At 64.1% G+C, this 56,861-nt stretch carries 48 protein-coding genes and 5 tRNA genes (1 of these 53 only partly in view); 15 read left to right on the plus strand and 38 right to left on the minus strand.

The window, feature by feature from the left end; genetic code table 11:
- The 3 genes in view from GTW58_RS04145 to thiL are tightly spaced (at most 2 nt apart) and all read right to left on the minus strand, a layout consistent with a single transcriptional unit that may run on beyond the window.
- Positions 1–2,346 carry the 5' portion of an ATP-dependent DNA helicase RecG gene (locus GTW58_RS04145; RefSeq protein ID WP_232817987.1) on the minus strand. Its footprint begins 6 nt before the window's first position, so only the first 2,346 of its 2,352 coding nucleotides appear in the window; the start codon lies at positions 2,344–2,346; its stop codon lies beyond the left edge, outside the window.
- A gap of 2 nt (positions 2,347–2,348) precedes the next feature.
- On the minus strand, positions 2,349–3,458 hold the full coding sequence (locus GTW58_RS04150; RefSeq protein WP_119932578.1) for a DAK2 domain-containing protein: 1,110 nt from the start codon (positions 3,456–3,458) through the stop codon (positions 2,349–2,351).
- Complete coding sequence (thiL, locus tag GTW58_RS04155; protein ID WP_081993911.1) at positions 3,448–4,533, minus strand: thiamine-phosphate kinase; 1,086 nt, start codon at positions 4,531–4,533, stop codon at positions 3,448–3,450. The genes GTW58_RS04150 and thiL overlap by 11 nt, the downstream gene beginning before the upstream one ends.
- 106 nt (positions 4,534–4,639) lie before the next feature.
- Between thiL and GTW58_RS04160 the strand changes: the two genes are divergently transcribed.
- The gene (locus GTW58_RS04160) at positions 4,640–5,209 is read left to right on the plus strand and encodes a DUF3515 family protein (protein WP_342453292.1); all 570 of its coding nucleotides are present in this window, start codon (positions 4,640–4,642) and stop codon (positions 5,207–5,209) included.
- Between the two features lie 61 nt (positions 5,210–5,270).
- Here the strand turns inward: GTW58_RS04160 and GTW58_RS04165 are convergent, their stop codons facing one another.
- From GTW58_RS04165 to leuC, 6 genes are all read right to left on the minus strand, one after another.
- A complete protein-coding gene (locus GTW58_RS04165; RefSeq protein ID WP_119932577.1) occupies positions 5,271–6,452 on the minus strand; it encodes a D-alanine--D-alanine ligase family protein in 1,182 nt (393 codons plus the stop codon).
- Positions 6,449–7,642, minus strand: coding sequence for an NAD(P)H-dependent glycerol-3-phosphate dehydrogenase (locus GTW58_RS04170; RefSeq protein WP_119932576.1), 1,194 nt, complete (start codon positions 7,640–7,642; stop codon positions 6,449–6,451). Before GTW58_RS04170 ends, GTW58_RS04165 begins: the two co-directional genes overlap by 4 nt.
- Positions 7,639–8,400, minus strand: coding sequence for a lysophospholipid acyltransferase family protein (locus GTW58_RS04175; protein ID WP_232817985.1), 762 nt, complete (start codon positions 8,398–8,400; stop codon positions 7,639–7,641). The genes GTW58_RS04170 and GTW58_RS04175 overlap by 4 nt, the downstream gene beginning before the upstream one ends.
- A gap of 73 nt (positions 8,401–8,473) precedes the next feature.
- Complete coding sequence (gene murA, locus GTW58_RS04180) at positions 8,474–9,793, minus strand: UDP-N-acetylglucosamine 1-carboxyvinyltransferase (RefSeq protein ID WP_119932620.1); 1,320 nt, start codon at positions 9,791–9,793, stop codon at positions 8,474–8,476.
- A 194-nt stretch (positions 9,794–9,987) separates the two neighbouring features.
- Positions 9,988–10,587 carry a 3-isopropylmalate dehydratase small subunit gene (leuD, locus tag GTW58_RS04185; RefSeq protein WP_047690437.1) on the minus strand — a complete coding sequence of 200 codons (600 nt, stop codon included), beginning with the start codon at positions 10,585–10,587 and terminating at the stop codon, positions 9,988–9,990.
- Between the two features lie 60 nt (positions 10,588–10,647).
- A complete protein-coding gene (gene leuC / locus GTW58_RS04190; RefSeq protein WP_119932574.1) occupies positions 10,648–12,102 on the minus strand; it encodes a 3-isopropylmalate dehydratase large subunit in 1,455 nt (484 codons plus the stop codon).
- 111 nt (positions 12,103–12,213) lie between these two features.
- Between leuC and GTW58_RS04195 the strand changes: the two genes are divergently transcribed.
- Positions 12,214–12,990 (plus strand): IclR family transcriptional regulator, encoded by a 777-nt coding sequence (locus tag GTW58_RS04195; protein WP_232817984.1) that lies wholly within the window; start codon positions 12,214–12,216, stop codon positions 12,988–12,990.
- Between the two features lie 42 nt (positions 12,991–13,032).
- On the opposite strand, the gene GTW58_RS04200 is transcribed toward GTW58_RS04195, so the two are convergent.
- The 10 genes from GTW58_RS04200 to metG form a co-directional block, all read right to left on the minus strand.
- Positions 13,033–14,712 carry a GTPase gene (locus GTW58_RS04200; protein WP_232817983.1) on the minus strand — a complete coding sequence of 560 codons (1,680 nt, stop codon included), beginning with the start codon at positions 14,710–14,712 and terminating at the stop codon, positions 13,033–13,035.
- Complete coding sequence (locus GTW58_RS04205) at positions 14,709–16,715, minus strand: GTPase domain-containing protein (protein WP_231559565.1); 2,007 nt, start codon at positions 16,713–16,715, stop codon at positions 14,709–14,711. The genes GTW58_RS04200 and GTW58_RS04205 overlap by 4 nt, the downstream gene beginning before the upstream one ends.
- A gap of 194 nt (positions 16,716–16,909) precedes the next feature.
- Positions 16,910–16,985 (minus strand) — tRNA-Glu (locus GTW58_RS04210).
- Positions 16,986–17,081: 96 nt separating this feature from the next.
- A tRNA-Glu gene (locus GTW58_RS04215) sits at positions 17,082–17,154 on the minus strand.
- A 1-nt stretch (position 17,155) separates the two neighbouring features.
- Positions 17,156–17,227: transfer RNA gene (locus GTW58_RS04220), tRNA-Gln, on the minus strand.
- A gap of 143 nt (positions 17,228–17,370) precedes the next feature.
- Complete coding sequence (gltX, locus tag GTW58_RS04225; protein WP_052209592.1) at positions 17,371–18,963, minus strand: glutamate--tRNA ligase; 1,593 nt, start codon at positions 18,961–18,963, stop codon at positions 17,371–17,373.
- Between the two features lie 73 nt (positions 18,964–19,036).
- Positions 19,037–19,813, minus strand: a complete 777-nt coding sequence (locus GTW58_RS04230) for a fumarylacetoacetate hydrolase family protein (RefSeq protein ID WP_047690620.1) — start codon at positions 19,811–19,813, stop codon at positions 19,037–19,039.
- A gap of 92 nt (positions 19,814–19,905) precedes the next feature.
- Positions 19,906–21,000 (minus strand): branched-chain amino acid aminotransferase, encoded by a 1,095-nt coding sequence (locus GTW58_RS04235; protein ID WP_047690570.1) that lies wholly within the window; start codon positions 20,998–21,000, stop codon positions 19,906–19,908.
- A 58-nt stretch (positions 21,001–21,058) separates the two neighbouring features.
- Positions 21,059–22,150: a 3-isopropylmalate dehydrogenase gene (locus tag GTW58_RS04240; protein ID WP_119932573.1), complete on the minus strand. Its 1,092-nt coding sequence runs from the start codon at positions 22,148–22,150 to the stop codon at positions 21,059–21,061.
- Between the two features lie 88 nt (positions 22,151–22,238).
- Positions 22,239–23,828 carry a methionine--tRNA ligase gene (gene metG / locus GTW58_RS04245; RefSeq protein WP_052209597.1) on the minus strand — a complete coding sequence of 530 codons (1,590 nt, stop codon included), beginning with the start codon at positions 23,826–23,828 and terminating at the stop codon, positions 22,239–22,241.
- Between the two features lie 167 nt (positions 23,829–23,995).
- On the opposite strand from metG, the gene GTW58_RS04250 reads away from it, so the two are divergent.
- Positions 23,996–24,667, plus strand: a complete 672-nt coding sequence (locus tag GTW58_RS04250; RefSeq protein ID WP_119932572.1) for an AIM24 family protein — start codon at positions 23,996–23,998, stop codon at positions 24,665–24,667.
- A 105-nt stretch (positions 24,668–24,772) separates the two neighbouring features.
- Here the strand turns inward: GTW58_RS04250 and GTW58_RS04255 are convergent, their stop codons facing one another.
- From GTW58_RS04255 to GTW58_RS04275, 5 genes are all read right to left on the minus strand, one after another.
- On the minus strand, positions 24,773–25,882 hold the full coding sequence (locus tag GTW58_RS04255) for a tartrate dehydrogenase (RefSeq protein WP_047690565.1): 1,110 nt from the start codon (positions 25,880–25,882) through the stop codon (positions 24,773–24,775).
- Between the two features lie 110 nt (positions 25,883–25,992).
- Complete coding sequence (locus GTW58_RS04260; protein ID WP_119932571.1) at positions 25,993–26,877, minus strand: LysR substrate-binding domain-containing protein; 885 nt, start codon at positions 26,875–26,877, stop codon at positions 25,993–25,995.
- Between the two features lie 180 nt (positions 26,878–27,057).
- Positions 27,058–28,086, minus strand: coding sequence for a ketol-acid reductoisomerase (gene ilvC, locus GTW58_RS04265; protein ID WP_119932570.1), 1,029 nt, complete (start codon positions 28,084–28,086; stop codon positions 27,058–27,060).
- Positions 28,087–28,233: 147 nt separating this feature from the next.
- On the minus strand, positions 28,234–28,743 hold the full coding sequence (gene ilvN / locus GTW58_RS04270) for an acetolactate synthase small subunit (protein WP_047690556.1): 510 nt from the start codon (positions 28,741–28,743) through the stop codon (positions 28,234–28,236).
- Positions 28,740–30,638 (minus strand): acetolactate synthase large subunit, encoded by a 1,899-nt coding sequence (locus GTW58_RS04275; protein ID WP_119932569.1) that lies wholly within the window; start codon positions 30,636–30,638, stop codon positions 28,740–28,742. Before GTW58_RS04275 ends, ilvN begins: the two co-directional genes overlap by 4 nt.
- A 556-nt stretch (positions 30,639–31,194) precedes the next feature.
- Here GTW58_RS04275 and GTW58_RS04280 point away from each other — a divergent pair.
- Positions 31,195–31,270: transfer RNA gene (locus tag GTW58_RS04280), tRNA-Lys, on the plus strand.
- Positions 31,271–31,488: 218 nt separating this feature from the next.
- Here GTW58_RS04280 and GTW58_RS04285 read toward each other — a convergent pair.
- The gene (locus GTW58_RS04285) at positions 31,489–32,004 is read right to left on the minus strand and encodes a MarR family winged helix-turn-helix transcriptional regulator (RefSeq protein WP_119932568.1); all 516 of its coding nucleotides are present in this window, start codon (positions 32,002–32,004) and stop codon (positions 31,489–31,491) included.
- Positions 32,005–32,186: 182 nt separating this feature from the next.
- Here GTW58_RS04285 and bcp point away from each other — a divergent pair, with 182 nt between their 5' ends.
- The 8 genes from bcp (at position 32,187) to GTW58_RS04325 (ending at position 40,422) form a co-directional block, all read left to right on the plus strand.
- Positions 32,187–32,660, plus strand: a complete 474-nt coding sequence (gene bcp, locus GTW58_RS04290) for a thioredoxin-dependent thiol peroxidase (protein WP_047690547.1) — start codon at positions 32,187–32,189, stop codon at positions 32,658–32,660.
- 97 nt (positions 32,661–32,757) lie between these two features.
- A tRNA-Leu gene (locus GTW58_RS04295) sits at positions 32,758–32,840 on the plus strand.
- A 99-nt stretch (positions 32,841–32,939) separates the two neighbouring features.
- Positions 32,940–34,589 carry an ABC transporter substrate-binding protein gene (locus GTW58_RS04300; RefSeq protein WP_119932567.1) on the plus strand — a complete coding sequence of 550 codons (1,650 nt, stop codon included), beginning with the start codon at positions 32,940–32,942 and terminating at the stop codon, positions 34,587–34,589.
- 173 nt (positions 34,590–34,762) lie between these two features.
- Positions 34,763–36,247 (plus strand): malate:quinone oxidoreductase, encoded by a 1,485-nt coding sequence (locus tag GTW58_RS04305; RefSeq protein ID WP_119932566.1) that lies wholly within the window; start codon positions 34,763–34,765, stop codon positions 36,245–36,247.
- Between the two features lie 340 nt (positions 36,248–36,587).
- Entirely contained in the window at positions 36,588–37,049 is a 462-nt protein-coding gene (locus GTW58_RS04310; protein ID WP_047690536.1) for a MarR family winged helix-turn-helix transcriptional regulator, read from the plus strand.
- A 160-nt stretch (positions 37,050–37,209) separates the two neighbouring features.
- Positions 37,210–38,379 (plus strand): YihY/virulence factor BrkB family protein, encoded by a 1,170-nt coding sequence (locus GTW58_RS04315; protein ID WP_052209590.1) that lies wholly within the window; start codon positions 37,210–37,212, stop codon positions 38,377–38,379.
- Positions 38,380–38,537: 158 nt separating this feature from the next.
- Complete coding sequence (locus GTW58_RS04320; protein ID WP_119932565.1) at positions 38,538–39,665, plus strand: S-(hydroxymethyl)mycothiol dehydrogenase; 1,128 nt, start codon at positions 38,538–38,540, stop codon at positions 39,663–39,665.
- A 94-nt stretch (positions 39,666–39,759) separates the two neighbouring features.
- Positions 39,760–40,422, plus strand: a complete 663-nt coding sequence (locus tag GTW58_RS04325; protein ID WP_119932564.1) for an MBL fold metallo-hydrolase — start codon at positions 39,760–39,762, stop codon at positions 40,420–40,422.
- 34 nt (positions 40,423–40,456) lie between these two features.
- On the opposite strand, the gene GTW58_RS04330 is transcribed toward GTW58_RS04325, so the two are convergent.
- Positions 40,457–41,944: an MFS transporter gene (locus GTW58_RS04330; RefSeq protein WP_157980454.1), complete on the minus strand. Its 1,488-nt coding sequence runs from the start codon at positions 41,942–41,944 to the stop codon at positions 40,457–40,459.
- 127 nt (positions 41,945–42,071) lie between these two features.
- On the opposite strand from GTW58_RS04330, the gene GTW58_RS04335 reads away from it, so the two are divergent.
- A complete protein-coding gene (locus tag GTW58_RS04335) occupies positions 42,072–43,217 on the plus strand; it encodes an ADP-ribosylglycohydrolase family protein (RefSeq protein WP_157980453.1) in 1,146 nt (381 codons plus the stop codon).
- Between the two features lie 65 nt (positions 43,218–43,282).
- Here the strand turns inward: GTW58_RS04335 and GTW58_RS04340 are convergent, their stop codons facing one another.
- The 7 genes from GTW58_RS04340 to clpS all read right to left on the minus strand — a co-directional run bounded on the left by GTW58_RS04340 (position 43,283) and on the right by clpS (position 48,617).
- Positions 43,283–44,152, minus strand: a complete 870-nt coding sequence (locus tag GTW58_RS04340) for a phosphotransferase family protein (protein WP_081993931.1) — start codon at positions 44,150–44,152, stop codon at positions 43,283–43,285.
- Positions 44,146–44,841, minus strand: coding sequence for an RdgB/HAM1 family non-canonical purine NTP pyrophosphatase (rdgB, locus tag GTW58_RS04345; protein ID WP_081993934.1), 696 nt, complete (start codon positions 44,839–44,841; stop codon positions 44,146–44,148). Before rdgB ends, GTW58_RS04340 begins: the two co-directional genes overlap by 7 nt.
- A complete protein-coding gene (gene rph, locus GTW58_RS04350; RefSeq protein ID WP_047690598.1) occupies positions 44,834–45,607 on the minus strand; it encodes a ribonuclease PH in 774 nt (257 codons plus the stop codon). The genes rdgB and rph overlap by 8 nt, the downstream gene beginning before the upstream one ends.
- A 76-nt stretch (positions 45,608–45,683) precedes the next feature.
- Complete coding sequence (locus GTW58_RS04355) at positions 45,684–46,538, minus strand: MBL fold metallo-hydrolase (protein ID WP_052209585.1); 855 nt, start codon at positions 46,536–46,538, stop codon at positions 45,684–45,686.
- Complete coding sequence (murI, locus tag GTW58_RS04360; RefSeq protein ID WP_052209584.1) at positions 46,535–47,503, minus strand: glutamate racemase; 969 nt, start codon at positions 47,501–47,503, stop codon at positions 46,535–46,537. The genes GTW58_RS04355 and murI overlap by 4 nt, the downstream gene beginning before the upstream one ends.
- Before the next feature lie 77 nt (positions 47,504–47,580).
- A complete protein-coding gene (locus GTW58_RS04365; RefSeq protein WP_047690531.1) occupies positions 47,581–48,180 on the minus strand; it encodes a DUF2017 domain-containing protein in 600 nt (199 codons plus the stop codon).
- Positions 48,180–48,617 (minus strand): ATP-dependent Clp protease adapter ClpS, encoded by a 438-nt coding sequence (gene clpS / locus GTW58_RS04370; RefSeq protein ID WP_081993929.1) that lies wholly within the window; start codon positions 48,615–48,617, stop codon positions 48,180–48,182. The genes GTW58_RS04365 and clpS overlap by 1 nt, the downstream gene beginning before the upstream one ends.
- A gap of 143 nt (positions 48,618–48,760) precedes the next feature.
- On the opposite strand from clpS, the gene GTW58_RS04375 reads away from it, so the two are divergent.
- The gene (locus GTW58_RS04375; protein ID WP_370448263.1) at positions 48,761–50,089 is read left to right on the plus strand and encodes a nicotinate phosphoribosyltransferase; all 1,329 of its coding nucleotides are present in this window, start codon (positions 48,761–48,763) and stop codon (positions 50,087–50,089) included.
- Positions 50,090–50,124: 35 nt separating this feature from the next.
- Positions 50,125–50,802, plus strand: coding sequence for an isochorismatase family protein (locus GTW58_RS04380; RefSeq protein ID WP_119932560.1), 678 nt, complete (start codon positions 50,125–50,127; stop codon positions 50,800–50,802).
- A 74-nt stretch (positions 50,803–50,876) separates the two neighbouring features.
- Here GTW58_RS04380 and GTW58_RS04385 read toward each other — a convergent pair whose 3' ends face one another.
- From GTW58_RS04385 to GTW58_RS04405, 5 genes are all read right to left on the minus strand, one after another.
- Positions 50,877–52,670 (minus strand): DEAD/DEAH box helicase, encoded by a 1,794-nt coding sequence (locus tag GTW58_RS04385; RefSeq protein WP_119932617.1) that lies wholly within the window; start codon positions 52,668–52,670, stop codon positions 50,877–50,879.
- A 133-nt stretch (positions 52,671–52,803) separates the two neighbouring features.
- Positions 52,804–53,100: a DUF3039 domain-containing protein gene (locus GTW58_RS04390; protein WP_052209593.1), complete on the minus strand. Its 297-nt coding sequence runs from the start codon at positions 53,098–53,100 to the stop codon at positions 52,804–52,806.
- A gap of 68 nt (positions 53,101–53,168) precedes the next feature.
- A complete protein-coding gene (locus GTW58_RS04395; protein ID WP_119932559.1) occupies positions 53,169–54,827 on the minus strand; it encodes a hypothetical protein in 1,659 nt (552 codons plus the stop codon).
- A complete protein-coding gene (locus GTW58_RS04400) occupies positions 54,809–55,651 on the minus strand; it encodes an ABC transporter ATP-binding protein (RefSeq protein WP_052209582.1) in 843 nt (280 codons plus the stop codon). The genes GTW58_RS04395 and GTW58_RS04400 overlap by 19 nt, the downstream gene beginning before the upstream one ends.
- A 61-nt stretch (positions 55,652–55,712) precedes the next feature.
- A complete protein-coding gene (locus GTW58_RS04405) occupies positions 55,713–56,699 on the minus strand; it encodes a tetratricopeptide repeat protein (protein WP_231559424.1) in 987 nt (328 codons plus the stop codon).
- Positions 56,700–56,861: the final 162 nt, after the last annotated feature.

Consider the following 56,861-nt stretch of genomic DNA (forward strand, 5'->3'; position numbering starts at 1 on the left):
ACGCTCCAAGTACTTCTCCGTGTCCTCATCCAGATACGCCTCGATGGCCAGGGCCAGTCCCCAGTGGCGCTCCAGGGTGGGGTCAACATCCAAAATCTCCATGGCCTCCTGCCGCGCCGATTCAATGATCTTGACGTCGTCCAACGCCCGCAGCAACCGCAGAGTCGAGCGCCCACCGGACTGGGCATCCCCCAGGATGTCGCCCTCCCTGCGCAATGTGAGATCGGCCTGCGCCAGTTCGAATCCGTCCGTGGTGGCCGCCACGGCGTCAATGCGGTCACGGGAGGGATGGCCGGGTTCCCTGCGGGTGACCAACAAACAGGTGCTGGCATGTTCGCCACGGCCTATTCGTCCGCGCAGCTGATGCAGCTGGGAAATGCCGAACCGGTCTGCGTCAAAGACCACCATGAACGTGGCATTGGGGACGTCAACACCCACCTCCACCACCGTGGTGCACACCAACAACCCGATCTCACCGGCGGCAAAGCCCTCCATGGTGGCCGTTTTCTCCGGTGCCTCCAGGCGGCCGTGCAACGCCGCAGTACTCACTCCAGCCAAGGCCGGGGAGGCCTCCACCAGTTCCTCCAGCCAGCGGGTGGAAATCATGCCTTCACCGGGTTCCTGCGCTGCGGCTTCCGATCCAGCCCGCGATTTTGCGGTGCCTGCGGCACTGCGCTTGGCTGAATCCCTCCGGGCCCGCAGCTCGGGAGCTGCCGCCAAAACCTTGACCGATTCGGCCAACGTCATCTGGGGCACGGCGTCGTCCTCGCCAATCTTGGGCGCCACAAAGTACACCTGGCGGCCGGCCTCAATCTCCTCCCGAGCACGCTGAAAGATCCGCGCCTCCCACCGCGGATGCTCGAACAGTCCCACAACGTGTGTGGTGATGGGCCGACGGCCACCCGGCAGCCCCTCCAGGACGGAGACGTCCAGATCCCCGAACACGGTCATGGCCACCGTCCGCGGGATGGGTGTTGCCGTCATGACCAGCAAATGAGGTGAGAGCTCCCCCGCATCCCGCAGGCGATCACGTTGCTCCACACCGAACCGGTGCTGCTCGTCCACCACCACCAAGCCCAGCTCAAAAAACTGCACCGTTTCAGAGAGCAACGCGTGCGTGCCGACCACGATCCCGGCCTGACCGGAGGCGATCTCCAGAAGCGCCCTCTTCCGCGCCGATTGGGGCATGGAGCCCGTCAAGAGCACCACGCGCGTGCCCTCCGGATCCCCTCCCAACGTCCCGGCCTGCGCCAAGGGGCCCAGTGCAGCCTGAATGGAGGCATGGTGCTGTGCCGCCAGAACCTCCGTGGGCGCCAGCAGGGCAGCCTGGGCACCGGCATCCACCGCCTGCAACATGGCCCGCAGCGCCACCACGGTCTTGCCGGCCCCCACGTCTCCTTGCAACAGCCGGTTCATGGGGTGTTCACGGGAGAGATCCTCCGTAAGCTGCTCCCCCACAGACCGCTGCGCGGGCGTCAGCTCAAACGGCAACTGCTGGTCGAACCGGTCCAGAATCCCCTGGGGCGTGGGAGGCAGCGGGCGGGCAGGGCGCAGGTTCACCGCACGACGACGCCGCACCAGTGCCGTTTGCAGCATCAAGGCCTCGGTGTGCCGGAACCGCGCTTTGGCCCGGTACCAGCTGCGCTCATCCGGGGGTCTGTGCAGGTGACGGTAAGCCGTGGGCAAGTCGGGGTAACCGTGGCGATCAGCCACCCCGGGCGGCAAGGGATCGGGCACGGTGGACCAGGTGACCTCGGAGAACGCAGCCTTGACGGCGGCGGCAATGCGGTCGCTGGTAAGCTTAGCCGTGGCTGGATACACGGGAATGGGGCTGCTGGCATCAGCCATGACGTCCAGGGAACCGATGTCGTCCTCGGCATCCAACGGTGCGTAGTGCGGATTGGTCATGGTGCGCTTGCCTTTGTACAAGCTGACCTTTCCGCTGAACAGGGCGTGAACCCCGGAACTCAGTTCCCGGGCAGCGGTGTAGGCGTTGAAGAAGCTCAACGTCATCTGGTCATCACCGGTTCCGGAGATCACCTGGTGCTCACTGTGCTGGGAGCGATCCGTGATGACCACTTCCGTGATGGAGCCCTTGCGATTGCGCATCCGGCGGGTGGTCACGGAGACCACCTCCGCCACCAGCGTGGCGTGGGCTTCCAGTTCAAGATCATCAAAAGAACTGAGCTCACCGCGTTTCACCAGACGCCTGGGCACGTGGTCCAGCAAATCCCCCACGGTGTGCAGGTTCATGGAATCGGCCATGGTCTTGGCCTGGGTGGCACCCAGGATCTGAGTCAGGGGCCGGTCCAGGTCACCACGGTGCGGGTGTCCGGGTTCGCTCACAGTCAGTCCGTCACGTGTGGCTCGCCGGTGGGCTCCGCCGTGAGCCCTGTGACGGTGATGTTGCGGGGAGATCCGTGTCTGCGCAGGACGCTCAACGCCATCTGCTGTTCCGGGACGTGGACGTGGACACGCCACCGCCAGGTGTCCGGATCAATTTCAGACACGGCGGAGACAATCACGCTCTCCCCGGTTTCAGCCAGTTCGTGCCGAACAGTGGCTGCCACCAAGGCGGTCATGTCCATGGTGGCCATGACCTCCACCCCGGTGTTGGCATCCTTGAGGGCCTCAAACGCAGCGGCGTCGGCATCGTGCACCGGCGGGTAGAGGTCATAGCCAATGCTGGTCAGCACATCGTCCACCGGCGTGAACGGGCCCTGCTCATCCAGACCCTCACGATGACGGTCCTCACCGTGACGGTCCTGGGGTTGCCCGTCCGTGCCGCGGTGCTCAGGTGCTGGATCTGCACCACCCCACAAGTCGGGTCCCACGCCCTCCTGACCTGAGACGGCACGGCGCAGGGCGTCCAGAATGATCAACAGGCCCAGGGCTCCAGCGTCCACCTTGGAGGTTCCGCGCAGCACCTCCAGCTCCTGGCTGGAAGCCAGCACCGCCTGATGGGCGGCTTCCACCAGGTGACGCAGGTACAGAGACAGCTGGTGGTTGGAACCGGGTTCGCCCACGTCCGGCACGGGGACCTGGGCAGCGGCTGCCAGCACGGAGAGCATGGTGCCGGGAACGGGATCGGTCAACGCGGACCAGGCGCGCACCGAACCGGCGCTGACCCCGTTGGCCAAGGCCTCTGCGTGCAGCCGCTCGGCACCTTCCAGCCCGCCTCCCATGGCGGTCAGGAACACGGCGAACAAGGTCCCCGAGTTCCCTCGGGCCTCCTCCAGCGCGGCTTGTCCTGCCAACGTGACCAGCTCGCTGACGTCCGGAGTTTCCAGCACCTCCGTGGCCTGCTTGGCTGTCTCCACCGTCAGGGCCAAGTTGGTTCCGGTGTCCGCATCTGCCACGGGAAAAACGTTGAGATCGTTGAGGAGATCAGCATGGTCCCTGAGATCACGAGCCGCCGTCTCCAACCATCGCCTGACGGCGGATGCGTTAGAAGCCATCCTCTGATTCAAAATGGTCCCATCCTCGTCCCCGAAGGCCCAGGGGAAGTTGACTGACTGGGGTCTGTTCCAGCCAGATGCGTTCTGTGTGTGTCACACCGGTGGCGGCTGTGCATTCAGCCCGCACCGAGCCTAGCCGAAGCACCCCGGCAGGTAGCTGACGATCGGCCGGGACTGTGGATAACAATCCGTGATCTTCTCCCCCGTTCAGGACCCAGTGAAGGGGATCCTGCCCCAGGATCTCCCCCGCCGGGCGCAATGGTTGGGCCAGCTCCTCCAGTGCTTCCCGGTTCAGCACGATCTCCACCCCGGAGGCTGTGGCAACACGAGTGAGGTCACGGACCAGACCGTCCGAGGCATCGATCATGCTGGTGGCTCCCGACTGCGCCAGTCTTGCGCCCCATGGGGTCGGTGAGACCGGGCGCAGCTGGCTGTTGACCAAGGCATCCAACTGCGGGTCCCGCCCCAGCTCGAGGGCAGGGTCCAGAAGAAGATCCAGACCCGCTGCCGCCCGCCCCACGGTGCCGGCCAACACCACCTGATCCCCCGGCCGCGCACCGTTGCGGCGTACAGGGTCACGGCCCTGTAAATCCCCCGTGACGGTGGCCGTCACGGAAATCTCCCCACCGGCGCCCAGATCGCCTCCCACCACGTGGCACTGCGGTGCTTGGCATGCCAAGGTCCCGGCCCGAAGCCCGCGGGCCAGATCTTCCACCCATCGCACGGGGGTGTTCTTGGGCAGAGTCAGAGAGACCACCAACGACGACGGCACTGCCCCCATGGCCGCTGCATCCGCCACGTTCTGGGTGGCACATTTGTGGCCGGTGTCAAAGCCGGAAGATCTCACACCACTGGGCCACACCAATGCGAAGTCCTGACCCTGGACCTGGGTGTCCGTGGAGATCACAAAGCGTCCGTCCGGGGCTGCCACCACTGCGCAGTCGTCTCCGGGCCCTAGGATCTGATAGCTCTCAGCGGACTCACCAGACGCTGCCGACTGCTCGGCCAACAACGGTGCAAACCGCGCTATGAGCTGACCTTCACTGAGCTGGCCCACCGTCAGTTCCTGATTCATGACTCGACCGTAGCCCAGGGCACAGACATCCCAAGGACCGGGCTCAGATGGTGTGCACTGGACACGACGCCGTACCGCATCCAGGCCGACGACCTAAACTGAGCGCATGCCCGCACACACCTCCGGGGTTGATCACGCCCCCAGCCATCACCACCTCACGGCAACACAAGCCGACAAGGCACCGCGCCGCACCATGTCTCACCTGCGCGGATGGTCTGCAGGCGGCGTCGTCGTGATGGGGGTTGCACTCACGGGCTGTGGAGCAGGCACTGTCGCCGTGACAGCAGCGGAGGACGCTGCCAACCCTGATTGTGCCCCTGCCATGTTGGCCATGCCGGACGCCATCTCCGATCAGGATCAGCGCCAGACCACCAGTCAGGGGACCACGGCTTACGGTGATCCCGCTGCCATGGTGGTCCGCTGTGGCGTCACGCCACCTGCCCCCACCACGGACATGTGCAGCCGGGTCAACGGCGTGGACTGGATCATCCGGGAAACGGATGACCCCAACCAGTGGCAGGCCACCACCTACGGCCGCAACCCGGCCTTTGAGGTCACCTTTGACACCACCGTCGTCCCATCCTCCACAGCGTTGATCGACCTTGGGAGTGCTGTGACCACGGTGGATCAGGACCGCGAATGCCTGTCCGTGGACGAGGCCCTGGACGCATCCTGAATCTTCTGTGCGGACCTCGATCCTGTGTGCGGATCACGGGTCAGTGATCCGCACACAGGATTCAGCGCAGGCCGATGGGCCGTTCCAGTGCCAGGGTGATCAGTTCATCGATCAGGCGGCTGTACTCCAGGCCGGACTCGGCCCACATGCGCGGGTACATGGAGATGGGTGTGAAGCCGGGCATGGTGTTGACCTCGTTGATCATCACCCGCTCATCAGGAGTCACAAAGAAGTCGGCGCGGCACAGACCCTCACCCTCAATGGCATCAAATGCCTGGGCGGCACGCTCGCGGATCTGAGCAATCACGTGCTCAGGGACATCGGCCGGGCAGCTGAGCTGCGCCGAACCCTGGGAGACGTACTTGGCCTCGAAGTCGTAGAAATTGTTCTGGTCCACCACCTGGATTTCACCGGGCAATGAGGTTCTGGGCGCATCTGTGCCGCGTCCTTCCAGGACGGCGCACTCGATTTCACGGCCCACAATGCCGGCTTCCACCACAACCTTGAGGTCAAAGCGGCGTGCCTCCTCGATCGCAGCCCGCAGTGCTTCACGGTCCGTGGGGTCCTCCACTCGGGTGATGCCGAAGGAAGACCCTGCTCGGGCAGGTTTGACGAACACCGGACCACCCAGTGGCGCCACTGTGTCCATGGCACCTTCCGGATCGCTGCGCCACAGGCGGTCGCGCAGCACCACGTAGGGGCCAACCTCCAGGCCTGCCGATTCAAAGGCCATCTTCATGAAGTGCTTGTCCATGCCCACGGCAGAGGCCGTGACGCCACATCCCACGTACGGCACGTGCGCCAGTTCCAAGAACCCCTGCAGGGTGCCGTCCTCCCCGTAGGGTCCGTGCAGCAGCGGCATGACCACGTCAACATGACGGAAGCGGGAAACCTCCGTGGTCTGGGCGGTGCCCTGGCGCACCAACAACGCAGTTTCCTGCTGCCCAAGCGGCAGTGAAACCCGTTGATCCCCCACGGGCAGTTCCGTGATCTGGTTGGCCTCCAGCAGGGCCTCCAGTTCGTCCTGTGAGTACAGGAACCACTCACCGGTCCGGGCGATCCCCACGGTCACCACGTCCCACTTGGTGCGATCAATCGCGCGCAGCACCCCCCGGGCAGTGATCAAGGAGATGCTGTGTTCGGAGGAGATACCGCCAAAGAGCACGGCCACGCACGGTTTGGTGCCGGGGGCGGCGTCGTGGGGGTTCGAGTGGTCCGCGGTTTCAGCGTTCTGGGAGCTCATGTGGGGGTTGCCTCCGATTTAAGTTGCCGTCCCAGCAGCAGCGGCGCCAGGTTCTCCACGGTGATGTGACCCTCCAGAATAGCCACCACGGCTTGGGTGATCGGCATCTCCACTCCGCGCTGGTGGGCCAGTTCCAGGACCGCAGGTGCCGATTTCAGCCCCTCGGCCGTTTGGGTCATCTCTTCCCGGATCTGCTCCAGGCTCTTGCCCTGGCCGAACAGTCGTCCGGCCGTGTGGTTCCTGGACAGCGGGGAGGAACACGTGGCCACCAGGTCACCAATACCGGCCAGGCCGGACATGGTTTCCGGTTTCCCGCCCAGGGCCAGAGCAAGCCGGGTGGATTCAGCCAGACCACGGGTGATGATGGAGGCTTTGGAGTTGTCCCCGTAATGCCGCCCCTCGCAGATCCCCACGCACACGGCAATCACGTTCTTGGTCAGTCCGGCGATCTCCGTGCCCACCACGTCCGTGTTGGTGTAGGGGCGGAAATACGGGGCCGCACATGCCTTGGCCACTGCGGCAGCCAGTTGTGGGTCTTGTGCTGCGACGACGGAGGCCGTTGGATGTTCGTCGGCGATCTCCATGGCCAGATTGGGCCCGGAGAGCACACACGTCTGCCGACTCCAACCATCGGAGTCATGGCCACCGTGCTCCGACGGGAAGACCTCTGCCAGAACCTGGGCAACCACTTCCGTCATACGCAACCCGGTGCCCTGTTCCAAACCTTTGGCCAGGGAGACCAACGCAGCCTTTGGATCAAGGTGCTCAGCAATGGCCGGAAGTTGGCTGCGCAACACCTGAGCAGGCAATGCCAGGACCACCAGGTCGGCACCCGTCAGAGCCTCAGCCAGGTCATCCGTGATGTGCAACGGATCCGGCAGATGCAGCCCGGGGACATAGCGCTGATTGACCCGGGTGCGGGCCATCCGGGTCATGGACTCCGTGTCGCGTCCCCACAGATGGACTTCCAAGGGAGCGCGTGCGTGTTCCCCTGCACCACCGGAAGCGGAATCAGTCTGCGTGGGACGCGAGCGCTGATCAGAGAAGGCTGCGTCCACCAGGACTTTGGAGAACGTGGTGCCCCAGGAGCCGGCACCCAGCACCGCAGCCTTGGTGAATGTTGGCACGTCCTCTTGAGGCAGACTGCGTCGCTGAGCGTCTGCAACTGGTGTGTTCTTCTTAGAAGTCATCGGCGCTCCGCCCGTCGTCGGTCCCAGCGGCCCTGCGGAGGCTGCTCACCCCGTAATTCGGCCACCAGCTCAGTGATGGCATCCATGATGGCGTTGGTGGCGGCCACAGTCTTGCCCTGCGGGATGGAAGCCAGGCGCTGCTCACCTGGCAGAGAGTCGAGCTCCGCCGAGGAAGGAGCCCACCGGGAGAGGTCAACGGGCGGGCCGAACTTGACCCGCACGGTCTTGCGCGGCCACGGACGGAACCAGCGTTTGCGCTGCGGGTCAGGTCCGCGGCCCAAGATCTGCTCATCTCCCCAGTGACCCACCGGAATCACGGGGATCTCCATGGCCAGTGCCAAGCGGGCAGCCCCCGGAAATCCGTGCATGGGCCACAACTCCGGGTCCCGGGTCAGGGTGCCCTCCGGGTAGATGATCACGGAGCCACCGCCGGCCACGTGCTTCTGGGCGGCAGAGAGCGCCTTGACCGAATCAGCGGTTCCGCGGTGCACAGGAACCTGGGCAGTGCGGCGCAGAATCGTGCCCAGCACGGGAACTTTGAACAGGGAGTCCTTGGCCAGAAAGGTGGGATTGACGCCGAACTGGTACAGCGGCATGGCCACTGTCATGGCGTCCATTTCCGAGGTGTGGTTGGGAGTAACCACAAAGGCCCCAGTCCGTGGCAAGTTCTCCAGACCCTCGAACTTGGTACGGCCCAGCAGGCGGTAGACGGGAACGACCACTGTGGCCACCAGGCGCACCAGGGGCGTGATGTGCACGGAGTCCCTACGTGGCGGTTGACCGGGAGTCACCTGTTGGCTCGCAGTCGTTGACCTCACAGTCATTGACCTCTCAGGCATCCACGACGTCGAAATTCGCGCCCAGCGTCTCCAACTTGCTGGTGAAGCGCTCGTAACCACGCTGAATCAATTCCACGCCGGTGACCTTGGAGTGGCCTTCTGCGCCCAGGGCCGCGATCAGGTGGGAGAAGCCACCGCGCAGGTCCGGGACGTGAATGTCCTGGGCCTTCAGAGGCGTCCGGCCGGAAATGATGGCCGAGTGGACAAAGTTCGACTGTCCGAATCGGCAAGGCGTGGAGCCGAGGCAGTCGCGGTGCAGCTGAATGTTGGCGCCCATGCCGTTGAGGGCGTGGGTGAAGCCGAATCGGTTTTCGTAGAGCGTTTCGTGCACGATTGACACCCCGTCCGCCTGGGTCAGGGCCACCACCAGCGGCTGCTGCCAGTCAGTCATGAAACCGGGGTGCACGTCCGTTTCCACCACCAACGGATTGAGCGCACCACCCGGGTGGCTGAACTGGATGCCGTTGTCACGGATGTCCAGCTCACCGCCGGTCTTACGGAAGACGTTGAGGAAGGTCATCATGTCCGACTGGGTGGCGCCCTCAACAAAGATCGACCCACCGGTGACCAGCGCAGCCGAGCCCCAGGAAGCAGCCTCGATGCGGTCACACATGGCGCGGTGGTTGTAGCCCTTGAGCTCCTCCACGCCTTCAATGTGGATCACCCGGTCCGTCTGGACCGTGATGATCGCTCCCATCTTCTGCAGCACGGCAATCAGGTTCATGATTTCCGGCTCGGTGGCAGCCCCGCGCAGTTCGGTGCGTCCGCGAGCGCGCGTGGCAGAGAGCAGAACCTGTTCCGTGGCGCCCACGGACGGGTAGGGCAGCTCCACCTTGGCACCATGCAGTCCATTGGGAGCGGACATCTTGATGCCGGATTCCAGCTTGTCCACCTTGGCGCCAAAGTTGCGCAGCACGTCCAGGTGGTAGTTGATGGGCCGATCACCGATCTTGCAGCCACCCAAATCAGGGATGAAAGCCTCCCCCAGAGTGTGCAACAGCGGGCCACACAACAAGATGGGGATACGGGAGTCCCCGGCGTGGGCATCAATGTCCGAGTACCGCGCCCTGGTGACGTTGGTGGGATCCAGCGTCAGCGAACCTTGACCGTCGTTGGCCACGTCCACACCGTGCAGGGCCACCAGATCGGTGACCACCTGGACGTCCTTGATCTCCGGGACGTTGTGCAACACGGAGGGTGTGGAGCCCAGCAGTGCCGCCACCATGGCTTTGGGCACAAAGTTCTTGGCTCCACGAACCTCGATGGTGCCTTCCAGAGGAACGCCGCCGGTGATCTGCAGTGCGCTGGTCATGGTCTCCCGATCTGTCGTCAACACTTCGCCCGTGGCAAAGCCGCGCCAGCCCTTGCCCTGGGTTGGCACTGAGCCAGTTTAGGGGTCATTAATGAGCGCTTGATGACGCCGCGCGCGGTCCAGCCGCCCACACCCCGCCGCGCACCGCGCCGCATCAGACCCCGCGGCGGGGTGGTTTCAGGCGGCCCTGGAACTCAGGTGCGGGCCGGCAGGGTCTTGGGCAACCACGCGGGGCGTGTGGCCTCGTAAGCGGCGATGTCGGATTCGTGCTGCAAGGTCAGCCCGATGTCATCCAGCCCCTCTGTCAACCGCCACCGCGTGTAGTCATCGATCTGGAACGGGACCGTAAGCGTCCCCACGGTCACGGTCCGGGCCTCCAAGTCCACGGTCACCTCTGCGCCCGGCTCTTCCTCGATCTGCTTCCAGATCAGTTCAACGTCGGGCTGCTCCACCTGGGCGGCCAACAAGCCCTGCTTGCCGGAGTTGCCACGGAAGATGTCTGCAAAGCGCGAGGAGATGACCACCTTGAAGCCGTAGTCACGCAAAGCCCACACGGCGTGTTCGCGGGAGGAACCGGTACCGAAATCGGGGCCGGCCACCAACACGGAGCCATTGCGGTAGGCCTCCTGGGTGAGCACGAACTCGGGATCCTTGCGCCAGGAGGCGAACAGGGCGTCGTCGAATCCGGTCTTGGTGATGCGCTTGAGGTAGACGGCCGGGATGATCTGGTCCGTGTCCACGTTGGACTGACGCAGCGGTACGGCGATTCCGGTGTGGGTGGTGAATTTTTCCATGCTGACTCCTAGAGGCTTTGTGTCTGTTCGGCTGGGCGGGCTCAGATTGGCTGGGCGGGCTCAGACGCTCAGCGTCTCCAGGTCGGACGGTGCGGACAGCGTTCCGCGCACTGCAGTGGCTGCCGCCACCACCGGGGAGACCAGGTGGGTGCGGCCGCCCTTGCCCTGACGGCCTTCAAAGTTGCGGTTGGAGGTGGAGGCACACCGCTGACCGGGTTCCAGCTGATCCGGGTTCATGCCCAGGCACATGGAACATCCGGCGAACCGCCAGTCCGCGCCGAAGTCCTTGAACACCTGGTCCAGGCCTTCCTCCTCCGCCTGGATACGGACTTTCTGGGACCCGGGAACCACCATCATGGTCACGTTGGCTGCCTTGGTGCGGCCCTTGACCACGTCGGCGGCAAGGCGCAGGTCCTCAATGCGCGAGTTGGTGCAGGAGCCCAGGAACACCACGTCCACGGGGATCTCCTTCATGGGGGTACCCGGAACCAGGTCCATGTACTCCAGGGCTCGGCGCGCTGCTGCCTTGGCGTTGTCCTCCCCCAGGTCCTCCGGGTCCGGCACGGACTGAGACAGGGAGACACCCTGCCCGGGGTTGGTCCCCCAGGTCACAAAGGGCTCGAGTTTATCGGCGTTGATGACCACGTCAGCATCAAAGGTGGCACCGTCATCCGTGGTCAAGGACTTCCAGTACTCAACGGCGTCCTCCCAGTCCTGGCCCTGCGGTGCGTGCGGGCGGCCCTGGACGTAGTCAAAGGTGGTTTGGTCGGGTGCAATCATTCCGGCGCGGGCACCGGCCTCAATGGACATGTTGCAGATGGTCATCCGCGCTTCCATGGAGAGCTGCCGGATCGCTGAGCCGCGGTACTCCAACACGTAGCCCTGCCCACCACCCGTGCCGATCTTGGCGATTACCGCCAGGATGATGTCCTTGGAGGACACCCCGGGACGCAACTGCCCGTCCACCCGGATGGACATGGTCTTGAAAGGCGCCAACGGCAAGGTCTGGGTGGCCATCACGTGCTCCACCTCTGAGGTGCCGATACCAAAGGCCAGGGCACCAAAGGCACCGTGGGTGGAGGTGTGAGAGTCACCGCACACCACAGTCATTCCGGGCATGGTCACACCCAGCTGCGGGCCCACCACGTGCACAATGCCTTGCTCGTCATCACCCAGAGAGTGCAGGCGCACACCGAACTCCTCGGCGTTGCTGCGCAGTGTTTGAATCTGCTTGCGAGAGGTCTGGTCAGCAATCCGGGCGAAAATGTCCTGGGTGGGCGTGTTGTGATCCTCCGTGCCCAGGGTCAGGTCCACGCGCCGCAGTTGACGCCCCGCCAACCGCAGTCCTTCAAATGCCTGGGGTGAGGTGACCTCATGGATCAGATGGAGATCGATGTAAAGCAGATCCGGCTGGCCGTCCTGTCCCTTGCGCACCAGGTGGGCGTCCCACACCTTTTCGGCCAAGGTCTTGGGACCTGCTGAGGGGGCTACAGCATCAGTGAACGGGCTGGGCATGCTCTGTCCTTTACGGGCTGACGGGTCTTCTGCACCAAGCATCCGGGCCGTGCGGTGATCGCGCCACCAGTTCTTGGGTCTTCTCGCATAATGAGACGCTAATATCAACACATGGACATCTCAGGTGCACAGAGCCCCCTCCCTTCCCACGGGCCGGATGATCCGGCTTCTTCGTTCTCCCCCAGTGGCGTGGGCGTGATTGACAAAGCCTCCCTGATTCTGGATCTGCTGGAAGCAGGCCCGGCGTCGTTGTCCCAGCTGGTCTCCGCCACAGGGATTTCACGCCCCACCGTGCACCGACTGGCATCGGCCTTGGCACACCACCGGCTGCTGGGACGCGACATCCAAGGGCGATTCGTCCTGGGCTCCCGATTGGTGGAGCTGGCCTCAGCAGCTGGTGAGGACAGATTGATTGCCGCCGCCGGTCCCGTCCTGGTCCAGTTGCGCGACGCCACGGGTGAATCCGCCCAGATCTTCCGCCGCCAGGGCGAATGGCGGGTGTGCGTGGCCTCCTCCGAACGCCCCATCGGCTTGCGGGACACCATCCCGGTGGGAACCCAGTTGTCCATGAAGGCGGGATCTGCAGCTCAAGTGCTGGTGGCGTGGGAGGACCACGACCGCCTGTTGGAGGGCCTGCACGCTGCCCGTTTCACGGCCACCATGTTGGCGGGAGTCCGACGCCGCGGTTGGGCCCAGTCCATCGGCGAGCGCGAAACGGGCATCGCCTCCGTCTCGGCACCGGTGCGGGGACCTGGCGGACGGGTGATCGCGGCAGTCTCCATCTCTGGACCGATTGACCGGTTGACCCGCCAACCGGGGCGCCAGCATGCGGAGACGGTGGTGGCAGCCGCTCGGCAACTCACCCAGGCCATCCGCCCCGCCGCCTGAGACGCTCCGGTGCCACACGACCGCCGCAGAGGCGGCCCGCGGTCACTTCATGGCGGTGGCCCGCCGCAGTCCGAGCCCCACCTGGTCGTGGACGGTGAGTTCTTGTTCAACCGGTTGGATCACGTTGTGGTCAGCGGCCACAGCAATTTGCTCCCGTAGGCGTTTGGCCACTCGCCTGGCCCGCCACCGTCCTCCCCACCGGGCAAAGACTGCGCTGAGAAGCCCCAGAACCAATCCGAGAACAAGACCCGTGACCACCAACAACGTGGGAACGGGAACGCCCGTGCCCTCCACCTCAGGGGTGTCCGGAACCGGGATCTGCAAGTACTGCAAGGCGAACAGTCCCGTCAGCCACACCAGCCCCACCACCGCGGTCAGCAGAGCCAACCACTGGATCACGTCCAGCGGAAGCCACCACCAGGAACGGGCACCACGGCGCAGGTCCGTGTGAGCCAGGGCCTGGTCCAGCGCATCAGGCAGATCTTCATGGCGGGAGCGCGCTGCTTCCCGGATGGAGCGTTCCCACACCGGGGTGGCCCCTTCAGAGACTTCATCGGCAAATCGCCGTACTGCGGTGTCTGCAGAGGCCCGCTGGGCAGGAGACATGGGCGGCAGCGACGAACGATGCAGGGAGGGATCCTTGGCGTCGTCGTTGATGTCCTGCAGGTGCAGGCGACGCAAAGGGTCCTTGCGGAAGCCACTGGCCCAACGCACCGGCAACCATCCGGTGCGCTTGCCGGCGTTGAGCACGTAGGAGCGCCGGGCGGCCTGGGCGATGCCGTCTGCGTTGGCAGCGCGCACCAATCCTTCCGTGAGCTCTTCGCGGGCAAACGGAGTCACCCCGGCAGGCTGACCCACACCGTGAGATTCCTGCAGGGCTTCCACCGCACCTACCAGATCAGCCGAGAGCCGTGCGGCGGCAGCCTCCTTGCCCTCCACCACCTCGGCGATCCGTGCCCTCACTGAGCCGATCCCCATGCCGGTGGCGGCAGAGGTTGCCACCGGTGCTGATCTCCCCGTGGCATGCAGGCCGTCACGGCGCAGCAGATCGGACAGGGAGGCCAGAACACTACGGATTTGGTCATTGGGCAGGCGATCAGCTTGGTTGAGCACCACCAGTGTGACAGCGGCATGGCGTGACAGGGGCGCAATGAATTCGTCGTGCAACACGGCATCGGCGTATTTCTGCGGGTCCACCACCCACACCACCACGTCCACCATCCCCACCAGGCGGTGGGCGATCTCGCGGTGTTCGCGGGCCACGGAGTCCACGTCCGGCAGGTCCAGCAGCACCAGACCCTGCGGCACCTCAGTCCAGAGACCAGCCACCCCGGCCGACCACGGTGACTCGTCTGCCTCGTCCAGGACGTAGCGGGATTCGACCCCCAACCAGTCCAACAGGGGCTCGGCCCCGTGGGGGGAACCCAGGACGGCCACGGGGGATGTGGTGGTGGGGCGGCGAACAGCGGCATCGGCCACTGGTCGCCCCACCACGGCGTTGAGCAGGGAGGACTTGCCGGAGCCGGTGGCACCGAAGAACCCCACCACCGTGTGATCTGCAGAGAGAGAACGCCTGGTCACGGCGCGTTCCAGGACGGCGTCAGCGCGCTCGACGGCGTGATCGTCCAGGCGGCCTCGGCCGGCCTCAACAGCTTCTTGGAGCCCTTCCAGGCGTTGGTCAATGTTGAAGGTCTGTACCTTCTTGCGGCCCAGTTCGATCACAGCTGCTCCCCCGTGCTCTGCACGCGCTGGGCTGCATCGCGGATGGCCCCGGACTTGGGGTCATCCACCACGTCGAGACGTTCCAACCAGGGCTGTTCAAGGGACTGCACCAGCTCCCGCAGCCTGACTTCCAGGTCCTTGCGGGCCTTCTCCGCCAGGCGGCGCACGCCGTCCTCACCGAACACGGCCTCCAGCAGCTTGGTGCCCACCACACCGGAGGCACCGGCAATGCCGATCTCCGCACCGGTGAGTCCTGCGGACATGGAGAACACGGTGATCATCAGGGCCACGGTGACCACGTTGAGCCCGATGGAGAGCACCCTGGCCTGGGTGCGCTTGCCTGCACCTTCACGCTGGATCAGCTCCATGACATCGCCCTGCCAGGCGCGGATCACAGCGGCACAGCGGTCAGGGACGTCACGGGGCAGTTTGCCCAGGTCGTCGTCGCCCAGCAGTGCCCGCCCGGCGCGCTCAGATCGCCAACGCCGCTGGGAGTTCTCCCCCGCCTTGGCCAGTTCTTCCACGATCACCGCTTGCAGCCCCGATTCCAGGGCCTGTTCCACTTGGACTTCAGGGGCCGGTTTGCCTTTGACGGCCGAGCTCAGACGGTCCCGCAGCCGACCGATCCTGGCCTCCACGGACCGGAAGAACTCACCGGTGCCCACAAAGTCCTGCCAGCGGGAGAGCACCTCGTCACGCAGCAATGAGCCGTCCTTGGTGGAGGCGATGATCTCCTGCAGGGCCCGCTCGTGGGCTTCCACCACGTCCGTGCGCAGTTGAGTGGTGACGGTTTCCTGGGTTGCCACGTCTTCTGAGATTTCCTGGCCGCGTTCGGCCACTTGCCGCAGCGCTCCACCCACGGTTCGCCTGGCGACCTCAGCACGCGCCATGGAGTCCGCGGCCAGGTCGGCCAACCAGGAATGCAGTCCGTCCACCAGCCCTGCCGGAAGCATGCCTGCCGCGTTCAGCGGAGCCTCCGGGATCACAAAAATGGGTGCCTGACCCAGCCCGTGCTCGGTGAGCATCCGTTCCAGGTCCGGTTCGATTTCCTGGGCCACCCCCTGGGGCACCCGGTCCAGAACGACGGCGACCGTGATGTCACGTCGGCCGGCTTCCACCAACAGTTCCCACGGAACGGCGTCGGCGTAACGGTTGGCCGTGGTGGTGAACAACCACAGGTCCGCTGCAGCCAACAGCTGATTGGCCAGTTTGCGGTTCTCTTCCGAGATGGAGTCGATGTCCGGGGCATCCAGCAGTGCCACGCCACGGTTGATGCCCTCATCAGCCAACAGCACCAGGCTGTGCGTGGGTTCATCCACGTGTTCAGAGGCCGCGGGGGCATCCAATGTGGAGCGCGCGGACTGGGGTGAAGTTGATGCCAACTGCCCACGGACCCGTGCCAAGTGGGGCAGGACCCGGGTGCCTTCAAAGGCGTTGCCGTCCAAGGGGTGATGGATCAGCATGGGCTGACGCGTGGTGGGTCTCACCGCACCTGCTCGAGTCACAGGGCGTCCCACCAAGGCGTTGACCAGCGTGGACTTGCCGGCACCCGTGGAACCACCCACCACGGCCAGCAGCGGTGCGTCCAAGGACTTCACACGCGGCAGCACGTAGTCCTCGATTTGCGCCAGCGTTCGTCGCACGGACTCCCGGGCTGACTCCGCCCCTGGCGTTTCCAGTGGCAGCTCGGTGTCAGCCAGCAGATCTCGCAGATCCTCCACAGCCACAGCGGTGGCCTCCGCGCCACCGCCGGCCGGCTTGCGGGCAGCATCTGCCTTGCTTCGACCGGACCTGTCTAGATCAGACCTGGCCCGGTCGGATGGGACTGCACCGGAGGACACTTCACCAGAAGGAACTGGGTCAGACGGCATCGATCCATCCGGCAACGCGCTGGGGAGCTGACCCCACGGCAGGTGCCGCGTGGCCTCAGTGGAGAAGTTCTCGGCCGAATCCGCGGTTCGGTGGGAGCCCTGCGGGTTCAGCTCATGATCAGATGTGCTCACAGGGTTCATCATGCCCCATCTCTGGATCAGGTGTGGGAGCGCGGAACTCACTGATCCCAGCGAGATCACCACTAAACGGTGAAATCACCGGCAACGGGGTGTCATCTCATCAACAGCCGGTGATCTCACGCGTTGACCCGCGTGGACACAGCAAAAGCCCCGGACATCAGATGATGTCCGGGGCTTTTGCTCGGTGGTGACCCCAACCGGATTCGAACCGGTGTTGCCGCCGTGAGAGGGCGGAGTACTAGGCCGCTATACGATGGGGCCGAGGTGACTCAGATGAACGCAGAGTCTGACGTTCCCGGTGCCACCGGGAGACCCACACATCAACTGACAAGCTGATGTGTGGAAGCTGTAGCGGAGTGACCCCAACCGGATTCGAACCGGTGTTGCCGCCGTGAGAGGGCGGAGTACTAGGCCGCTATACGATGGGGCCGCTGGGGTACCAGGACTCGAACCTAGAATGACGGTACCAGAAACCGTTGTGTTGCCAATTACACCATACCCCACTGCACACGCGGCTTTCGGGCTTCAAGAAGTCCGTCGGCTGCGCGCAACGAGCAGAAACTATACCCACACTGCAGGGACCCGGCAAATCATGCCGGGCCCCTGTTCCCGCGCTGTGAGCAGCGTTACAACGGCTGCTGCGGCGTCACCGGGCAGCGTCTACACCTTCTGAACGACGCCGCAACAGCTCACTGAGCAGGTCGAATCGAGCCAGCGCGGATTCCTTGCCCAGGATCTCCAGGGATTCGAACAAGGGCGGCGAGACCTGACGGCCGGAAACGGCCACACGGGCGGGACCGAAAGCCAAGCGGGGCTTGATGCCCATCTCCTCCACCAGTGCCTGCCGCAGAGCGGCCTGAATGTTCTCCGCAGTGAAATCGTCCACGGATTCCAGTGCAGCGCGGGCAGCCGCCAGGACCTCCGGCGCGTTCTCCTTGAGCTTGGCCACTGCTTGCTCGTCGTGGGTCAACACGGAGTCGCGCAAGAACAGGAAACCCAGCATGGGCACGGCATCGGCCAGCAGATCCATACGGGTCTGCACCAGGGGTGCTGCCGCGTCCAGGATTCGGTTCTGCCGCTCCGTCAGCTCCCGGTCCAGCACTCCCCCGGACTGCAAGTAAGGCACCAGCCGGTTGCGGAACTCCTCCGGATCCAGCGCACGGATGTGGTCACCGTTGATGGCCGTGGCCTTCTTCAGGTCGAATCGAGCGGGGTTGGCCAGGACGTCGTGGATGTCAAAGGCCTCCACCAACTGCTGCTGGGTGAAGATGTCCTGATCGGCAGACAGCGACCACCCCAGAAGCGCCAGGTAGTTCAACAGGCCTTCGGGGATGAACCCGGCATCGCGCAGATTGAACAAGCTGGATTCAGGGTCGCGCTTGGACAGCTTCTTGTTTCCCTCACCCATGACGTAGGGCAGGTGGCCGAACTGCGGAACCCGCTCGGCAACCCCCACTGCCACCAGCGCGCGGTACAGCGCAATCTGGCGCGGAGTCGAGGAGAGCAGGTCCTCACCGCGCAGCACGTGAGTGATGCGCATCAGGGCATCGTCCACCGGGTTGACCAGGGTGTAGAGCGGCTTGCCATTGGCTCGCACGACGACGAAGTCCGGAACCGTTCCCGCTGCAAACGTGATCTCACCGCGGACCAGATCCGTGAAGGTGATGGCCTCATCGGGCATGCGCAGGCGCAGCACCGGCTCCCGGCCCTCAGCACGGAAGGCCTGGATCTGCTCCTGGGTCAGGTCACGGTCAAAGTTGTCGTAACCGAGCTTGGGATCACGCCCGGCCGCCTTGTGGCGGGCCTCCACCTCCTCAGGGGTGGAATAGGACTCGTAGATGACTCCGGCATCCTCGAGCTTGGCGATCACCTCCTGGTAGATCTCCCCGCGCTGGGACTGGCGGTAGGGCTCGTGCGGGCCGCCGACGGTCACGCCTTCATCCCAGGTGATGCCCAACCAATCCAGTGCTTCCAACAGCTGGTTGAAGGATTCTTCCGAGTCCCGGGCAGCATCCGTGTCCTCGATCCGGAAGATCATCTTGCCGCCGGTGTGACGCGCGTAGGCCCAGTTGAACAAGGCTGTGCGAATGAGACCCACGTGTGGTGTTCCGGTGGGTGACGGGCAGAAACGAACACGGACATCGGTGCCGGTGGCCTCAGGCGCGCCGGAGGCGGCAGCATCCGCTGAGGTCAGAACGGTGGTTCCAGTCGTGTGGGCTGATACGGGAGATTCGGTCATGGGTGTTCACAAATCCTTGTGTGGAGAAAACATTGGTGGGCCCGGGCTGGGCTGGGCTGGGAGAAGTGTTCTGTCAGCGGCGCAGGATGGTGGCCAGGGTACCGATGCCTTCGATCTCCACCTCGAGCCGGTCGCCGTCGTCGACCTTTCCGACCCCGGCAGGAGTACCGGTGAGGATCACGTCCCCGGGAAGCAACGTGAACGCCTGGGAGACGTAGGCGATCAGGTCGGCCACACCAAAGACCATGTCTGCGGTGGTGCCATCCTGTTTGGGTTGGTCATTGACGTAGGAGCGCACGGCCAGATCTGAGGTGTCCAACTCCGTTTCGATCCACGGCCCCAGGGGGCAGGCACCGTCAAAGCCCTTGGCCCGGGCCCACTGGCCGTCCGTGCGCTGGGCGTCACGGGCCGTCAGATCGTTGGCACAGGTGTAGCCGAAAATGACGTCGTTGACCTGATCCACCGGCACGTCCTTGCAGATTCGACCAATGACCACGGCCAACTCGGCCTCGTAAGAGACCTCCTCGGTCCAGGTCGGCAATGTGACAGGGTCACCTGGGCCTGCCACGGACGTGTTGGGCTTGAAGAACAGCAGCGGGCTGACAGGCAGCTCGTTACCCATCTCCTTGGCGTGATCGGCATAGTTGCGGCCAACGCAGACCACCTTGGAGCGTGGAATCACCGGAGCCAACAACCGCACGTCCTCCACCGGCCAGGACTTGCCCTCCACGGGTTGAATGCCGTTGAAGAAGGGGTCCCCGGCCAGGGCAGTCACGGTCAGGTCCTCCCCTTCACCGTGCACCACGCCGTAGTAGATCTCATCCTCTGCAGTGAATCGGGCAATACGCATGGACACCAGGTTAGTGGTCATTGCGTGGTGCCCAGAAACAACGCCGCCCGGTCGGGTGGACCGGGCGGCGTCACAGGAAGGATTCGGGTGGCTCAGGCCAATCGGGTCAACCAACCGTGTCGGTCTTCCCCACGGCCGGTCTGGATGTCCAACAGTTCCTTGCGCAGGGACATGGTGATCTCCCCGGGCCGGGCGTCATCCGGGCCGATGACTTCCGTGTCACTGATCAAACGACCCACCGGGGAAATCGCCGCGGCCGTGCCGCACGCAAAAACCTCCGTCAATCGCCCGGAGTTCACGCCGTCACGCCACTCATCCAACGTGAACGCACGTTCCTGAACCGTCATCCCACGATCCTTGGCCAGCTGGATGATGGAATCGCGGGTCACGCCTTCCAGGATGGTTCCGGTCAGTTCCGGGGTCACCAGGGTGTTGTCGTCAAACACGAAGAACACGTTCATGCCCCCCAGTTCCTCGATGGCGTTTCCGCGCTGCGGGTCCGTGAAGATCACCTGCTGGCAACCGTGGGCATCGCCTTCCATCTGGGCGATCAAGGACGCTGCGTAGTTTCCGCCGCACTTGGCGTTGCCCGTTCCGCCGTGACCTGCCCGAGCCCAGTTCTTGGACAGCCAGATGTCAACGGCGGTGCCTTCTCCGAAGTAGTTCCCGGCAGGTGAGGCGATCACGGAGAACAGCACCTCGCGGGCTGCACGGACGCCCAGGAACACCTCATTGGCAATCATGAACGGGCGCAGGTACAACGACTGACCGTCACCGGTGGGCACCCAGTCCTTGTCTCGGGACACCAGTTCCTTGAGCGAGTCCAGGAACAGCTCCTCCGGCAGAGCCGGCATGGCCATGCGCCGGGCCGAGCGGTTGATGCGCGCAGCGTTCTTCTCCGGCCGGAAGGTCCACACGCTGCCGTCGCCGTGCTTGTAGGCCTTCAATCCTTCAAAAATCTCCTGGCCGTAGTGCAGCACGGCTGAGGCAGGATCCATGGACAGAGGGCCGTACGGGAGCACCTGCGGTTGCTCCCACTCACCCGTGCCAGCCTCCACATTGCCCCGCCACTGGATCTGGACCATGTGATCCGTGAAGTACTGGCCAAAACCGGGTGCGTCAAGAATCTCCTGGCGCCGTTGCGGGCTGGCCGGGTTGGGGTTGGGTGTGGTGCTGAAGGTGGTCATGGGATTCTCTCCACTCATGCTGGCGTCTGTTGCCCACCAGCCTACGGAACAGGTGTGATCAGGCGGGCAATGCGGCCACGATGGCGTCGCCTATCTGCGCGGTGCTGCGCTGTGTGGCGCCGTGGTCCTCCAGGTCCGAACGGACCGCTGAACGGATCTGCTCCGCCTGCTCACCGTGGCCCAGGTGTTCCAGCATCATGGCCGCAGCCAGGATGGTGGCCACAGGGTTGGCCTTCTGCTGACCCGCAATGTCCGGGGCAGAACCATGGACGGGTTCAAACATGGACGGCGCAGTGCGCTCTGCATTGATGTTGCCGCACGGAGCCAGCCCGATGCCGCCGGTGATGGCGCCTGCCAGGTCCGTGATGATGTCACCGAACAAGTTGTCCGTGACCAGCACGTCAAATCGCGAGGGATCCGTGGTCATGAAGATGGTGACGGCATCCACATGGAGGTAATCGACCGTGACGTCCGGGTACTGCGGCGCCATGGCGTTGACGGTGCGCTGATAGAGATGGCCCGCGTTGACCAGCACGTTGTGTTTGTGCACCAGGGTCAGCTTCTTGCGCTCACGTCGGCTGGCGAGCTCAAAGGCAAAACGCACCAGGCGCTGCACCCCGTGGGCGGTGTTCAAGGAGACCTCGGTGGCGATTTCCTGATCGGTCCCCTGCCGCAACACACCACCGTTGCCTGCGTACGGACCCTCTGTGCCCTCGCGGACGACGACGAAGTCCACCTCACCTGGATCCCGCAGCGGGGACACCGTGCCCGGGAACAGCTCGGAGGGACGCAGATTGATGTAGTGGTCCAGGCTGAAACGCAGTTTCAGCAGGATCTCACGTTCAATCAGTCCTGACGGGATCCGGGTGTCACCAGGGGCTGCGCCAACGGCTCCGAACAAGATCGCATCATGCTCACGGATCTTCTCAAGCGTCACTTGAGGCAAGGTCTCCCCCGTGGCCAGCCAATGCTCGGCACCCAGCGGGAAGGGAGTTTTTTCCAGGGCGATGTTGGCGGGCCCACAGACAGCGTCCAGCACCTTTTCCGCTTCTGCCACGACCTCCGGGCCAATACCGTCTCCCGCGATCACCGCAATGCGGTGGGATGTGGAAGACGGTGACTGGTGCGTGGTGGAGGTCTGCTCGCTCATGCCCCGATCCTAGGGTGCGGTGGTGACCCCGTCCCACATGGCGAATGCAGATCTCAATATTCGGACACATGGGACCTCGGCGTGTGACTCACCACTTGAGCGCCTCGGGTTCCTCGTACCGCGGGAACACCGGCGTTGGTTTGGGAAGCTGCGTTCCGGGCTTGATTTTCTCCGTGATGGCGCTGAACTCACGGTCCTTCTCCGGCTGCCCCAGGACATCCAGAAGTTTTGCCGCAGAAGCCGGCATGAACGGCTGGGTCAGCAAGGCCACCACCCGCACCACTTCCAGGGTGGTCCACAACACGGTCTGCATGCGCTCCGGGTCAGTCTTGCGCAGCACCCACGGCTCCTGAGCCGTGAAGTACCGGTTGCAGTCAGCCACCACACGCCAGATGGCCTCCAACGCACGGTGGAACTGGAGGTCGTCGAAGGCCTCCCGTACCGGCCCCAACAATTCGTGGGCGGCGTCCAGAATCTCCCTGTCCGCGGGCATCAACTCCCCCATGACCGGAACCTGGCCATGGCAGTTCTTGGCCACCATGGACAGCGAGCGCTGAGCCAGGTTGCCCAGATCATTGGCCAGGTCGGCATTGATCCGGGCCACGATGCCGTCGTGGGAATAGGAGCCGTCCTGACCGAAGGAGACTTCCCTGAGGAGGAAGAAGCGCACCGGATCCAACCCGTATTCACCGATCAGGGCATGAGGGTCAATAACGTTGCCAACGGACTTGGACATCTTTTCGCCCTGGTTGTAGAGGAACCCGTGCGCAAAGACTTTCTTGGGGACCGGCAGCCCTGCAGAGATCAAGAAAGCCGGCCAGTAGACCGAGTGGAACCTGGCGATGTCCTTGCCGATCACGTGGACATCAGCCGGCCAGAATTTCTGGAACATCTGGGACTCGGTGTCCGGGTAGCCCAGTCCGGTTAGGTAGTTGGTCAGGGCGTCCACCCAGACGTACATGACGTGCTCGGGATCCCCCGGAACGGGTACACCCCAATCGAAGGTGGTGCGTGAAATGGAGAGGTCCCGCAGTCCGCTGCGCACGAACTCCGCGATCTCGTTACGGCGTGTGGTGGGGTGTAAGAAGCCTTCACGGTCGTAGAGCTCCAGCAGGCGGTCCTGGTAAGCGGACAACCGGAAGAAGTACGAGGATTCCTCTGTCCAGGTCAGCTCCGTGCCGGTCTCCTTGGAGTAGCGCTGACCGTCTTCACGTACTTCCGTCTCGTCCTCGCCGTAATAGGCCTCGTCGCGCACCGAGTACCAACCCGAGTAGGAATCCAGGTAGATGTCACCGGCTTCCTGCATGCGCTGCCAGATCTCCTGGGAGGCCGTGTAGTGATCGGCGTCCGTGGTCCGGATGAAACGGTCGTAGGAGATCCCCAGGGCATCGTCCATGGCCTTGAAAGCAGCGGCATTGCGGTCAGCCAGCTCCTTGGCGGTGATGCCTTCCTTCTGCGCCGTCTGCTGCATCTTCTGACCGTGCTCGTCCGTGCCGGTCAGGAAGCGGACGTCATAGCCGTCCAGGCGCTTGAAGCGAGCCAGGGTGTCAGCCGCAATGGCCTCGTAGGCATGCCCGATGTGCGGCGAACCGTTCGGGTACGAGATCGCAGTCGTCAGGTAGAACGCGGGGCGGGCATCGGCTGCAGCGGGAGTTACCTCGGAAGTCACGGGCTCCATGGTAACGGCCATCCAGAACTGGGATTCGCCATCCGGATCCGGCACGGGCGTCACAGACAGACGTGTCCGTGTCACGGATTCACATGTGCAACCGCCGGTGCCAAGCTAGGGCTGTACCCGCCTCCATCCGGAGGTGGCCTACGTCAACACCTCGTGAAAGGGACGTCATGCGCAGTGAACTCTTTGCCCCCGAACACATGGAGCGGCAAACCCAAGATCAGTGGGCTCTGCAGTCCAAGAAGATGCTGAGGGTCAACATGACGCAGGACATCATTGCCACCAAAGGTGCCATGGTGGCCTACCAGGGCCAGATGTCATTCCGGCATGAGGGCTCTGGCACAGTGGGCAAGTTCCTCAAAAAGGCCCTGACCAACGAGGACGCCCCCATGATGCGGGTCTCCGGTCAGGGTGAGGTGTTCTTTGCCCGGCAGAACCGTTTCATCTTCCTGCTGTTGTTGGAAGGTGAGGCGATCACGGTCAACTCGTCGTCCTTGTTGGCCTTTGACTCCTCCCTGAGCTGGGACATCCGCCGCGTGCAAGGTGCCGGCATGCTGGCCGGCGGGCTGTTCAACCTGGAACTGTCCGGTCAGGGATACGTGGCTATCTGCTCTGATGGTGATCCCATGGTGTTGGACGCCTCCGGACAGCCCACCTTTGTGGATCCGCAGGCCGCTGTGTGCTGGTCGGCCAACCTGGCACCCAGCATCAAGAATGACTTCAACTTCTCGGGAATGCTGCGCGGAGGATCCGGTGAAGCCTTCCAGTTGGCTTTCCATGGCCCCGGTTTTGTGGTGGTGCAGCCCTCCGAAGGCACGCCCGTGGTGCGCGCCGGTGGTTAGAGAGACGGAGGCAACTCCGGGGGAAATTTCCTGGACGATCTCCTGAACTGATGCACGGTGCGGCCCGCGAACCACTGGGATTCGTGGGCCGCACCGTGTGGTGGGTCAGGCACTCACGACGGCGAGCTGGGTGGCCAACTCCTGCTCGAGGGCTTCCACGATCGCGTGAGTGACGTCTTCCGTGGATGCCGTCCCACCGAGATCACGCGTGAGGTGACCTGCACCCGTGGCCGATTCAATGGCGCGTTCAACGGCGTGTGCTTCTGCTTCCAGACCGAAGTGGCGCAGCATCAAGGCCCCACTGGCAATGGCCCCGATGGGATTGCAGATGCCTTGGCCGGCAATGTCCGGTGCGGAACCGTGCACGGGCTCGAACATGGACGGGAATCGCCCTTCCGGGTTGAGATTGGCGCTGGCGGCAAGACCCAGGCTGCCCGCCAGCGCGGAGCCGAGGTCGGAGAGGATGTCCGCGTTGAGGTTGGAGGCCACCACCACGGAGAGCTCCTCCGGGTGCAGCACGAACTTGGCGCTCATGGCATCCACCAGCACACTCTCCGTGGCCACATCCGGATACTCCTGGGCGACACGGGCGAATACCTCGTCCCAGAGCACCATGCCGTACTGCTGGGCATTGGACTTGGTCACGCTGGAGACCTTCTTCACGCTCCGAGTGCGGGCCAGCTCGAAGGCGAAGCGGATGATGCGCTCACACCCCTTGTCCGTGAACAGGGAGGACTGCACGGCGACCTCGTTGCCCGGCCCGCGCCCGGAGAGGTTGCGCCCACCCAGACCGGCGTACTCGCCCTCGCTGTTCTCCCGCACCACGATCCAGTCCAACTCACGGTCATCGGCTGCTCTCAGCGGGGAGTTGACACCGGGCAGGAACTTCACCGGACGGATGTTGGCCCACTGATCAAAGTTCTGGGTGATGTTCAGCCGCAACCCCCACAGGCTCACGTGGTCGGGGACGTTTTCCCACCCCACGGCACCAAAGTAGATGGCATCGAAGTCGGTCAGGGCTTCCAATCCGTCCGACGGCATGAGCTGCCCGTGTTGGGCGTAGTACTCACTGCCCCAGGGGAACTCGGTCCAGTCAAAGCTGAAGCGGCCTGCGGAGGCAGCAGCCACGGCATCCAAAACCTGGCGCCCTGCGGAAACCACCTCTGCTCCCACTCCGTCGGCGGGAATGGCTGCGATGCGGTACGTGTGGGTCATGGTGTCCTCCTGGTCTCTGATCTCTCACAAACCAGTAGAGCGCAGTCACCTGCATGCCGTCTAAGACCTGTTTTCTCTGATCCACATAGGTTGGACCTATGTATTCACCCTCACAAGGCCTCGGCGCGCGCCACGTCCACCAGAGCGCGTGCTGCTGGTGTGAGGTCCTGACGTCGGCTGATCAGCGAGACTGACAACTCAGGGGCATCGGCCAAGGCATGCACCCCCAGGCCCAACTGCTCGGCTGTGCAGCGCCATGCACTGGGGAGGATGGTGTGACCCACACCGGCCGTCACCAGGGGAAGCACCGAGGACCGGTGGTCCGTCTCCACCGCCACCTGTACCGCAATGCCTGCGGCCAGCCAGTCATCCAGGACCCTGCGCGTCAATGTTCCAGGAGCCGAGGCCACAAAGATGCTGCCCTCCAGGTCACTGCCCCGCAGCGGTTGACCAGATCTCAGCATCGGTGCCTCAGGATGAGTCACCAGAATCAGGGACTGACTCCCCAACGGCATCACCTCAACGTCTGCTGCCAGTGGCGTGGTATTGCCACCCAGCAACCCCACCTCAGCCTCACCTGATTCAACAGCGGTTAGCACCTGGCGATCCGTCAGGGCTGAGCGCACCCTCAGCGCAATGTGGGGATGCAAGGCAGCCAGTCGGGCCGTGATGGAGCTCAGCGGTTCCAGCGCGGGAGTGGGCATGGACACCAGATCCACGTGACCACCCCTGACCTCAGCCACGGTGGCAGCCGCGTCATGGACGGAATCCATGTGCCGCACCGCCGCACGAGCAGGCCCCAGGAGTGCCTGACCTGCTGAGCTCAGCACCATGGTGCGTCCCACACGGTGGAACAGTGGCACTCCCAGCTCTTTCTCCAGACCCTTGATGGACTGGGACAGGGAAGGCTGGGCGATCCGCAGGTGCTCAGCCGCCCGGGTCACCCCGCCCTGATCCACCACGGCCAAAAAATGCCGCAGATGGCGATTCTCCATGGATCCTCCCGGGCTCAGCGCGATCTTGGGAAACAGGGCTCAACGACGCCGCCCCCGCACACCATCACAGTGTGCGGGGGCGGCGTCGTCGTGAAAACCAAGGCCTAGGGAAGGTGGGAAGATCCAGACCTGGCGGTGATCACGCAAACTTTTCCGGCTGACTCACAGTCACGCGGGGGGTCAGCGAGCAGCGGTACCCTCAGTGTAGTCGGAATCGGTGTCAGTCCAAACAAAGAGCTTGCGCAGCTCACGACCGGTGGTCTCGATCGAGTGGCCTTCTTCCTTCTCCCGCAGCTCCTTGAATTCCTTGGCGCCACCGTCCTGGTCCTCGATGAACCGGCGGGCAAATTTGCCGTCCTGGATGTCGGAGAGAACAGCCTTCATGTTCTCCTTGACGGAGGGGTCGATCACTCGCGGGCCGGAGATGTAGTCGCCGTACTCGGCGGTGTCGGAGATGGACCAACGCTGCTTGGAGATTCCACCTTCCACCATCAGGTCCACGATCAGCTTGAGCTCGTGCAGAACCTCGAAGTAGGCGATCTCCGGCTGGTAACCAGCCTCGGTCAAGGTCTCGAAGCCGTACTGCACCAGGTGGGACACGCCACCGCACAGCACAGCCTGCTCACCGAACAGGTCGGATTCGGTCTCTTCGGTGAAGGTGGTCTTGATGACGCCTGCGCGGGTGCCGCCGATGGCCTTGGCGTAGGACAGCGCAATCTCCTGGGCCTTGCCCGAGGCGTCCACCTCGACTGCCACCAGGCAGGGCACGCCGCGGCCGGACTCGTACTCGCGGCGCACGGTGTGGCCGGGGCCCTTGGGGGCAACCATGGCCACGTCCACACCCTGAGGAGCCTCGATGTAATCGAAGCGGATGTTGAATCCGTGGGCGAACAGCAGGATGTCGCCATCCTTCAGGTTCGGCTGGATGGAGTCGGCGTACACGGTGCGCTGAACCTGGTCCGGGGTCAGGATCATGATGACGTCTGCCTCGGTGGCTGCCTCGGCCACGGTCTTGACGGCCAGGCCCTCAGCCTCGGCCTTGGCACGCGAAGAAGAGCCTTCAGCCAGACCGACGCGAACGTCCACACCGGAATCGCGCAGGTTCAGCGCGTGGGCGTGGCCCTGGGAGCCGTAGCCGATAACAGCGACCTTGCGGCTCTGGATGATCGAAAGGTCTGCGTCGTCTTCGTAGAAGATCTCAGCTGCCATGGGGATGTGTCTCCTTCGTGCTTACTGCAGCTACTGCAGTTCTTGGACCTGCGGCATGCAGGCTGTCGTATGAGGGTGCAGACGCCGATTCGCTCTCAGCGCCGTGAATTGCGGATCTGGCCGCCACTGTGGCGGCACCATCCGGTGTCAGTGGCGCAACGCGCGATCGGACATCGATTTGGGCCCACGTCCGAGCGCCAGGGTACCGGCCCGGACGATCTCGCGGACGCCAAAAGGCTCCAGGACATCAAGTAAGGCCTTGAGCTTCTCGGTGGCACCAGTGGCTTCGATCACAACGGAATCGGTGGAAACGTCCACGATCGAGGCCCGGAAGAGGTCCGCGGCCTGCGTGACCTGCAGCCGGGTTGCGGCATCGGCACGGACCTTGATCATCACGTGTTCACGCTGCACCGAGGTTTCCGGTGGCAGCTCCACGATCTTGATGACGTGAATCAGTTTGTTCAGCTGTTTGGTGACCTGCTCCAGGGCATCCCCTTCAGCATCGACCACCACGGTCATGCGGGACAGCCCGGGAACTTCAGTGCTGCCCACGGCCAACTGGTCGATGTTGAAGGCACGACGTGCGAACAGCGCGGCCACCCGAGTCAAGACGCCAGGCTTGTCCTCAACCAGCACTGACAGCGTATGGCGGCTCATGCCCCTGCTCCTTCGTCTTCGCCAACCCACTCGGGGGTCATGTTCTGGGCAACCTGGATCTGGTCATTGGACACACCGGAGGGGACCATGGGCCACACCATCGCGTCAGCGGAGACCACGAAGTCGATGACCACAGGGCGGTCGTTGACCTCAAGGGCGGCCTTGATGGTGGCCTCCACGTCCTCCTCACGTTCGCACCGGAACGTGGCACAGCCGTAGGCATCTCCGAGTTTGACGAAGTCCGGGACACGGCGGGATTCATGGCCGGTGTTCAAGTGGGTGTGGGAGTAGCGCCCGTCGTAGAACAAGGTCTGCCATTGGCGCACCATGCCCAGCGACGAGTTGTTGATGACCGCCACCTTGATGGGGATGTTGTTGAGCACGCACGTGGCCAGCTCCTGGTTGGTCATCTGGAAACAACCGTCGCCGTCGATCGCCCAGACCGCGCGGTTCGGCTGGGAGACCTGTGCGCCCATGGCCGCCGGCACCGCAAAGCCCATGGTGCCCAGGCCTGCGGAGTTCAGCCACTGCCGCGGACGTTCGTAAGTGACGAACTGGGAGGACCACATCTGGTGCTGGCCCACACCGGAGACGTACACGGCCTCGGGGCCGGTGAGTTCGGAGAGCTTCTGGATCACGTACTGGGGAGCCAGCAGGCCGTCCTCTGTGGCAGTCCATCCCAGCGGGTAGGACTTCTTCAAGCCGTTGAGCGTGCGCCACCAGGCGGAAAGATCCGGGACGTCCGTGCGCTCGGTCTCGGCGCGGAAAGCCTCCGTGAGCTCCGGGATGATCGAGGCCAGATCCCCCACGATCGGCACGTCTGCGGTGCGGTTCTTGGAGATTTCAGCGGGATCAATGTCCGCGTGGATCACCTTGGCGCCGGGGGCAAAAGTGGGCAGCACACCGGTGACGCGGTCATCAAAACGCGCACCCAGGGTGATCAAAAGGTCTGCCTGCTGCATGGCGTAAACCGCTGGAACGGTACCGTGCATGCCGGGCATGCCCAGGTGCTGGTCATGCGAGTCCGGGAAAACACCACGGGCGGTCAGCGTGGTCACCACAGGGGCTCCGCTGGCCTCCACCAGATCCTCCAAAACCTCCGAGGCGTTGGCCTTGATGGAGCCGCCACCCACGTAGAGCACCGGGCGCTGCGCCTGAGCCATCAGGCGGGCCGCCTCACGGATCTGCTTGGCGTGACCACGTGCCACCGGCCGGTAACCCGGCAGGTCCAGGGTGGGTGGCCAGGAGAACTCCATCTGGGCCACCTGGGCGTCCTTGGCGATGTCCACGAGCACCGGACCCGGGCGCCCTGTGGAGGCCAGGTGGAACGCCTCAGCCAGCACCCGAGGGATGTCCTGAGCATCGGTGACCAGGTAGGAATGCTTGGTGATGGGCATGGTCATGCCCACGATGTCAGCTTCTTGGAATGCGTCCGAGCCGATCAGGGTGGAAGACACCTGGCCAGTGATGGCCACCATGGGGATGGAATCCATGTTGGCATCGGCCAGAGCCGTCACCAGGTTGGTGGCACCGGGACCCGAGGTGGCAATGCAGACTCCCACACGCCCGGAGGCCATGGCATAGCCCTCAGCGGCGTGGCCGGCGCCCTGCTCGTGACGCACCAGGATGTGGTTGATGGTGGTGGTCTCCAACAGAGGGTCATAGGTGGGCAGAATCGCGCCACCGGGCAACCCGAAAACATCGGTGACACCCAATTCCTCCAACGAGCGAATGACAGCCTGTGAACCGGACATGGCAATCGGCTCAACAACCTGCTGCGATCCCGGGACCTCCGGAGCCACCACAGAGGTTTCATGGCTCGCACGGCGATCGGCGGAAGTGTCCGCACGCTTGTTGGCCATCAGCGCCGGGCTGATGGACTGTCCCTTACTCATCTCGCGTCCTTCGGTTCGTTCTGTCCATGAAGGTGGCCACCACTGTGTGCGCACCGTCTGACCGCTCCCCCAGGGTTGCCACTTTCCGGATCAGAAATGTGACAACCACTGCCCTGGTTGTACCCCGCGTGGACAGGGAGGACCTTCACCCCCGGCTTGATGGAGCCGGACACGAAGAAGGCCCCGGCCGCCTGGTGGGCGGCTTACGGGGCCCGGTGCACGTTGTCGATGATACGGCGAGCAGGCCCGTCACCCAATGAGGATGACCGGGTCCGTTACGACGATCTTGGCTGTGGTGCACTGCATGTGACCATGGTCCGTTGCGGCGAGATCAGTGTCAAACAGCGGTCTCTCCATTTCACATCGTGAGACACCCCACATTCCGCTCCAGAAATGGACTCGGCGAACTGGAGGGCGTAAAGTCTTGCGTCGTCGCAGCAGCGGCACCACGTTCAGACTGTTTCCACTTGCATCCCTGCAGGAGAAAACGACGACGTGAGTGTGGTACTGTCTACGGCCGTAGCGAGCAGCCGCAAGGTTCGTTTCGCAGCTACATGCGCCTCTAGCTCAATTGGCAGAGCAGCTGACTCTTAATCAGCGGGTTCACGGTTCGAGTCCGTGGGGGCGCACCACCTCAAGATCCCGGTCAGACTCACAGGAGTCCGACCGGGACCTTTTCGTCCTTGCCTGTCGTGCTGCCCCACCACCCTCCCAACGCACCACTTACTCGGCACGACGCCGGAGTTGACGCCCACGATTGGCGCGGCCTCCGACCCAGGTCATGAAAGAACCCGTCATCGCGATGATGACGGGCGTTCAACGGCGTGCCTGGAGCACACGAACCGAACGATCAGTCAGTGGCCACGCGCGCCACGGGAGTCTGCGAACTCGGCGCGGGATCCGCGGTGAGTTCGTGCACCTCCCCGTCCTGGTCCACCTTGAGCTTCCAACGGGCGCCGCCGAGTGTGGTCACAATGTGCGCCAGGGAGCGTCGCAGTTGGTCATCCGACAAGGAGCCGTCCCCGATCAGGTCCTCCTCCATACGGGTGGCCTCAGTGAGAACTCGACGGCCCTCCTCCGTGATGACTACCAGATGACTGCGGCGATCATGGACGTTGCGGCTGCGTGAAACGTGGCCGTGAATCTCCAAGCGGTGCAGGGTCTTGCCCATGGTCTGGGCCTGCACCCGGACCTCCTGCGCCAGACGCGCCTGGGTCAATCCGCCCTGGTCCGCCAAAACGTCGAGCGCCATGACCCCAGCGCGCGTCACGCCCAGGGAGGCGAGGCGTTCGTTCCAGGCGTGTTCCACCAAACGGGCAGCCGTTGACAGTAGCCGGTTGGTTGGCCAGTTGGAGATCTTTGGCATGTCGGCGATTATACCCATGACGAGGGAAACAGTTGACTAAGTGTGCTTACACTTTACGGAGATGACGATCACACCGCCACGGCTGTTGCCACAGGGGTGCAACCTCTCCCCGTAGGACCAGTCCTGACCGAATCACGACCAACCCCTGCCGAAACATGACCATTCCTGGACGGAAGGAACCCATGACCAACCAGCTCACCCCAGGCGCACCGGCGCCCACGTTTTCCCTGCTCAATCAGGACGGCGAGCCGGTTTCATTGAGTGATTACGCAGGCAAGAGGGTGATCGTGTACTTCTACCCCAAGGCTTCCACCCCCGGCTGCACCACTCAGGCCTGCGACTTCCGGGACAATATGGCGCGATTCTTGGCTGAAGGTTACGCAGTCCTGGGCATCTCTCCGGACTCCCCCAGAGCTTTGGCCCCGTTCACCGAACGTCAGGACCTGAGCTTTCCCCTGCTCTCCGACCCCGATCACACCGTGGCCGAGGCGTGGGGCGCTTGGGGAGAGAAGAAGAACTACGGAAAGGTCTATCAAGGCCTGATTCGCTCCAGTTTTGTGGTGGACCCTGACGGCCGGATCGAGGTGGCTCAGTACAACGTCCGGGCCAAGGGGCACGTGGCCAAGCTGCGCCGGGACCTTGGGCTGGACGCTTGATCTTGACCGTGCAGTGTGGGGCAACCACTCCGGGAGCAAGTTCTCGGTAAACTGTTGCGGCCTCGTCGGCGCGATTGCGCCAACAAGCGGGGTCAGCGCGCGAGTGGTGGAATTGGCAGACACGCAGGATTTAGGTTCCTGTGCTCCGGCGTGCGGGTTCAAGTCCCGCCTCGCGCACCACGACGGCTCCGCTCTTTGCCGATCGAAGATCGTGCCGTGAAGGACCACACCATGGGTGATCCGCAGTGACCATGTTGGGCGAAGGTGGAGAGGAGTCTCATGACATCACGGTGTTCCCGGCGTCATTTCCTGTCCGCGGCCGCAGGTGGCCTGTTGGGTTCTGCCGCCCTGACTTCCACGTCTGGATGTGCGCGAGCTGATGACCAGCCTTCCTCGCAAAGTTCCCAGCCGGTGGCTCCGGCGCATTATGTGTTCGCCAACGCCGCCACGGCCCCGTCACTGGATCCGTCCCTGACGGACAATCTGGAAACGCACCGGATCGCACGCCAGATCCTGGACGGGTTGGTTGCCCCGGATCCCATGACCGGTGAGCCCGTACCCGCGCTGGCCACCGCCTGGCGCTCCAGCGAGGACGGATTGAGTTGGGACTTCGCATTGCGAACGGGCGTGTTCTTCCACGACGGTTCCGGGTTCGACGCCGAGGCCGTGGTGACCAACTTCAACAGGTGGGCCGCCGCCTCGGTTCGCGATTCCAGCACGGGCCGGCACAGCTTGTTCGACGCCGTCTTCCGCCGTGGTGCGCCGGAGGGTTCCATTTATCAGGAGTGCCAAGCGGTGGATTCCTCCACCGTGCGAATCCTGCTGCGCCGCCCGCATCCGTCCCTGCCCAAGGCCCTGACTCACCCGGCCTTCGGCGTCGCGGCGCCGTTGTCGATCTCTGCGGACACCGTGGGCACTGCGCCCGTGGGGACGGGGCCCTTCAAGGTCCAGGCGGGGCTGGACTCCGGTTCCGGTCAGCGCCCCGGTGAATCCGTGGTGTTGAAAGCCTCTGAGACCTACTGGGGTGACCTGGGGCCGATCGGCACTTTAGAATTCGTGGCCATCCCAGACACCGAACTGCGCTACGTGGCGTTACGCAACGAGCAGGTGGACGGCTATGACCTGGTGGGGCTGGACGCTTTTGCACCGTTGGCACGCGAAGGTGTGCAGGTCCTGCAACGGGACCCGTATTCGGTGGCTTACCTGGGCATGAACAGCAGCAGCGGGGCCTTCACGGACATCAACGTCCGTCAGGCTGTGATGGCCTCGATCGACCGTCAGGCAGTGGTCCGGGACCACTACCCGCAGGGCACCAACGTGGCGCAGGCTTTTCTGCCCGCCCGCTTCAACGTCCCGGACACTGAAGTCGGCTTCCCGGGTTACAACCCTCAGGAGGCGCGGGATCTGCTGGGTGCCTCGCAGTACGACGGCGCGCCGTTGCGCTTCCTGTACCCCACGGGGGCCTCACGGTCGTGGGCCCTGGAACCGGAACGCCTCTATGCCGATATTTCAGCCCAGCTCACGCGGACCGGCTTTGAGATCTCTCCCGTTCCCGTGCCGTGGAGCATCTACGAGGAAACCTTGCGTACCAGGTCGCAGGACCATGAACTGTTCCTGTCCGGTGTCAACGGCGGCTTTCGGGATCCCGATTACTTCACGGCCACACTTTTCAGCGCACCCACCCCTGAACTCGGGTTGGATTCGCCGTCGCTGCGCACCTTGATCAACGACGCCGCCAACGTTGACGACGGCGAGGACCGCCAGGAGCTCTACCGCAGGGCCAACGGTCGCGTGATTCAGGAGAAGGCAGCAATGCCCCTGGCCTTCCCGACGACCGGTGTGGCCGTGAACTCCCGGACGGCCAGCTTCCCCCTGAGCTCCACGGGCTTCGAGGAGTTCAACGCCATTCGGCTCAACGAGGCACCCTGAACTTGGCAAGGCACCCTGACCTGGGTGAAGCACGGTATCCGGTGGTGCAATGTGGCCCCGGACCGCGCGTTCGGTGTGCGTGAAAGATCACTGTCGGACTAATCTGGAACGTATCTATGAGCGCAGGGGCACCATGAGTCAGGCCCCCGTGTCTGACGACGGGAGACCCCACAGTGACCCAAGCGACAACCACCGAGTCCACCGACGTACTTCTGGTTGGCGGCGGCATCATGTCCGCCACGCTGGGCGCCATGCTCACGGAGCTGGAGCCCAACTGGAACATCATCCTTGTGGAGCGCCTGGATGGTATCGGTCAGGAGAGTTCCAGTGTCTGGAACAACGCCGGCACCGGACACTCTGCTCTGTGCGAGTTGAACTACGCCCCACTGAACCCTGACCGGACCGTGGGCACGGCCAAGGCCGTCAAGATCAACGAGCAGTTCCAGACCTCCCGCCAGTTCTGGGCCACCATGGTGGAAGAAGGCAAGCTGGGGCGGGCCTCTGATTTCATCAACCCGGTGCCCCACATCTCCATGGTCTTCAACGACGACCATGTCCGCTACCTCAAGGCCCGTCACCAGGCGTTCAAGCAGCACAAGCTCTTTGAGCGCATGGAGTTCTCCGAGGACCGCGACCAGCTGGCCGCCTGGGCTCCGCTCACCATGCGCGGGCGCGGCGCTGGATCCGTTGCCGCCACGTTCTCCCCCGAGGGCACGGATGTGAACTTTGGTGAACTCACCAAGCGTCTGGTGCAGCACATCTCGGCCAACGGCGGTCAGATCCGCACCGGCACCCAGGTCACCAACCTGACCAAGCGCTCCGACGGTACGTGGGCAGTGACCACCAAGAACCGGTTGAACTCTGAGGACACCCGGGAGATCAACGCCAAGTTCGTCTTCGTGGGCGCCGGCGGCGGGGCCTTGCCGCTGCTTCAGAAGTCCGGCATTCCCGAGATCAAGGGATTCGGTGGTTTCCCGGTCTCCGGTCTGTGGCTGCGCAACACCAAGCCGGAGATCGCCGAGCAGCACAACGCCAAGGTTTACGGTCAGGCCTCTGTGGGCGCCCCGCCCATGTCCGTGCCGCACCTGGACACCCGGTACGAGAACGGCAAGAAGTCGCTCTTGTTCGGCCCTTACGGCGGATTCAAGCCGAACTTCCTGAAGCAGGGCTCCCTGTTCGACCTCCCGCGTTCCGTCAAGGCGGACAACATCTACCCCATGACGCGTGCGGGTCTGGCCAACATGGACCTGGTCAAGTACTTGATCTCCGAACTGATGAAGTCCAAGGCCCAGCGGGTTGAGTCTCTGCAGGAGTACTACCCCACTGCTGACGGCGACGACTGGGAGCTGGTCCACGCAGGCCAGCGTGTTCAGGTCATGCGCAAGGACAAGCAAAAGGGTGGTGTTCTGCAGTTCGGCACGGAACTGATCACGGCCGGGGACGGTTCCATCGCAGGCCTTTTGGGCGCCTCCCCCGGAGCCTCAACAGCTGTGCCCATCATGTTGGACCTGCTGCAGCAGTGCTTCCCCAACCACCGGCAGACCTGGGAATCCCGTCTGACCCAGCTCATCCCGGCTTACGGTCGGGCGCTGGACACTGACGCCGCACTCGCAGACGAAATCATGGGCCACACGGCAGGTGTCCTGGGGATTCAGTGACCCTGCTCTGAGCTGACACCACCCTTCCCGCACGGGGTGAACGCGGCCCGTGCGGTAACGCGGTGCACGGTGAGGAAACCATGAGAGATCCGGGGGCGACACGACGTCGCCCCCGGATTCTTGCTGTTGTGCCGCCGTTGCCGGCGCGCCCGCAGCGCCGTTCCCCGCAGGCTCCGGTGGCCGCGTCCCCACCAGTCAAGCCACAGACCACGACGACGAACCACGATGCACTCGCCGAAATCACCCCCTGCCCCCGTAGATGCTAATTCATTTACATTGGGGCACATTAGCGGACGGGATCACCAGATCTACCGCTGTCACATCGCTTACTATTAGCTCCGTGCCCATCAGAGAAACCACTAATGACCCGGTAGAAACCTCCACGGCAGCGTGGGAAGCGCTGTACCGTGCGCAGGTCACGGTGATGCGGCGTTTGCAGCGCCGCGAGGAGTTCGCGGATCTTTCCATGCGCGAATACGACGTCCTGTTCAACCTCTCTCGGGCAGACGATCGTGGCATCCGACTCAACGAGCTCAACGAGTACGTTCTGCTCACCCAGTCGAGCCTCTCGCGAATGCTGGAACGCCTGGAGTCCAAAGGTCTTGTGCACCGCTGGCAAGATCCCCAGGACCTCCGGGGCCTGCGGATCAGGCTGACCGAAGACGGTCATGACCTGCAGGAGCGCATTGCCGAACATTTCGATCGCCATGTTCATGAGGTCATGGCCAACGGCCTGGACACGGAGGAACTACGAATCCTCACCAGGTTGTCCGATCGCCTGCGCCACAGCCTCAGCGACTGACCCCACAACGCATCCCGGTCCGACCGGCCCGCCGGATGCCACACACGGAGCCTCCCATCAGTACACTGATGGGAGGCTTTGTGCATGTCGTGGCCAAAGGGCTGACCGGTTGTGACATGACGAATCCACGCCCGCCACCGACCACCACAAGGGAGAGATCGTGTCCAAGAACACCCTCCGTGAAACCCTGGAGCGGGCCGAGGCCCCCGCTCCGGACAACTCCTCCAAGCCGGAGAACCCCACCCAGGTTTCCAAGCGGTCCTGGAAGTACATCTTCAAGCGTTCCTTGGCGGAATTCACCCAGGACGGATGCACCGACCTGGCAGCCTCGCTGACCTACTTCACGGTCCTGTCCGTCTTCCCCGGTCTGCTGGCCGTGGTCTCCCTTCTGGGTGTCTTCGGACAAGGACAACAGACTGCGGATGCCATCACCGAGTTCTTGGCCGGACGTGTCCCTGAGGAACTCAACACCCTGCTGGAACCCACCATCACCAACCTCACGCAAGCCACAGGCGCTGGAATCGTGGCGTTGATCATTGGTGTGGCCTCAGGACTCTGGACGGCATCCGGGTACGTGGGAGCCTTCTCCCGCGCCATGAACCGCGTGTACGACGTCTCTGAGGGACGCACCTTCATCAAGCACAAGGCCTCCATGTTGGCCGTGACCCTGTTTGTGGTGGTCACTGTGGTGCTGATCTTCCTGATGGTCCTGCTCTCCGGCAGCATTGCCCGCACCTTGGGAGATGCCATTGGCCTGGGTGAGACCAGCGTGATGGTCTGGAACATCGCCAAGTGGCCGGTGGTGCTCCTGCTGCTGATCCTGCTGGTTGCGGTGCTCTACTACGCCACCCCCAACGTTCAGCAGCCCAAGTTCAAGTGGGTCTCCCCCGGTGCTGTCTTTGCCATCATCGGCGTGATCGTTGCCGCTGTGGGTTTCTCCATCTACGCCACTCAGTTCGCCTCCCAGGCAGACACCTACGGAGTCATCGGTGGTGTGATCCTGGGTCTGTTGGGCATCTGGATCTTCAACAACGTTCTGCTCTTCGGCGCCGAAATCGATGCCGAACTCCAGCGTGGACGCGAGTTGGAGGCCGGCCTGCCCTCCGAGGAGATGCTCCATCTGCCCCCGCGTGACGTGAAGGCCGTGACCAAGGCGTTGGAGAAGCACGAGAAGATGGTTGAGGAGGGCCGCAAGGTCCGGCTCGCTCACGAGACCGTGGACTACAGCCAGAGTGGCAAGGACAGCGGCCGTGACGGCCAGGCTGAAGTGGCCAACTTCAACGGTGAGACCAAGCAGGTTCTGGAGCGGGAACGCACTGAAACACGCTGACTCATTTAAGTGTCTGAGCTCGCGCCTACACTGGGGTGCAGGTACCTTTCGATCACGGTGACCCTGAAAGTTGCCGCGTTTCCCCTGGTATCTGCACCCCAGTGGTTTTTCGGCTCAGATGCCGGAGCCCTGCGACCCATCCACGATCGGAGCGCACCATGCATGAAGTCCAGGCCGTAGTGGTCAAGGCAAAGAACGAGCCCGCCGTCATTGAAACCATCCTGGTGCCGGATCCCGGACCGGGAGAGGCACTGGTGGATGTCCTGACCTGCGGTGTGTGCCAAACGGACCACCATTACCAGGTGGGTGGAGTTTCAGACGACTTCCCCTTCCTTCTGGGGCATGAGGCAACGGGCGTGGTTTCCGCCGTCGGTGACGGCGTGACCGAGGTGGCCGTGGGCGACCGCGTGATTCTGAACTGGCGTGCCGTGTGCGGTGAATGCCGCGCCTGCCGCCGCGGTGAACCGTGGTACTGCTTTGCAACCCACAACGCCACCCAGAAGATGACCCTCAAGGACGGCACCGAACTCAGCCCGGCATTGGGCATCGGTGCCTTTGCAGACAAGACCCTGGTTGCTGCGGGTCAGTGCACCAAGATCGACGGCGACCTGGAACCCGAACAGTTCGCAGCGGTCGGACTCCTGGGCTGTGGCGTGACCGCGGGCCTGGGTGCTGTGCTGAACACGGGTGCCCTCAAGCGGGGCGAATCCGTGGCCGTCATCGGGTGTGGCGGAGTCGGCACGGCGGCCATTGCCGGCGCCAAGCTCGGTGGCGCAACCTCGATCATTGCCGTGGACGTCGATGACGACAAACTCGCCACGGCACGCAGCTTTGGCGCCACGCACACCATCAACGCCAAGGAACAGGACCCCGTGGAAGCCGTCCGTGAACTGACGGGCGGCAACGGCGCGGATCTGGTGGTGGATGCAGTGGGTGTGGCTGCCACCTTCCAACAAGCCTTTGAAGCCCGTGACCTGGCAGGCCGTTTGGTCCTGGTGGGAGTCCCGAATCCCGGCACCACGTGGGAGATCCCGCTGGATCAGGTCTTTGGCCGCGGTGGCTCCATCAAGTCCGCCTGGTACGGCGACTGCCTGCCCAACCGGGACTTCCCCATGTTCGTGGACCATTACCGACTGGGCAATCTGGACCTGGACGGCTTTGTCTCCGAGCGGATCGGACTGGACGACGTCGAGCCCGCTTTCGCCAAGATGCGTGACGGCAAGGTGCTGCGTTCCGTGGTGGAGATGGAGGCCCTGTCCACCGTCGCAAGCGGCAACCAGCAGTAACCGGATCGGATGCACCGACTCATCCGCCGCTCATGAAGAACTCACACGGTTGAGACACAACCGTGCACACATCTTTCAGAGACAGGAGCTACGCATGACCGTCACCCAAGTCACCACCTCAGCAGATGGCAACGTCACCGTGGAGAACTGCGTCACCAGTGGCACGTTTTCCCTGGACGGCGGAACATGGGACGTGGACAACAACGTCTGGATCGTCGGCACGGACACTGAGTGTTTTGTGATCGATCCTGCCCATGATCCCCAGGCCGTGGAACAAGCCGTCAACGGCCGCACCGTCAAGGGCATCCTGTTGACCCACGGTCACGACGACCACATTCGGGCTGTGAAGGACACGGCGCAGCGGGTTGGTGGGGAGATCCACCTGCACCCGGCGGACCGCATGCTCTGGGATGCCGTGCACCCCGACTCGGCCCCTGACCGTGAACTCGCGGACGGTCAGGTCTTCACCCTGGACGGAGTCGGCCTGACGGTCCTGACCACCCCCGGCCACTCGCCGGGTTCCGTGTGCTTCCACAGCCCGGAGTTGGGTGTGGTGTTCTCCGGTGACACCTTGTTCCAAGGTGGTCCCGGCGCCACCGGGCGTTCCTATTCGGACTTCCCCACCATTGTGGACTCCATCCGGGAGCGCCTGCTGGTGTTGCCGGAGGAAACCGTGGTGCTGACGGGGCATGGTGACTCCACGCTGATCGGCACGGAGGCCCAGGACGTCCAGGAATGGCTGGCCCGCGGTCGCTGATCCGTGTCCTGCCGGCGCATGCCGGTCACCCGGCTCACACAGGGGGTGACCGGCGTGCGCTACGGGGAATGTCCATGGGCACGCGCCGGCGGCGGTCAATGAACAGAAAGGCCGTGGCCAACAGCAGGGCTGAGGCCAACACCGGCATCAGCGCCACTGTCTGATAGCCACCAACACCTGCCAGACCCGCAGCCGTGATCAAACCGGCAGCCAGTCCCAACTGGATCAACACGTGCGTGATGGCGCTCAGTCCGACCGTGAGACGCCTGGGGCTGATCAGCGGGACAATGCCGAACACCGCCACCAACGTGGGGCCTGTGGCGGCGCCGATCACGGCCAAAACCAACAGCATGCTGAAGGGGCCAGACGGCACTGACATCAGCATGGTGGCCAACACGGCAGCAGCTGCGCAGATGATCCACAAGTTCCAGGGTCGCCGGACGTCAAAGCCTGCCGTGATCACGGCGGAGATGGCGGAGAGCAATCCCAGGGCCGCGAATTGAGCGCCGATGCTCTCCACCACGTCAAAGCTGGCCGCAAAGTAGACCAGCCCGATCTGCACGGAGCCCCACAGCAGACCCAGCCATCCACCGCCCAGCATGGGCAGGAAGCGGACGAATCGGCGGGCACGGCGTCGTCGTCGTTCAGCGTTGTTGAGCCTCTTGCTGGCCGGAACCCACAGCGCGGTCCCCCACACAGGCAAACCCGCGGTCCGATGCAACAGCAGCACAGTGGTGCTCAACACCAGCAGACCAGAACCCACCATGATTCCCACCAGGGACCCTGCGGTGATGGCAATCATGCCTGCCACCAAGGCGCCCAGGACCATGGCCAGGGCGTCCATGACGGCTTCGTGGCGCATGGTCGAGGTGGTCAGGGAGAGATCCTTGTGTTCCCTGAGGATCGAAGGCCACCGCAGGCGTGTGGCAATCCCCAGCTGCGGGGAAGTTGCCCCCACCAACAAACACAGATACCAGGGCCAGGTGCCAAAGGGATCGTGGGCTTGGGCCACCAGTGCCTGGACCAGCCACAGGACGGCTGCCACCTGAACCACGGTCTGGGCCAATATGCCCCACTGGTAGTGCTTCCACGGGGCATACAGTGCTGTGACGCACGTGGAGATGGCATGGCCGAAGTAGACGCTGCCTGCACACAGTGCCCCCCACCAACCGGATCCTGAGGCCACGGCCACGTAGACCAGAACACTTAAGGGCATGATCACGCTGGGAAGTCGCACCAGCAGTGTGAGCACCAGGTACCAGCGACCCACCACGGACCGCAACCGCTGGGAGTCTCCGAAGAGGAGATCGTTGAGGGTGGTTCCGTTGTTCCACCCGTTGAACGTTGAGGTGTTGGTCAGCGGCACCAGCTGGCGTCGGTGCCCCGAGATTGACTCGGTGTCCTGGTCCCCATCGGGCAGCACGTCAGGTGTGCTGTGACCGTGCGGGTCCTGATTCGGGGACGATGTGAGTGGGTCGGACTCGGAGGTGCCGCCCGAAGGTTGGATCGAAGAACTGCTCACCGTGGATCCTTCCTCTGCAGCACGGGTGCTGCACGGCGGAGATCCTGCGTGCAGCACCGAGTGAACTCGACCTGCCCAGCGTACCGGGCAACGGCCCGTACTGAGGCACATGGACCATACTGGCGGGATGGCTTCCGTTGACCCCACCAGCACGTCCTCCACCAGCCCCGATGGCCCTCTGTTCTCAGCAGACGCCGCGTTTGACGGTTGCCTGCCGGACGTCCCGCAACGCCTTGCCGCCGTGTTGGAAGGCCTGGCTGTGGGTGAGCTCCGATCACAGGGCGCGAGCATTGCGGAGCAAGCCCAGAGCACGCCATACACGCTGATGACGTTATTCACAGCGGACGGGCTGCTGGAGGCGTTGGAGTGGGCCAACGCCGGCCAACCGGCTGATGAGAACGCGTGTCTGTGGCTGGCCTACCTGCGGTGGCTTCGATCGCTGGAGGCCCCGTGGCCGGAGGCCGCACCATCGCCATTGCCCCGGTGGTTGGACGCCGCGGTGTCGAACGCCATCCTGGCTGGTGCCGGGGCCCGTGCCACCCGTCAGAGCCTGGAGGCCCTGAGCACTGGGGCCATGGGAGAGGTTGAGCGCCCCGTGCTGCCAGAAGCTCAAGAACCAGACGTTGTACTGCGCAGCGTGGTGCTGGGGCTGCTTCCCACGGGTTGGAAGTCCGTGACAGCCATGACCGTCAACGGTGCCGCCATCACTCACGGACACCCGGAGGCCCAGGTGGCTTCTGTGGGCGCGGCACTGATGGTGCAAGCCACCGCCACAGCCGCCCTGCGCGGCGATCCCCAGCCCGTCCATCGCGCCCTGAAGGCCACTGTGGAGATCCTGCCGCAGGTCACCCGGCCCGGGCATGCAACGGTGACGGCGCTTGAGGCCGTTCTCAGTTCAACACAGACACACACCCACGACGACGCAGCCGACCTGGGCACACCTGTTGGATCTGCCGACGCAGATGGAACCATGTCCATGGACGGCGCCGGTGACGAGTCCATGCCCGCAACCGGGGCCGCAAACATGCTGGCGGCAGGGATCAGGGCAGCTCTTGACCGTGAACTCCACGGTGGCTGCGTCCTGGACTATTCACCGGCCACGGATCCAGCGGTGGAGGCGTTGGCCTGTGCCCTGGCAGGTGCGGCCGGTGGTCTGACGGCACTCACTGGTGCGGGCCGACCGGCGGTTCCGGAGGCGCTGGTGGAGACCGTCCAACAGGTGGCTGCCCGGTGGGGTGAACAGTTGGGCGTGGCCACATCAGACTCGGTGTGATGCCAGGAGCCTGATCACAGGCCACACCGCCATCAACCCGGAGGCTGGCCCACTGCGGCCCACGCTCAGCGCTTGAGCAAGCGCCGAAGCCGGGTGTCGATCCATTCATCGGCGCGGGTCACGGCCTGATTGACCTGGGCGGTGTCCATGTCCTGCACCAACGTGTAGGCCACGGACTGCATGGGCACAATCCGAGCATGCAGGCGCGCACGCCGCATGATGTTCGGGTCCAGAACTGCATCCAAGGTGTCCCACCCAAAGCACAATGCCAGGGAGGCGACGTCCTGCGCCGCGTCCCCCATACAGGCGTGGTCCCAATCAATCACGCCGGACAGCTCCCTGCCCTGCCACAACATGTTGTGACTCATCAGGTCAGAGTGGACCAACCGCGGGGTGACCACATCCAGGTCAGCAAGGTCGTGAATGGCTTCCCGTGCCAGCTCCCGGTTGCGGGGAAGCAGCAACGGCACCACTTCATCAAGGATCACGTGGCGGCGGCGGTGCCCTCCCCAATGCTGGCCCGGCCGATCCAGATAGGACTCAAACCCTGATGTGTCCGTGTCCCACAGTTGCTCCAGCAGGTGCTTGAGCGTCTCAGCGGGAACATCCGAGGTCCGGTGGGAGCCCTCCACCCAGGTCAGACCGACTGCCGTGTGGCCTTTGACGGTCTTGGTTTCCGTCAATGGCCGCGGTATCTGGAAGTCGTACTCCGGCAGTCGCCGCAACACTTCACTGCGGCGGGCCAGGTTGGCACGCGCCGCCGGGTTCTTGGCGATCCGGACGGATATGCGTTTGTCGATCTCCACCACAAGGTGGGAGGAACCGGTGGGAACCACCGACCACCGCGTGCAGTCGCTGCGCTCCCCCAAATCCTCCAGGACGGCATCCACCACGTCCGCAAAAGGCATCATGCGCCGCAAGGCTTGGGCTACCACGGCGGATCCTCAAGCCTGGAACCATCACGCGCATTCACCTGGGCCGGATGGCACCCCTGATCTCCCAGAACAGCCACCACGTGGGGCAGCAGATCCCGCATGGCTTGCCCGCGATGGCTGATGGCGTTCTTCTGACTGCGGGTCAGCTGCGCGCAGGAAACCTCCATGCCTTCTGGCTGAAAGATGGGATCGTAGCCGAACCCGCCGTCGCCAGCCGGCTGGTGCAGCAAGGTGCCCTTGAGCACTCCGTGTTCCACGTGCTCCAAACCGCTGGGAGTCACCAAGGCTGCTGCACACACGAACGCACCAGTGCGGTAGGGATCTGCAATGTCACCCAGTTGGGCCAGCAGCAGGTCAAGATTTGCTTGGTCATCCCCGTGGCGTCCGGCCCACCGGGCGGAGAAGATCCCAGGCGCACCCCCCAGGACGTCCACGGACAGGCCCGAATCATCCGCCACAGCCGGCAATCCGGAGGCAGCGGCTGCCGCACGTGCCTTGATCAGTGCGTTCTGGCGGAAACTGAGACCGTCCTCCACGGCCTCCGGCAGGCCCAAAGATCCTGCGTCCACAACAGCGGTTTCCACGTCCAGTTCAGGCAGCGCGTGAGCAATCATGCTGCGCAGTTCAGCCAACTTGCCCTGGTTGTGCGTGGCCAGGACCAGACGTGCACCTGAATCCGGGTCAGGCATGGCCGCCATCTCCCAAGGTGGCCTGCTGGATCTGCGCCAGCTCCGCACAGCCCTCCACCGCCAGATCCAACAAACCGTCCAACTCATCCCGGTTGAACGGAGCACCCTCTGCGGTGCCCTGAACCTCCACAAAGGCACCGCTGCCTGTGATGACCACGTTCATGTCCGTCTCGGCCCGTACATCCTCCGGATACGGAAGATCCAGCATGGGCACGCCGTCGATGATTCCCACGGACACGGCAGCAACGGAGTCGGTCAGCGGACGTCCCTTGACCAGACCCTCCTTGCGGGCCCAGGCCATGGCTTCTGCCAGTGCCACATAGGCGCCCGTGATGGCTGCGGTGCGCGTGCCGCCGTCGGCCTGCAAAACGTCGCAGTCCAGCACCACGGTGTTTTCACCCAGTGCGTGAAGGTCAATCACGGCGCGCAGGGAGCGCCCGATCAGGCGTGAAATCTCGTGGGTTCTACCGCCCACCTTGCCCTTGATGGACTCGCGCTGCGACCGCGTGGAGGTGGCGCGCGGCAACATGGCGTATTCGGCGGTGACCCAACCGCGACCCTCTCCGCGCATCCAGCGCGGCACGCCTTCCGTGACGGATGCGGTGCACAGCACCCTGGTGCCGCCGAACTCGATCAAGGCAGAGCCTTCAGCTTGTTGCGACCATCCGCGGGTGATGGTGATGGGTCGCAGCTCGTTGACTGCCCGTCCATCTGCTCGCCGGAAATCAGTGGATGCAGTCGCGCTCTGGGAAGGTTGGGGGCTCATGTGTCCCACAATAGACCGGCACACGGTGGTGACCAACGTGAGCCATCCGCAGCCCACCACGGGCTGCGTCAAACCGTCAGCGCCGGGACCCGATCCCGGCACGGGTGCCGGGATTCACAGCGCGCCCCGCACGTCGGTCGCCATCGGCAACAATCCGGAACGTGGTGGCCGGCTGGGCCAAGGCGATGGGACCGTCATAGGCGGAGGCGGCCTCGATCACGGCCTTGGTGGGTGAGTTCCACACCGGGATGTGCGTGAGCATCAACTCATCCACTTCTGCTTCCTGCGCAGCCTGTCCGGCACGCAACCCGGTGAGGTGAACGTCGCGGTACTCGTCGCGCCCCTCCTGGTAGGCGGCCTCGCATAGGAACAGGTCGGCGTGGCGGGCCGCACGAACCAATCCCTCGCAGGAGTCTGTGTCCCCCGAGTAGGTCAGCACGCTGCTGCCCTGGGCGCCGTCGTATTCAATCCGCAGCGCATAAGGATCCTGGACCGGGTGGTTGACCCGATACGGGGTGATTCGGAACGGACCGATGTCAACGGTCTGTTCATCCTGCCATTCGCTGAAGACGAATTCGGTGGACATGCCCGGATCAGCGTCCATGGCCTGAGCTGCTGCCAAGTACTCGTGGGTGCCGTTGGGCGCCCAGACCGGGATCCGGTCCCCGGGCCATCCGCGCGGATCCCATTTGACGGCCACGTGCAATCCGGCCAGATCCACGCAGTGATCAGGGTGCAGGTGGCTGATGATCACTGCATCCAGTTCATGAAGGTCGATGTGGCGCTGCAGAGAACCCAGGGAACCATTGCCCATGTCCATCAGCACGTGCCACACGCGACCGTCGTGGTCCGTGCCGGTGAGCAGGTAGCTGGAGGCAGGTGAGTCCGGGCCCGCAAAGGATCCGGTGCAACCGATGACTGTCAGGTTCATGCTGATGTACCTTCCGATTTCACTGGGTGCAGGGCCTCGTCGCGCGCAACGGCCAGCATTTCCGGGGTGATCGTGGACAGGGAGCCCGTGGGGAACTGTTCGGCCACTGAACCCACATGGCGCACATGCGCCACCTCCGGGCCCAGGAACCGCCGGGCCAGAACCGCAAATGGCTCAGGGTCACCGGTCGCCAGGAACTCGTGTGGCTCTGCGGGAGCCTGGGTTCGGGCGAGGTCATGACCGACCAACGCCCGGAAGACGTCCTTTGCCGTCTCTTCTGCACTTGATACCAAGGTCACGCCCTCACCCATCACGTAGGAGATGACACCGGTCAGCAGCGGGTAGTGCGTGCATCCCAGAACCAGGGTGTCCACCTGCTGATCCAACAACGGGGCCAGGTACTCCTGGGCGGTGGCCAGAACCTCCGGTCCGGTGGTCACACCGGACTCGACGAACGGGACGAACCGCGGGCAGGCCTGTGAGTGGATCTCCAGTTGCGGAGCCGCGGCAAAAGTGTCCTCGTAGGCGCGTGAACCAACTGTTGCCTGGGTGGCAATCACTCCGACCTTGCCGTTGCGTGTGGAGGCCACGGCCCGGCGAACTGCCGGTTGGATGACTTCCACCACGGGAATGCCGTAGGTGTGGGTGTAACGCTCCCGGGCATCACGCAGCACCGCAGCCGATGCAGTGTTGCAGGCGATGACCAGCAGCTTCACGCCACTGTCCACCAGCTCATCCATGATCCGCAGGGCATGGGCCCGGACATCGGCAATGGGCAGCGGACCATATGGTCCGTGCTGGGTGTCACCCACATAGATGATGCGCTCATTGGGCAGCTGATCGATGATGGCCCGAGCCACAGTGAGCCCACCCACCCCGGAGTCGAACACGCCAATGGGTGCGTCCGCCACGGGACGCACCACAGGACGGTCCCCCTCGACCGGAATGCGTGATTCTGAGTGCATAGGATTCACAGGCTAGTGGGAAGTCTGCACATTGCTTGCAATCCGAGACGCACCTCACTTCATGAATGAGACGTGAATCACGGGTGAACGTGATCCCCCGGCAAATCCATGAGCATGGCCTCCACCAAGGAGTTCTGCAGCCAGGAGACAAATCCGTACACCACGGCCATGTAAGTCTGGGAGTCCTCAATCTTCCGCACCCTGACCTGGGAGGCGATCTTCTCCACCCGGCGGGCGTCCTCCTCCGAGTCGATCTCCAACCGAGTGGCCAGCACCAGCCGGACGTCGTTGAGTGCTCGGGAGAAGTCCTGGATGGCAGCGCCCTCCAGCTGCACGGGATCGTGTTCCACTTCCATGGCCGAACGGCGTAACGCGCCCACTTTTTCCTCCCGCAGGGACCGCTCCGTGTAGCGGCGGAACTCCTGCGAGCGCTGCTCGTCCGAGCTGGCATTGGGCAGCAGCCGGTGCACGGCAGGATCCCTGGGGACCTGGGCGTCGTCGGTCAACCCCAGCAGTGCTTCCAGAGGATCGTGGGTGCCGTCAATGGAAGCGTCGTCCAGGTCCTCGGGTTCGAGCATGGAGATGACGTCCTCGAACAGGCGACGCAGCAGGCCGCGTTCCTGCTGGTCCAAACGGGCGATCATCCCGTGGGGAGTGGAACGGAAACCTTGTGCCATCAGGCACCACCTCCGGGGGTCTGCGAGCCGTTGGATGATCCACCGGCACGCTCGTACGTGGCCCAGAGCCCGAATCCGTGGAGGGCGGCCACGTGCTGTTCTGCCTGTTCCAGGGACCCGGATGCCACCACGGCCCGGCCGTTGGTGTGAACTTCCAGCATCAGGCGGTGCGCCTTGGCCTGGGAAAAACCGAAGTAGGTGCGGAAAACCCAGGTCACCCAACTCATCAGGTTCACGGGATCGTCCCAGACCACCACCTGCCAAGGGGTGTCCGTGGCTGTGGCTTCCGTGGCGTGGGTTTCCGGCCGTTGATCCAGTGCCGGCCCAGCCGTGATGAGCCCACCGGCCGGGACCACGGACGGGGCTTGGACCTTGATGCGGCGGCTGGGCGTGTGGGCACCGCAGGCGACGGCGCGGGTGTGGTCAAGGGAAGTCATGATCCCTCCATCGTAGGCGGGGTTGCCAATGATCGTAGGCGGGGGTGCCAATAGCCGTAGGCGGGATGCCAATGGTGGTGGGCGGGGACGCCGGTGGTGGTCTGCGGGGCCCGGGGTCAGCGGTTGCGGATACAGTGGCACCTGTGAACGCGAACACTTCCACGTGGAGCCCGGCACCCACCGCGCTGCTGACCGACCACTACGAACTCACCATGCTGCAAGCCGCCTTGCGTGACGGCACCGCACTGCGTCGCAGCGTGTTCGAGGTCTTCTCCCGCAGACTCTCCAACGGGCGCCGCTACGGCATCGTGGCCGGAACCGGACGTTTCTTGGAGGGACTGGCCCAGTTCCGCTTCCACGGCGAACGCCTGGAGTTCCTGGAACGCACCGGGGTGGTTGATGCCACCACTGCGCAGTGGCTGGCTGATTTCCGTTTCAGCGGGCAGATCCAGGGTTACGCCGAAGGTGATGCTTGGTTCCCCAATTCCCCGATCCTGCGTGTGGATGGCACCTTTGCCGAGGCCTGCATGCTGGAGACCTACATCCTCTCCGTGCTCAACTACGATTCCGCCGTGGCTTCTGCGGCCTCCCGCATGACCTCGGCTGCAGGTGAGCGCCCGTGCCTGGAGATGGGTTCACGCCGGGCCCATGACGAGGCCGCCGTGGCCGCCGCCCGAGCCGCCGTGATCGCAGGCTTCACCGGCACGTCCAATCTGGAAGCCGGTTACCGCTACGGGGTCAAGACCATTGGTACCGCGGCCCATTCCTTCACCCTGTTGCACAACGACGAGCAGTCCGCCTTCCGCTCACAGTTGGAGGCACAGGGGCTGGGCACCACACTGTTGGTGGACACCTACGACGTCGACGCCGCCGTTCGCAAGGCCGTGGAACTGGGCGGTCCCGAACTGGGCGCGGTGCGCCTGGACTCCGGGGACCTGGTGGCCCAGGCGGGACGGGTGCGCGATCTGTTGGATTCGCTGGGCAACACCAAGACCCGCATCACGGTCACCTCCGATTTGGACGAATACGCGATCGCCAGTCTGGCTGCCGCTCCCGTGGATGCTTACGGAGTGGGCACCCGCCTGGTCACCGGTTCCGGTGTTCCCACCTCTTCCATGGTCTACAAGCTGGTGGCACGCGAGAACTCCGCCGGTGAGTTGGAGCCGGTGGCCAAGAAGGCAGCCGGCAAAGGTTCGGTGGGTGGCCGCAAGACCGCGCTGCGTCGTCGTGATGCCCACGGTGTGGCCACCCACGAAATCGTGGGCGTGGACACGGTCCCCGTGGACGACGGCGATGACCGCCCCCTCATGGAAACCTTTGTGCGCGACGGCGAGCTGGTGGATGGTTGGACCGGCCCGGCGGCGGTGGAACGTGCCCGCCAACGGCATGCCGCCACCATGGCTGAGCTACCGCGCGCCGCCAGCCGCCTGTCCGAAGGTGAGGCCGTGATTCCCACGGTCCTGGTATCCTGACCACCACCGCACATCTGAAGGGTGTGAAACTTTTCATGCGCACCGCATTGATTGTTGTTGACGTTCAGAACGACTTCTGCGAGGGCGGCAGCCTGGCCGTGACCGGAGGCGCTGCCACTGCAGGAGCGATCTCCGAGTTCATTGAGGACCACCACCCCGATTATCACGCGATCGTGGCCACCCAGGACTGGCACGTGGACCCGGGATCGCACTTCTCCGAAACCCCCGACTACGTGGACTCCTGGCCTGTGCATTGCGTGGCGGACACGGACGGGGCAGAACCGCACGCCGAATTCGAGACCGACCGGATTGAGGCCTGGTTCCGCAAGGGCGAGTTCGAGGCCGCCTATTCAGGCTTTGAAGGGGTCCTGGCACCTGAGACCTCCACTCCCCTGGGTGCCTTTGAGGAGGAGTCCGCTGACGACGACGGATTCGCCAACACCGAGGAATCTGCCGAAGACGAGGCCCGTGACGCCTCTGCAGACGGTCAGGCTCAAGGTTTGGACGACTGGTTGCAGGAGCGCGGAATCGAGGCCGTGGACATCGTGGGAATCGCCACAGACCACTGCGTGCGCGCCACCGCCCAGGACGCAGTGGATGCCGGATACGAGACACGGGTGCTGGCAGATCTCACGGCAGCGGTCTCACCGCAGAACCTGGAGCCGGTGTTGGAGGCCCTGGAAGATGCAGGCGTGGAGGTGGTCCGTGACTGATGGGTGCGCGGGTCCTTGAACGTTGGTGAGTCAGACTGAACTGCAGCCTGTCTGCGCGTGCGCGCAGGCAGACTTCATTTCCTCCCGATGAACCAGTTCTGCATCTTGGCCAGTCGAGCTTCCAGCTGTTCCTGGGTGGCCTGAGCCACTGCGGGCCCACCACAGGCCCGGCGAAGTTCATTGTGGATCACGCCGTGCGGTTTCCCGGTCCTGGCCGACCACGCGGAAACGTTCTTGGACAGTTGCTGACGCAGTTCCTTCATCCGACGGTGATCCGGTACGGAGGGGGCCGCGGCTTCCTGCGGTGCCGGGCTGGAGGACCGTCGCCGAGCATGTTCGGACTGGCGCTCCCGCAGCAGTGTGGTCACCTGATCGGCATCCAGCAACCCGGGGATGCCCAGGTAATCCGCTTCCTCATCCGACCCGGCTGCCACACCCCCGCCGAACTCGCCGCCGTCAAACAGCACCCCGTGGAATGAAGCATCCGATTCCAGAGCCTTGAAACTGCCGTCGGCAAGCTCCGAGGACGCAGCCTCTGAGCGGTTGGCGGCCGCCAATTCGTCGTCGTCCCAGCCCGTCTCTGCCAAGTCGATGAACTCGCCGGACTCCTGAACCGGACGGTCCAGGGCGTGATCGCGCTCATGCTCCATGGAGTTGGCATGGCCCATGAGAACAGGTACGGAGGGCAGGAACACGGAAGCGATCTCACCGCGTTTGCGTGCGCGGACAAAACGCCCCACGGCCTGGGCGAAGAACAGCGGGGTGGAGGTTGAGGTGGCGTACACACCCACGGCCAACCGCGGCACGTCCACGCCTTCGGAGACCATGCGCACGGCCACCATCCACCGCTGGTCGCCTTCGGAGAACTCCTCGATCCGCTGGGAGGCCGCCTTGTCGTCGGAGAGCACCACGGTGGGCTTCTGCCCGGTGATGGCCTGCAACAACGCTGCATAGGCCTTGGCATCCTGATGATCGGTGGCAATCACTAAGGCACCGGCGTCGGGAACGGTGCGTCGGACCTCGGAGAGGCGACGATCCGCACCTTGCAGGACCGCGGGAATCCACTGGCCTTCCGGGGAGAGCGCTGTTCTCCAGGCGTGGCCGGTGATGGACTTCGTGAAACCGTCGCCCAGTTCCGCGGCCATCTCTTCCCCCGCGGAGGTCCGCCACCGCATCTGGCCCGAGTAGGCCATGAAGATCACCGGACGTACCACGTGGTCCTTCAGGGCATCCCCGTAGCCATAGGTGTAATCGGCTGATGACCTCCGAATGCCTTCCGCATCCTCCTTGTAGGTCACGAACGGAATGGGAGCGGTGTCCGAGCGGAACGGTGTGCCAGTCAGGGCCAAACGCCGCGTGGCGGGTTCAAAGGCCTCTCGCAGACCATCACCCCAGGACAGGGCATCACCGGCGTGGTGGATCTCATCCATGATCACCAATGTGCGTCCCTGCTCCGTGCGGGCCCGGTGCAGCAGCGGCTTCATGCCCACCTGCGCGTAGGTCAAGGCCACACCGATGTAACCCTGGGCGTGCTGACCATCTGCATTCTTGAAGTTGGGGTCGATGGCCAGGCCCACCCGCGCTGCGGCGTCGGCCCACTGGCGTTTGAGGTGTTCGGTGGGGCACACCACGGTGATGCGGTTGATGCTGCCGCGGTCCACCAACTCGCGTGCCAGACGCAGTGCAAAAGTGGTCTTGCCGGCGCCGGGGGTCGCCACGGCCATGAAATCACGCGGCTGTGTGGCGAAGTACTTCTCCAGTGCCTCCGCCTGCCAGGCGCGCAGCTTTCCCGCAGTGCCCCAGGCTGCACGCTCCGGGTAGGCCGGAGGCATCTCAGCGGCCGGGCCACCGAACAACGTGGGCTGCATGTCATCGGACACGGGCAGTGAAGGACCTTTCAAAAGAGCATGTCAAACCCTGCCGAGCGTCCAATGCGGGTGGCTCTGAGGGTCCGGAATCGTCCGAAGTTGGACGCTCGGCGTGAGGGTCCGGCGGGACGGGTCACTCGCCGCCGTCCTGCGGGGAACGCAGGCCGTCGTAGATTTCCTTGCAGGTGGGGCACACCGGGAATTTGTTGGGGTCCCGCCCAGGCACCCAGACCTTGCCGCACAGTGCGATGACCGGATCCCCGGAAAGAGCCGACTCCATGATCTTCTCCTTGCGCACGTAATGCGCGAATCTCTCATGATCACCCGGTTCGGTCAGCTCGCGGGTCTCCTCACGCTCAATGGTGGAGGTTCCGCCCACGGGCTCGTTGGAGGTGGACCGGGTGAACGGCCAGGGGCCTGCCACGGGCATGGTGTGATCGTGGGAAGTCATGCCGGTCAGTGTACTCGCCAACCCTCACGGATCACGGGTGGTCAAAGTCACCGGTAGGAGGAGACCGTGCTCAACAGCTCAGGTGCACGGGCGTCAACCCACTTGCCACCCAGCCAGATGCCGCCGGCACACACAGCAGGAGCCACAAGCGCACCCACCACCAGACCCAGCCAGCCCCACATGGGATTGCCCGTGACCATCTGGACCACCAGAAAAACGGCGGCAGGTACCGTGAACAGCGCCATGACCAGCACGGCCGCCATTTGAGCCAAGATGTTGAGCACGGTGAATCCCTGCGGGGTCTTGAACGGTGACTGGCCAGGCAACGGCACCGGAAAGGTGTACCGGGCGGAGATCACGGAACTGATGCCGGCCCCACCCAGCAACGCCAACAGCCCCACCCCGGTCAACCCCGGCAGCAGATGCCAGGCATCACTGAACATGCACGCCAGCACCAGCGCCAGCCCGGTCAACGGCACACCGGGCAGCAGCATGCCGATCACCCGGCCCAGACGATCCTCCCAACCGCGCACGCCGGTGAGGACGTGCAGGGCGAATCCTTTGTGGTCGTAGGCAACATCAGCCGAAATCGCATAGGCCATCAGGAATCCCACGAATGGCCCGGCGAACAACAACATGCCCATGCCGCCACTGGAGCTGATCCAGAACACCAGGAACATCACGGGGATCACCACCAGGGATCCTGAATACCGCGGGTCCTTGACCCAGTAGATCAAGCTGCGCGCAGCAATCGTGCCCCACGGCCGTGCGGGAACCCGGTCCAGCAGCCCCGCACCGTGAACTTGTTTGGCACTGCCTGTGGCCGCAGATCCTGTGACCTGTTCCAGTGACGTACGCAGTGCCCGGTTCCACAGCGCTGCCAGCGCCGCGCCGGTCAAGACCACGACGCCGATTCGCGCGGCCGCCATCACCCAGGAACCTGCTGCGATGTCTGCAGGAATGGCCCACAACGCGCCCACAGGGGTCCAGGCGAGCACTGCCGCCACGGAGTACAGGCTCTCGCCCAAGCTCCCCACACCGGCCATGACGGCGGTGATCATGGGCCCGGCCAACATCAGCATCACCAGGAACAGCAGTGTGATGGCTTCGCCCACTCGGCGCTTGGCGGCCATGCGCTCAGCCAGTGCGGTGAAACACCGATTGCCCAGGATCATCAGCACCCCACCGACCGGCATCAGCAACAGGGCCGTGATCAATGCCGCCGGTTGTTCGCGCCACATGGTGGCGTGCAGAACCAGTCCGATGGCGGTGACGGGGCCAGCAATACCCACCAGGGCACCCAGGACCTGCCCCAGGACAATACCCGTCCGAGGCAGAGGGAACAGTGCGAACTGGCTGGCGTGCAACGTGGCATCTGCCCTGCCGGAGACGATGGAGAATACCCACCACAGCACGGTGCCCGCTGCACCGGTCACAACCGCCGTGGCCAGAACACCTTCCGGCGGCAGGATGTTGGGTACGGAGACCAGCATGAAGCCGAATATCAGCATCATGGCCAGGCCCCACAGAGCGCCCAGCACCACACCCACGATCACGGCCGGGCTGCGGGTCAACGTGGCCCAGGTCAACCGTGCCTTGAGGCTCACGAGGTGGCGCGCCGTGGCCGCCGTGGAGGGCCCGCGGGACACCCGGGGAATGTCCCGGGCAGTGGAGACGGGTTCGGGCTTCACCGGGGGCGCAGCCATGACAGCTCCTCCCCCACGTGCGTGCGGCCACCCACCAAGTCCACAAAGGTGTCCTCCAAGGATTTCTCCCTGCGCACCTGATCCACCGTTCCGGCAGCAAGCAGTCGTCCGTTGTCCACAACCGCCACGTGGTCGCACATGCGCTGCACCAGATCCATGACGTGGCTGGAGACGATCACCGTGCCGCCCGCGCGGGCAAAGCCCTGCAGCAATTCACGGATGTTGGCCGCAGACACGGGGTCAACGGCCTCAAACGGTTCATCCAGCACCAGCAATCCAGGTGCATGCACCAGGGCGGCTGCAAGCATCACCTTCTTGCGCATGCCGGCGGAGTAGTCCTGAACGGGAGTTCCGGCGTCGTCGCTCAAATCCATGGCGCCCAGAAGATCATCCGTGCGCTGAGCCACCGTGGCCCGGTCCATCCCACGCAACAATCCGGCATAGGTGACCAGTTGACGCCCGGAGAGCCGTTCAAAGAAGGTCATGCCGTCCGGCAGCACCCCCATGGCCATCTTGGCTCGGCGCGAATCCGCCCAGACGTCGATCCCGGAGACCATGGCCACACCTTCCGTGGGGCGCAACAGACCGGTCAGCATGGACAGAGCCGTGGTCTTGCCGGCACCGTTACGGCCCACCAACCCGTAGAACGCCCCGTGCGGCACCTCCAGGTTCAACCGGTTCACCGCCACCTTGGAGCGCTCCGTACCCGGTGAGAACACCTTGGTCAGCCCCCTGAGACTGACCGCCATGGAGGAATCAGGCGGCGTGGCCCACGGTGGTCCGGACTGATGGTGAGGATGCGGATCAGCGGTGGTGTGGCTCATGCCTCCAGGCTATCCAGTGGCTTCACCTGCACCATCGGCCAGAAGTATGACGCAACCTGGATCAGAACAAGGCGCGCATCAACTGGGAGCGAGCCGCCACCACTCGGGGATCCTCCGCACCCACCACACCGAACAGATCGATCAAACGCTTGCGCACGGTCTCCCGGTCCTCCCCGGCCGTGCGGCGGACAAGATTCAGCAGCCGCCGGAATGCATCCTCCACGTGCCCACCGGAGAGGTCCAGGTCAGCCACGTCCAACTGGGCCTTGAGGTCATCCGGGGAGGCCGCCGCGGCATCCCGGACGGCCTGGGCATCCATGACCGTCACCCGCTGCAGCAGCTCCACCTGGGCCATGGCCAACTTGGCCTGGGTGTCCCCGGGGTTCTCCCGGATGGCCTGCTCATACGCGGCATGGGCACCATCCAGGTCACCGGCCTCCAGCTTGTCCACGGCTTCCTGGTGCAGCGGCGGCAGCGGTTCGGGCTCACTCTGCTCGGCGGTGGGCTCAACCTGTCCGCTGACCCCGTTCTGCTGGGCCAGGCTCAACAGTTCCTGCAGCACCGGACCCACCTGGTCCATGGGGATGGCCGACTGTGCAATCGGGACCGGACGTCCACCAATCAGTGCCACCACCGTGGGAATCGACTGCGCCTGCAGCGCTTGGGCGATCTCCGGAACCTTCTCGACGTCGACGCCGCTGAGCACCATCCGACCATCGAGCTGATCGATCTGGGCGGCCAGCTGATCTGCGAACTGCCCCGACTCAGGTGCGTAGCCCGCCGTCAGGACCAAGACCACCGGCACCTGGGAGGACAACTCCGCCACGGCCTGGAACTGCTGGGGATCGGCAATGTCCCTGCGGAACCGGCCGGGCCCAGCTGATGGAGCCGAAGCACTCTGTGAGGCCTCCGCCGCTGGGGCACTGTTGGCACCTGCCCCCAGATCCATGGCACCGCGCACCGAGGCGGGCACTGATTGAGCATCCCCTGCTGCCTGGGCGGGGTGCTGGCCGGAGTGGTGGGACAGGTTCTGGGGGTTCAAACTCATGGGCATCAGCTTAGTCGGGGCCCGACGCCCTCACGGTTGCCGGTTGCACAGGTTCGCGCACCGGGAACGGGGCCGGTGGTGAGCAGGAACCGCCAATCTCCCTGTAGGCGGACACGTACCTCCCTGCTGATGGACAGCTGATCTCCCTGTCCATGGCCATGG

Origin of the sequence: Kocuria subflava (genome assembly GCF_012163155.1) — a bacterium.
GTDB lineage: Bacteria > Actinomycetota > Actinomycetes > Actinomycetales > Micrococcaceae > Kocuria > Kocuria subflava.

Excerpts from the sequence above, each read along its gene's own strand:
- GTW58_RS04355 (WP_052209585.1), bottom strand. The coding sequence starts at position 46,538 with ATGAACCTGACAGTCATCGGTTGCACCGGATCCTTTGCGGGCCCGGAC.
- GTW58_RS04195 (WP_232817984.1), top strand. The coding sequence starts at position 12,214 with ATGGACATCTCAGGTGCACAGAGCCCCCTCCCTTCCCACGGGCCGGAT.
- gltX (WP_052209592.1), bottom strand. The coding sequence starts at position 18,963 with ATGACCGAATCTCCCGTATCAGCCCACACGACTGGAACCACCGTTCTG.
- GTW58_RS04390 (WP_052209593.1), bottom strand. The coding sequence starts at position 53,100 with ATGCCCGTGGCAGGCCCCTGGCCGTTCACCCGGTCCACCTCCAACGAG.
- thiL (WP_081993911.1), bottom strand. The coding sequence starts at position 4,533 with ATGAATCAGGAACTGACGGTGGGCCAGCTCAGTGAAGGTCAGCTCATA.
- GTW58_RS04235 (WP_047690570.1), bottom strand. The coding sequence starts at position 21,000 with ATGACCACCTTCAGCACCACACCCAACCCCAACCCGGCCAGCCCGCAA.
- GTW58_RS04285 (WP_119932568.1), bottom strand. The coding sequence starts at position 32,004 with ATGCCAAAGATCTCCAACTGGCCAACCAACCGGCTACTGTCAACGGCT.
- GTW58_RS04275 (WP_119932569.1), bottom strand. The coding sequence starts at position 30,638 with ATGAGTAAGGGACAGTCCATCAGCCCGGCGCTGATGGCCAACAAGCGT.
- GTW58_RS04325 (WP_119932564.1), top strand. The coding sequence starts at position 39,760 with ATGACCGTCACCCAAGTCACCACCTCAGCAGATGGCAACGTCACCGTG.
- rph (WP_047690598.1), bottom strand. The coding sequence starts at position 45,607 with ATGAGCCCCCAACCTTCCCAGAGCGCGACTGCATCCACTGATTTCCGG.
- GTW58_RS04380 (WP_119932560.1), top strand. The coding sequence starts at position 50,125 with ATGCGCACCGCATTGATTGTTGTTGACGTTCAGAACGACTTCTGCGAG.
- GTW58_RS04150 (WP_119932578.1), bottom strand. The coding sequence starts at position 3,458 with ATGGCTTCTAACGCATCCGCCGTCAGGCGATGGTTGGAGACGGCGGCT.
- leuD (WP_047690437.1), bottom strand. The coding sequence starts at position 10,587 with ATGGAAAAATTCACCACCCACACCGGAATCGCCGTACCGCTGCGTCAG.
- GTW58_RS04240 (WP_119932573.1), bottom strand. The coding sequence starts at position 22,150 with ATGAGCGAGCAGACCTCCACCACGCACCAGTCACCGTCTTCCACATCC.
- GTW58_RS04405 (WP_231559424.1), bottom strand. The coding sequence starts at position 56,699 with ATGAGTTTGAACCCCCAGAACCTGTCCCACCACTCCGGCCAGCACCCC.
- murI (WP_052209584.1), bottom strand. The coding sequence starts at position 47,503 with ATGCACTCAGAATCACGCATTCCGGTCGAGGGGGACCGTCCTGTGGTG.
- GTW58_RS04230 (WP_047690620.1), bottom strand. The coding sequence starts at position 19,813 with ATGCGTATTGCCCGATTCACTGCAGAGGATGAGATCTACTACGGCGTG.
- bcp (WP_047690547.1), top strand. The coding sequence starts at position 32,187 with ATGACCAACCAGCTCACCCCAGGCGCACCGGCGCCCACGTTTTCCCTG.
- GTW58_RS04320 (WP_119932565.1), top strand. The coding sequence starts at position 38,538 with ATGCATGAAGTCCAGGCCGTAGTGGTCAAGGCAAAGAACGAGCCCGCC.
- ilvC (WP_119932570.1), bottom strand. The coding sequence starts at position 28,086 with ATGGCAGCTGAGATCTTCTACGAAGACGACGCAGACCTTTCGATCATC.
- GTW58_RS04160 (WP_342453292.1), top strand. The coding sequence starts at position 4,640 with ATGCCCGCACACACCTCCGGGGTTGATCACGCCCCCAGCCATCACCAC.
- leuC (WP_119932574.1), bottom strand. The coding sequence starts at position 12,102 with ATGCCCAGCCCGTTCACTGATGCTGTAGCCCCCTCAGCAGGTCCCAAG.
- clpS (WP_081993929.1), bottom strand. The coding sequence starts at position 48,617 with ATGACTTCCCTTGACCACACCCGCGCCGTCGCCTGCGGTGCCCACACG.
- GTW58_RS04395 (WP_119932559.1), bottom strand. The coding sequence starts at position 54,827 with ATGGCTGCGCCCCCGGTGAAGCCCGAACCCGTCTCCACTGCCCGGGAC.
- metG (WP_052209597.1), bottom strand. The coding sequence starts at position 23,828 with ATGGAGCCCGTGACTTCCGAGGTAACTCCCGCTGCAGCCGATGCCCGC.
- GTW58_RS04300 (WP_119932567.1), top strand. The coding sequence starts at position 32,940 with ATGACATCACGGTGTTCCCGGCGTCATTTCCTGTCCGCGGCCGCAGGT.
- GTW58_RS04385 (WP_119932617.1), bottom strand. The coding sequence starts at position 52,670 with ATGCAGCCCACGTTGTTCGGTGGCCCGGCCGCTGAGATGCCTCCGGCC.
- GTW58_RS04170 (WP_119932576.1), bottom strand. The coding sequence starts at position 7,642 with ATGACTTCTAAGAAGAACACACCAGTTGCAGACGCTCAGCGACGCAGT.
- GTW58_RS04255 (WP_047690565.1), bottom strand. The coding sequence starts at position 25,882 with ATGACCCACACGTACCGCATCGCAGCCATTCCCGCCGACGGAGTGGGA.
- GTW58_RS04260 (WP_119932571.1), bottom strand. The coding sequence starts at position 26,877 with ATGGAGAATCGCCATCTGCGGCATTTTTTGGCCGTGGTGGATCAGGGC.
- GTW58_RS04250 (WP_119932572.1), top strand. The coding sequence starts at position 23,996 with ATGCGCAGTGAACTCTTTGCCCCCGAACACATGGAGCGGCAAACCCAA.
- rdgB (WP_081993934.1), bottom strand. The coding sequence starts at position 44,841 with ATGCCTGACCCGGATTCAGGTGCACGTCTGGTCCTGGCCACGCACAAC.
- GTW58_RS04400 (WP_052209582.1), bottom strand. The coding sequence starts at position 55,651 with ATGAGCCACACCACCGCTGATCCGCATCCTCACCATCAGTCCGGACCA.
- GTW58_RS04365 (WP_047690531.1), bottom strand. The coding sequence starts at position 48,180 with ATGGCACAAGGTTTCCGTTCCACTCCCCACGGGATGATCGCCCGTTTG.
- GTW58_RS04165 (WP_119932577.1), bottom strand. The coding sequence starts at position 6,452 with ATGAGCTCCCAGAACGCTGAAACCGCGGACCACTCGAACCCCCACGAC.
- GTW58_RS04335 (WP_157980453.1), top strand. The coding sequence starts at position 42,072 with ATGGCTTCCGTTGACCCCACCAGCACGTCCTCCACCAGCCCCGATGGC.
- ilvN (WP_047690556.1), bottom strand. The coding sequence starts at position 28,743 with ATGAGCCGCCATACGCTGTCAGTGCTGGTTGAGGACAAGCCTGGCGTC.
- murA (WP_119932620.1), bottom strand. The coding sequence starts at position 9,793 with ATGACCAGCGCACTGCAGATCACCGGCGGCGTTCCTCTGGAAGGCACC.